This is a genomic window from Achromobacter sp. F4_2707, assembly GCF_047501535.1.
Classification (GTDB): domain Bacteria; phylum Pseudomonadota; class Gammaproteobacteria; order Burkholderiales; family Burkholderiaceae_B; genus Yanghanlia.
This window is the reverse complement of sequence record NZ_JAZDRJ010000006.1, coordinates 57325-114995: the sequence shown is the minus strand read 5'-3', so window position 1 is coordinate 114995 and position 57671 is coordinate 57325. Positions and strand designations below refer to the sequence as shown.

At 58.3% G+C, this 57671-nt stretch carries 56 protein-coding genes and 1 pseudogene (2 of these 57 only partly in view); 28 read left to right on the top strand and 29 right to left on the bottom strand.

From position 1 onward, the window contains the following. The 3 genes from ompR to VRY85_RS07675 all read left to right on the top strand — a co-directional run. A protein-coding gene (gene ompR / locus VRY85_RS07685; RefSeq protein ID WP_414597997.1) for a two-component system response regulator OmpR crosses the window boundary here: on the top strand, window positions 1–580 show its 3' portion. It extends 155 nt beyond the left edge of the window; the window shows 580 of its 735 coding nt (coding positions 156–735); its start codon lies beyond the left edge, outside the window; the stop codon is at window positions 578–580. Window positions 581–617: 37 nt separating this feature from the next. Then, complete coding sequence (locus tag VRY85_RS07680; protein ID WP_414597996.1) at window positions 618–2012, top strand: ATP-binding protein; 1395 nt, start codon at window positions 618–620, stop codon at window positions 2010–2012. 116 nt (window positions 2013–2128) lie between these two features. Continuing rightward, on the top strand, window positions 2129–2677 hold the full coding sequence (locus tag VRY85_RS07675; protein ID WP_414597995.1) for a peroxiredoxin: 549 nt from the start codon (window positions 2129–2131) through the stop codon (window positions 2675–2677). 99 nt (window positions 2678–2776) lie between these two features. Here VRY85_RS07675 and ispF read toward each other — a convergent pair whose 3' ends face one another. Continuing rightward, window positions 2777–3262, bottom strand: a complete 486-nt coding sequence (gene ispF, locus VRY85_RS07670) for a 2-C-methyl-D-erythritol 2,4-cyclodiphosphate synthase (protein WP_414598084.1) — start codon at window positions 3260–3262, stop codon at window positions 2777–2779. A 47-nt stretch (window positions 3263–3309) separates the two neighbouring features. Beyond that, window positions 3310–4029 carry a 2-C-methyl-D-erythritol 4-phosphate cytidylyltransferase gene (ispD, locus tag VRY85_RS07665; protein ID WP_414597994.1) on the bottom strand — a complete coding sequence of 240 codons (720 nt, stop codon included), beginning with the start codon at window positions 4027–4029 and terminating at the stop codon, window positions 3310–3312. Between the two features lie 36 nt (window positions 4030–4065). On the opposite strand from ispD, the gene mfd reads away from it, so the two are divergent. Continuing rightward, entirely contained in the window at window positions 4066–7569 is a 3504-nt protein-coding gene (gene mfd, locus VRY85_RS07660; RefSeq protein ID WP_414597993.1) for a transcription-repair coupling factor, read from the top strand. Window positions 7570–7599: 30 nt separating this feature from the next. On the opposite strand, the gene serB is transcribed toward mfd, so the two are convergent. From serB to VRY85_RS07560, 20 genes and pseudogenes are all read right to left on the bottom strand, one after another. Beyond that, window positions 7600–8451, bottom strand: a complete 852-nt coding sequence (serB, locus tag VRY85_RS07655) for a phosphoserine phosphatase SerB (protein WP_414597992.1) — start codon at window positions 8449–8451, stop codon at window positions 7600–7602. 27 nt (window positions 8452–8478) lie between these two features. Next, window positions 8479–8862 (bottom strand): DUF2818 family protein, encoded by a 384-nt coding sequence (locus VRY85_RS07650; RefSeq protein WP_414598083.1) that lies wholly within the window; start codon window positions 8860–8862, stop codon window positions 8479–8481. A gap of 57 nt (window positions 8863–8919) precedes the next feature. After that, a pseudogene (locus tag VRY85_RS07645) lies at window positions 8920–9054 on the bottom strand (DUF2818 family protein); the annotation flags it as partial. A 10-nt stretch (window positions 9055–9064) separates the two neighbouring features. Next, complete coding sequence (nuoN, locus tag VRY85_RS07640) at window positions 9065–10549, bottom strand: NADH-quinone oxidoreductase subunit NuoN (RefSeq protein ID WP_414597991.1); 1485 nt, start codon at window positions 10547–10549, stop codon at window positions 9065–9067. 12 nt (window positions 10550–10561) lie between these two features. Next, entirely contained in the window at window positions 10562–12064 is a 1503-nt protein-coding gene (locus VRY85_RS07635) for an NADH-quinone oxidoreductase subunit M (protein WP_414598082.1), read from the bottom strand. Further along, the gene (gene nuoL, locus VRY85_RS07630; RefSeq protein WP_414597990.1) at window positions 12061–14061 is read right to left on the bottom strand and encodes an NADH-quinone oxidoreductase subunit L; all 2001 of its coding nucleotides are present in this window, start codon (window positions 14059–14061) and stop codon (window positions 12061–12063) included. Before nuoL ends, VRY85_RS07635 begins: the two co-directional genes overlap by 4 nt. 15 nt (window positions 14062–14076) lie before the next feature. Then, window positions 14077–14385 carry an NADH-quinone oxidoreductase subunit NuoK gene (gene nuoK, locus VRY85_RS07625; protein ID WP_414597989.1) on the bottom strand — a complete coding sequence of 103 codons (309 nt, stop codon included), beginning with the start codon at window positions 14383–14385 and terminating at the stop codon, window positions 14077–14079. Beyond that, window positions 14382–15014 (bottom strand): NADH-quinone oxidoreductase subunit J, encoded by a 633-nt coding sequence (locus VRY85_RS07620; RefSeq protein WP_414597988.1) that lies wholly within the window; start codon window positions 15012–15014, stop codon window positions 14382–14384. The genes nuoK and VRY85_RS07620 overlap by 4 nt, the downstream gene beginning before the upstream one ends. An 18-nt stretch (window positions 15015–15032) precedes the next feature. Beyond that, window positions 15033–15521, bottom strand: a complete 489-nt coding sequence (nuoI, locus tag VRY85_RS07615) for an NADH-quinone oxidoreductase subunit NuoI (RefSeq protein ID WP_414597987.1) — start codon at window positions 15519–15521, stop codon at window positions 15033–15035. 17 nt (window positions 15522–15538) lie between these two features. Beyond that, window positions 15539–16612, bottom strand: coding sequence for an NADH-quinone oxidoreductase subunit NuoH (gene nuoH / locus VRY85_RS07610; protein WP_414597986.1), 1074 nt, complete (start codon window positions 16610–16612; stop codon window positions 15539–15541). A 1-nt stretch (window position 16613) separates the two neighbouring features. Next, on the bottom strand, window positions 16614–18947 hold the full coding sequence (nuoG, locus tag VRY85_RS07605) for an NADH-quinone oxidoreductase subunit NuoG (protein WP_414597985.1): 2334 nt from the start codon (window positions 18945–18947) through the stop codon (window positions 16614–16616). Between the two features lie 14 nt (window positions 18948–18961). Further along, complete coding sequence (gene nuoF, locus VRY85_RS07600) at window positions 18962–20329, bottom strand: NADH-quinone oxidoreductase subunit NuoF (RefSeq protein WP_414597984.1); 1368 nt, start codon at window positions 20327–20329, stop codon at window positions 18962–18964. Beyond that, a complete protein-coding gene (gene nuoE, locus VRY85_RS07595) occupies window positions 20326–20820 on the bottom strand; it encodes an NADH-quinone oxidoreductase subunit NuoE (protein WP_414597983.1) in 495 nt (164 codons plus the stop codon). The genes nuoF and nuoE overlap by 4 nt, the downstream gene beginning before the upstream one ends. 33 nt (window positions 20821–20853) lie before the next feature. After that, the gene (locus VRY85_RS07590; protein WP_414597982.1) at window positions 20854–22110 is read right to left on the bottom strand and encodes an NADH-quinone oxidoreductase subunit D; all 1257 of its coding nucleotides are present in this window, start codon (window positions 22108–22110) and stop codon (window positions 20854–20856) included. 2 nt (window positions 22111–22112) lie between these two features. Beyond that, window positions 22113–22724, bottom strand: coding sequence for an NADH-quinone oxidoreductase subunit C (locus VRY85_RS07585; protein WP_414597981.1), 612 nt, complete (start codon window positions 22722–22724; stop codon window positions 22113–22115). A gap of 39 nt (window positions 22725–22763) precedes the next feature. Continuing rightward, entirely contained in the window at window positions 22764–23240 is a 477-nt protein-coding gene (locus VRY85_RS07580; RefSeq protein ID WP_414597980.1) for a NuoB/complex I 20 kDa subunit family protein, read from the bottom strand. A 70-nt stretch (window positions 23241–23310) separates the two neighbouring features. Next, window positions 23311–23670, bottom strand: coding sequence for an NADH-quinone oxidoreductase subunit A (locus VRY85_RS07575; protein WP_414597979.1), 360 nt, complete (start codon window positions 23668–23670; stop codon window positions 23311–23313). A gap of 618 nt (window positions 23671–24288) precedes the next feature. Next, a complete protein-coding gene (locus tag VRY85_RS07570) occupies window positions 24289–25533 on the bottom strand; it encodes a porin (RefSeq protein WP_414597978.1) in 1245 nt (414 codons plus the stop codon). A gap of 305 nt (window positions 25534–25838) precedes the next feature. After that, a complete protein-coding gene (locus VRY85_RS07565; RefSeq protein WP_414598081.1) occupies window positions 25839–26162 on the bottom strand; it encodes a DUF2007 domain-containing protein in 324 nt (107 codons plus the stop codon). Then, entirely contained in the window at window positions 26162–28852 is a 2691-nt protein-coding gene (locus VRY85_RS07560; RefSeq protein WP_414597977.1) for a diguanylate cyclase, read from the bottom strand. The genes VRY85_RS07565 and VRY85_RS07560 overlap by 1 nt, the downstream gene beginning before the upstream one ends. A 581-nt stretch (window positions 28853–29433) precedes the next feature. Between VRY85_RS07560 and rhuM the strand changes: the two genes are divergently transcribed. The 22 genes from rhuM (at window position 29434) to VRY85_RS07450 (ending at window position 47266) form a co-directional block, all read left to right on the top strand. Further along, window positions 29434–30435 (top strand): RhuM family protein, encoded by a 1002-nt coding sequence (rhuM, locus tag VRY85_RS07555; RefSeq protein WP_414597976.1) that lies wholly within the window; start codon window positions 29434–29436, stop codon window positions 30433–30435. A 13-nt stretch (window positions 30436–30448) separates the two neighbouring features. Beyond that, the gene (locus VRY85_RS07550; protein ID WP_128355401.1) at window positions 30449–30739 is read left to right on the top strand and encodes a plasmid mobilization protein; all 291 of its coding nucleotides are present in this window, start codon (window positions 30449–30451) and stop codon (window positions 30737–30739) included. Window positions 30740–30791: 52 nt separating this feature from the next. Continuing rightward, window positions 30792–31463: a TrbM/KikA/MpfK family conjugal transfer protein gene (locus VRY85_RS07545; protein WP_414597975.1), complete on the top strand. Its 672-nt coding sequence runs from the start codon at window positions 30792–30794 to the stop codon at window positions 31461–31463. Window positions 31464–31473: 10 nt separating this feature from the next. Continuing rightward, window positions 31474–32136: a transglycosylase SLT domain-containing protein gene (locus tag VRY85_RS07540; RefSeq protein WP_414597974.1), complete on the top strand. Its 663-nt coding sequence runs from the start codon at window positions 31474–31476 to the stop codon at window positions 32134–32136. A gap of 83 nt (window positions 32137–32219) precedes the next feature. Next, window positions 32220–32540: a TrbC/VirB2 family protein gene (locus VRY85_RS07535; protein WP_131070974.1), complete on the top strand. Its 321-nt coding sequence runs from the start codon at window positions 32220–32222 to the stop codon at window positions 32538–32540. Between the two features lie 3 nt (window positions 32541–32543). Then, window positions 32544–32864 (top strand): type IV secretion system protein VirB3, encoded by a 321-nt coding sequence (locus VRY85_RS07530; RefSeq protein ID WP_131070975.1) that lies wholly within the window; start codon window positions 32544–32546, stop codon window positions 32862–32864. A gap of 11 nt (window positions 32865–32875) precedes the next feature. After that, entirely contained in the window at window positions 32876–35320 is a 2445-nt protein-coding gene (locus tag VRY85_RS07525; RefSeq protein WP_414597973.1) for a VirB4 family type IV secretion/conjugal transfer ATPase, read from the top strand. A gap of 9 nt (window positions 35321–35329) precedes the next feature. Then, window positions 35330–35875 (top strand): hypothetical protein, encoded by a 546-nt coding sequence (locus VRY85_RS07520; protein WP_414597972.1) that lies wholly within the window; start codon window positions 35330–35332, stop codon window positions 35873–35875. 191 nt (window positions 35876–36066) lie between these two features. Continuing rightward, window positions 36067–36450 carry a hypothetical protein gene (locus VRY85_RS07515; RefSeq protein WP_414597971.1) on the top strand — a complete coding sequence of 128 codons (384 nt, stop codon included), beginning with the start codon at window positions 36067–36069 and terminating at the stop codon, window positions 36448–36450. A 38-nt stretch (window positions 36451–36488) separates the two neighbouring features. Then, complete coding sequence (locus VRY85_RS07510; protein WP_414597970.1) at window positions 36489–37226, top strand: type IV secretion system protein; 738 nt, start codon at window positions 36489–36491, stop codon at window positions 37224–37226. 38 nt (window positions 37227–37264) lie between these two features. Continuing rightward, on the top strand, window positions 37265–38152 hold the full coding sequence (locus tag VRY85_RS07505) for a type IV secretion system protein (RefSeq protein ID WP_414597969.1): 888 nt from the start codon (window positions 37265–37267) through the stop codon (window positions 38150–38152). Between the two features lie 76 nt (window positions 38153–38228). Next, a complete protein-coding gene (locus VRY85_RS07500) occupies window positions 38229–38366 on the top strand; it encodes a conjugal transfer protein (RefSeq protein WP_347287422.1) in 138 nt (45 codons plus the stop codon). Window positions 38367–38369: 3 nt separating this feature from the next. Then, the gene (locus VRY85_RS07495; RefSeq protein ID WP_414597968.1) at window positions 38370–39056 is read left to right on the top strand and encodes a virB8 family protein; all 687 of its coding nucleotides are present in this window, start codon (window positions 38370–38372) and stop codon (window positions 39054–39056) included. Between the two features lie 26 nt (window positions 39057–39082). Beyond that, the gene (virB9, locus tag VRY85_RS07490) at window positions 39083–39934 is read left to right on the top strand and encodes a P-type conjugative transfer protein VirB9 (RefSeq protein WP_414597967.1); all 852 of its coding nucleotides are present in this window, start codon (window positions 39083–39085) and stop codon (window positions 39932–39934) included. An 11-nt stretch (window positions 39935–39945) separates the two neighbouring features. Next, window positions 39946–41055, top strand: a complete 1110-nt coding sequence (gene virB10 / locus VRY85_RS07485; protein WP_414597966.1) for a type IV secretion system protein VirB10 — start codon at window positions 39946–39948, stop codon at window positions 41053–41055. Then, a complete protein-coding gene (virB11, locus tag VRY85_RS07480) occupies window positions 41027–42052 on the top strand; it encodes a P-type DNA transfer ATPase VirB11 (RefSeq protein WP_414597965.1) in 1026 nt (341 codons plus the stop codon). The genes virB10 and virB11 overlap by 29 nt, the downstream gene beginning before the upstream one ends. A gap of 129 nt (window positions 42053–42181) precedes the next feature. Then, entirely contained in the window at window positions 42182–43099 is a 918-nt protein-coding gene (locus tag VRY85_RS07475; protein ID WP_414597964.1) for a TrfA, read from the top strand. A gap of 450 nt (window positions 43100–43549) precedes the next feature. Next, window positions 43550–44008: a hypothetical protein gene (locus tag VRY85_RS07470; protein ID WP_414597963.1), complete on the top strand. Its 459-nt coding sequence runs from the start codon at window positions 43550–43552 to the stop codon at window positions 44006–44008. Between the two features lie 27 nt (window positions 44009–44035). Further along, window positions 44036–44455 carry a hypothetical protein gene (locus tag VRY85_RS07465; protein ID WP_414597962.1) on the top strand — a complete coding sequence of 140 codons (420 nt, stop codon included), beginning with the start codon at window positions 44036–44038 and terminating at the stop codon, window positions 44453–44455. A 39-nt stretch (window positions 44456–44494) separates the two neighbouring features. Continuing rightward, entirely contained in the window at window positions 44495–45202 is a 708-nt protein-coding gene (gene stbB, locus VRY85_RS07460; RefSeq protein WP_414597961.1) for a StbB family protein, read from the top strand. Window positions 45203–45208: 6 nt separating this feature from the next. Beyond that, a complete protein-coding gene (locus tag VRY85_RS07455; RefSeq protein WP_414597960.1) occupies window positions 45209–45643 on the top strand; it encodes a hypothetical protein in 435 nt (144 codons plus the stop codon). A gap of 12 nt (window positions 45644–45655) precedes the next feature. Continuing rightward, complete coding sequence (locus tag VRY85_RS07450) at window positions 45656–47266, top strand: type IV secretion system DNA-binding domain-containing protein (protein WP_414597959.1); 1611 nt, start codon at window positions 45656–45658, stop codon at window positions 47264–47266. 90 nt (window positions 47267–47356) lie between these two features. Here the strand turns inward: VRY85_RS07450 and VRY85_RS07445 are convergent, their stop codons facing one another. Beyond that, complete coding sequence (locus tag VRY85_RS07445; RefSeq protein WP_414597958.1) at window positions 47357–49882, bottom strand: DEAD/DEAH box helicase family protein; 2526 nt, start codon at window positions 49880–49882, stop codon at window positions 47357–47359. Between the two features lie 200 nt (window positions 49883–50082). Here VRY85_RS07445 and mobF point away from each other — a divergent pair, with 200 nt between their 5' ends. Then, a complete protein-coding gene (gene mobF, locus VRY85_RS07440; protein ID WP_414597957.1) occupies window positions 50083–52980 on the top strand; it encodes a MobF family relaxase in 2898 nt (965 codons plus the stop codon). A gap of 115 nt (window positions 52981–53095) precedes the next feature. Here the strand turns inward: mobF and arsH are convergent, their stop codons facing one another. The 6 genes from arsH to VRY85_RS07410 are packed head-to-tail and all read right to left on the bottom strand — an operon-like array spanning window position 53096 to window position 57286. Beyond that, a complete protein-coding gene (arsH, locus tag VRY85_RS07435; protein ID WP_414597956.1) occupies window positions 53096–53854 on the bottom strand; it encodes an arsenical resistance protein ArsH in 759 nt (252 codons plus the stop codon). 24 nt (window positions 53855–53878) lie between these two features. Next, complete coding sequence (arsC, locus tag VRY85_RS07430; protein WP_165277634.1) at window positions 53879–54304, bottom strand: arsenate reductase (glutaredoxin); 426 nt, start codon at window positions 54302–54304, stop codon at window positions 53879–53881. Continuing rightward, window positions 54301–55386, bottom strand: coding sequence for an ArsO family NAD(P)H-dependent flavin-containing monooxygenase (locus VRY85_RS07425; protein WP_414597955.1), 1086 nt, complete (start codon window positions 55384–55386; stop codon window positions 54301–54303). Before VRY85_RS07425 ends, arsC begins: the two co-directional genes overlap by 4 nt. Continuing rightward, the gene (gene arsB, locus VRY85_RS07420; RefSeq protein WP_414597954.1) at window positions 55383–56444 is read right to left on the bottom strand and encodes an ACR3 family arsenite efflux transporter; all 1062 of its coding nucleotides are present in this window, start codon (window positions 56442–56444) and stop codon (window positions 55383–55385) included. The genes VRY85_RS07425 and arsB overlap by 4 nt, the downstream gene beginning before the upstream one ends. A gap of 13 nt (window positions 56445–56457) precedes the next feature. Further along, window positions 56458–56961 (bottom strand): arsenate reductase ArsC, encoded by a 504-nt coding sequence (locus VRY85_RS07415; protein ID WP_165277655.1) that lies wholly within the window; start codon window positions 56959–56961, stop codon window positions 56458–56460. Continuing rightward, the gene (locus VRY85_RS07410; RefSeq protein WP_347286426.1) at window positions 56942–57286 is read right to left on the bottom strand and encodes a metalloregulator ArsR/SmtB family transcription factor; all 345 of its coding nucleotides are present in this window, start codon (window positions 57284–57286) and stop codon (window positions 56942–56944) included. The genes VRY85_RS07415 and VRY85_RS07410 overlap by 20 nt, the downstream gene beginning before the upstream one ends. 130 nt (window positions 57287–57416) lie before the next feature. Here VRY85_RS07410 and VRY85_RS07405 point away from each other — a divergent pair, with 130 nt between their 5' ends. Beyond that, window positions 57417–57671: the 5' end (the start) of an MFS transporter gene (locus tag VRY85_RS07405; RefSeq protein WP_414597953.1), read on the top strand. The gene runs 999 nt beyond the window's last position; 255 of the gene's 1254 nt are visible here — the first part of the coding sequence; it begins with the start codon at window positions 57417–57419; the stop codon falls past the right edge of the window.

Below are 57671 nucleotides of genomic sequence, written 5' to 3'. Positions count from 1 at the left end.
ACATTTTGACCTCCTCGTTCTCGACCTCATGCTGCCCGGCGAGGATGGTCTATCCATCTGCCGCCGCCTGCGCGGTGGGCATGACAACACTCCCATCATCATCCTGACCGCCAAGGCCGAAGAAATCGACCGCATCGTTGGGCTGGAAATGGGTGCGGACGACTACCTTTCAAAACCGTTCAACCCGCGTGAACTGCTGGCCCGCGTCAACGCTATTCTGCGCCGCCGCGGTACCGAAGAACATCCTGGCGCTCCCAGCCAGGAAAACGAGTCCATCGAGTTTGGGCCCTACGTTCTTAACTTGTCCACGCGCACGCTGACCAAGAACAACGAAGTGGTACCCATTACCACCGGCGAATTTTCCGTTCTGAAAGTCTTCGCCCGCCATCCGAAAATCCCGCTGTCGCGCGACAAGCTGATGGAACTCGCCCGGGGTCGTGAATACGAAGCCTTTGACCGCAGCCTAGATGTACAAATCTCTCGTCTGCGCAAACTGATAGAACCCAACCCTTCGAAACCCGTCTTCATCCAGACAGTGTGGGGCTTGGGCTATGTATTCGTTCCCGATGGCGGTCAGTAGGCTGGAGAAAGCAGTTTTACGCTAAGCAGCAGCTGTCATGGCCACTACACCTACACAGCGCGGGGTCTCCACCCCGCGCATACGCTTGGGCCTGTTCAGCAGGTCCTTTCTGCTGCTTGCAAGCTTGATGCTGGTCAGTCTGGGTGCATGGCTGCAAGTCTTTCTGAGCATGGAAGAAGGCCCGCGCGCCAGTCAAATGGCGCAGCGCGTCACCACTGTCGTCAGTATCACGCGGTCTGCCCTTGTTTACGCACCCACAAGCGTACGCCCCGCCCTGCTGCTGGATCTCGCCACCAAGGAAAGTCTGCGGGTCCAGCCACGCGAAGAATCCGATGTTCTGGAACCCTTGCCTGACTCCAATTATTGGAAGCATGTTGCCGCCAAGATCCGCGACAAACAAGGCATGGACACCCAAGTCATGTGGAGCGTCAACCAGACGCCGGGCGTGTGGGTCAGTTTCGAGATCAACGACGACCGCTATTGGCTGGTGTTTGAGCGCGAGCAGCTGGCACTGACCGCCGGGGTCGAATGGCTGGGGTGGGGCGCCACAGCGCTTTTGCTGGCGCTCATCGGTGCGGCAGTCAGCGTGCGCTTCGTCAATCGCCCACTCGCGCAACTGGCTAAAGTATCGCAACAGCTGGCGCGCGGCGAAACGCCTTCGCCCTTGCCCGAGAAGGGGCCTGCCGAAATTCGTGACATGAATATCGCCTTCAACCGCATGGCGCGTGATATCCGGCAGACCGAAGCGGACCGGGAAATCATGCTGGCTGGGATTTCTCACGATTTGCGCACGCCTCTGGCCCGCATGCGGCTGGAAATCGAAATGAGCAATGTGAGCGATGAAACGCGCGCCGCCATCGACGAGGACCTTGCCCAGATCGATCACAGTATTGATCAGCTCATGGAGTACGCCCGGCCCGCTGGTCAGGTGCCGGAACAGGGTATTGATGTGTCGTCGGTACTGCGAGAAGTATACGAACGCGAACGTAGCCACACTGAATCTCTGGGCGGCAAGCTGGAAGCCCATATCGAGTCCAACCTGTACGCCCGCATCAATGCACACGACCTCAAGCGTATTGTGGGCAATCTGATCGAGAACGCCCGCCGTTACGGCCGCACACCTGAAGACGATCGCGCCCATATCGAACTGATTGCCGAACAACGCGGCACCATTATTGCCATCGAGGTACGCGACCAAGGCCGCGGTATCGCCGCTACCGAGATCCAGCGCCTGCTACGCCCGTTTTCTCGGGGAGAATCCGCCCGTACCGGCGTCAGTGGCGCAGGTCTGGGGCTCGCCATCGTAGAGCGTCTGTTGGGTCATGTCGGGGGCCAACTGGAGCTCATTTCTCAGCCACCTGGCGGCCTGGTTGCGCGGATTGAGATCCCCAAATATCGTCCCCGCGCCTACCCCCTTGAAACCGGTAATTAAGCAGCCGTCGCCGCTTACCGACCCTGACATTCATAGGCGTTCACACAAGCGGAAATTCTTCCCCTAGAATGCGTAGATGAAACCCTGATAAAAGGTCTTATCTGCAAGGAGCACCGATGAAAACAATAGGTGACAAACTCGAATCATTCCGGGTCACTGGCGTAAAGCCTGGCTTTAACGAACACGAGGAAAATGGGGTTTCTGCTTTCGAAGACATCACGGAAAGCTCTTTTCCCGGGAAATGGAAAATCATCTATTTCTACCCCAAGGATTTCACCTCCGTATGCCCCACGGAAATTGTCGGCTTCAATAATCTTGCCGGCGAGTTTTCGCAGCGCGATGCCGTGCTCATGGGGGGCTCGGTCGATAACGAGTTCGTGAAGCTCGCATGGCGTCGCCACCAGCCCGAGCTCGACAAGCTCAGCCATTACCAGTTCAGCGACATGACCGGCTCATTGGTGGATCAACTGGGCATACGCCATCGCGCCGAAGGCGTTGCTCACCGTGCCACTTTCATCGTCGACCCGGACAACATCATTCAGCACGTGTCGGTCAACAATATGAATGTCGGCCGTAACCCGGAAGAAATTTTGCGGATTCTGGATGCGCTGCAAACAGAAGAGCTCTGCCCTTGCAACCGCCGCATAGGCGGCGATACTTTGTAGATATGCAAAACCGTCGTCAGGCGGTTTTTTCAAAGCAACCCGTACCCGCCGCTATGGCGGGCGGGCTGCACAAGCGTCTGCGCCGGAATAGTTAGCGGCCTAGTCGGCAGCAAGCAGAACGACCACCGTTGCGGCAATCCCTTCCTTGCGGCCCAGATACCCCAGGCTTTCATTGGTTTTGGCCTTAACGTTCACACAGCCCCCATCAATGCCCAAGTCGGCAGCAATATTCGCCACCATGGCGGCAGCATGCGGGCCAATTTTTGGGGCTTGGGCATGTACAGTGGCATCCACATTCACAACCTTCCAGCCCTCTTGCGCGACTTTTTCCATGGCAGCGCGCAATAACACCCGACTGTCCGCACCCGCATAACGTGGATCCGTATCAGGAAAATGGCGGCCAATATCGCCCAGCGCTGCGGCGCCGAGAATGGCATCCGTGACCGCATGTAGCAATACATCGGCATCAGAATGCCCCAGCAAGCCATGCGTGTGTGGAATGGTCACGCCGCCAATAATGAGATCACGCCCTTCAACCAAGGCATGAACGTCAAACCCCTGCCCGACTCTAAGCTTCACATTCAACTCCAAACAAATAATCGGCACGCCGCCCGGTTCGGGCACGCACCCCATTAGTGGCCGGCATCCGGTTCCAACAATTTTTCCATCATCTCAAAGTGCTCCGGCCAGGTCACCTTGAAGTTTCGCATGGACCCCGGCACCAGCAAGGGCTGATAACCCGCCAGCTCCATCGCCGACGCCTCATCCGTTACCCGCTCATCAGCCTCGGCGGCTTCCAGCGCCTCCTGCAACATACCTGCCTGGAACATCTGCGGGGTCTGGGCCAGCCACAGTGCTTCTCGACTAACTGACGCTTGCACCCGCGCTGCCTGACCGGGCGGCACTGCGGCCTGCCCTCGTTTCACGGTATCAGCCACGGGTTCAGCCAACAGGCCGCCTTCTTCTCGCAGCAGGCAGGCGTCAATCAGCCGCGCAAGCGCATCAGCGGGCAGACCAGGACGGGCGGCATCGTGCACCAACACCCAGTCATCGGCGGACAGCGCAGCATCACGCAGGGCTCCCAAAACGGTTGCAGCGCGGGTTGGCCCTCCACAAGGGCGACACACGGTGCGTGGCAGGCCCTGTAGCGTGGCAGCGGCCCGAGTATCGTCGGGCGCGACGGCCACCCGAAGCTGAGTAATGCGTGCATCGGCCAGCAAGGCGCGCGCAGCCCAGCGCAACATGGGCTCGCCACGTAGCAAGCGATACTGTTTCGGGTAGGCGGTACCAGCCCGTAAACCAATGCCGCCCGCAGGCATAATCGCGATAATTCGAGGTAAATGAGAAGTCATGGCCCAGGCATTTTATAATGTCCTGCTTCATGGCCCATGTTTCGCTTCTCCGTGCCCCCACTTTCCTCCAATACCCAGACCCTGGCTGCCCTACGCCCCGGGCAACGACACCTTCAACCCCTTCCACCCGGCTCCGGCGACGGCTTCCTTATTGCCGACTTGGCCCGCAGTGCAGGCCGCAGCTTGGTGGTGCTGTGTTCCGAGCCGCTGGCCGCACAGCGCCTCACGGAAGAGATCCCGCTGTTTGCGCCTGAGCTGAAAGTCCGCCAGCTGCCCGACTGGGAAACCCTTCCCTACGATGGCTTCTCGCCACACCAGGATCTGGTTTCAGAGCGCTTGCGCACTTTGCATGCGCTCAGTCAAGAAGGGGTGGACGTGCTGTTGGTGCCGGTCACGACCGCACTCTATCGCCTGGCTCCGCCGGAATTCCTGGCTGCCTATACCTTTTCCTTCCGCCAGGGAGAGGCCTTAAACGAGGAAGCGCTGCGCCAACAATTAACGCTGGCCAACTACAGCCATGTGACGCAAGTCACGGCGCCGGGCGAATTCAGCATACGCGGCGGCCTGATCGACCTCTTTCCCATGGGCTCAGCGCTGCCCTACCGTATCGACCTGTTCGATAATGAAATCGAATCCATCCGTAGTTTCGATGTCGATACCCAACGCAGCCTGTATCCGGTCAAGGAAATTCAGCTGCTGCCAGGGCGCGAATTCCCCATGGATGAAGCGGCCCGCAATCAGTTCCGCGCGCGTTTCCGCGAAGTCTTTGAAGGCGACCCCTCGCGCGCCCTGCCCTACAAAGATATTGGCAACGGCATTGCATTTGCAGGGGTGGAATACTATCTGCCGCTATTCTTCGAAAGCACGGCCACCCTATTCGATTACCTGCCTGAATCGGCTATTACCATCACCCTGGGTGACCCCGCCGCCACCATCCAAAGCTTCAGCCAGGATACCTACGGGCGCTGGCAGTTCCTGAAAAGCGATCGCGAACGGCCTGTTTTGCCGCCCGACGCGCTGTTTTTGAACGAAGAAGAATTTTTTACTGAGCTTAAACGCTTTCCCCGTTTAAGCCTGAGCCGGGAACAGCCTGCTCCCGACTTCCTGCTGGTACCCGATGTTGCGGTTGCCCGACGCGCCGACGATCCCGTGGCCGCGCTGCGCAAACTGCTGGACACCTGGCCGGGCCGCGTGGCACTGTGTGCCGATTCGGCCGGACGGCGCGAAACCCTGGACCAGATGCTGCGTGAGTTCGGCATCAACGCCGATACCTCGATTGAGAACCTTGCAGACTTCTTCCAGGCAAGCACTTCCTTTGCACTGCTTGTGGCGCCCCTCGGCGGCGGCTTTGGCTTAACAGACGACGCCATCCTGCTGCTGACGGAAAACGACCTTTACCCCACCCAGGCCCGCACCACGCGGCGCGGGCGCCGGGCGCAGGAACGCGCCAGCGATGTCGAAGCCATGGTGCGGGATCTGTCGGAATTGCGCGAAGGCGACCCGGTGGTGCATGCGCAACACGGCATTGGCCGCTATGTGGGCCTGAAGGAAATGGATCTGGGCGAAGGTGCCATGGAATTTCTGCACCTTGAGTACGCGGGCGGTGGCACCCTGTACGTGCCCGTTTCCCAGCTCCACCTGATTTCCCGCTACAGCGGCGCCGACTCAGAAAACGCACCGCTGCATCAACTGGGCTCGGGGCAATGGGATAAGGCGCGTCGCAAGGCTGCCAAGCAAGTACGTGACGCAGCTGCTGAACTATTGGCGCTTTATGCTCAACGGGCCGCCCGAGAAGGTTATCGTTTCAAGCTGCCCTTGCAGGATTACGAAGCCTTTGCCGCAGTTTTCGGCTTTGAAGAAACACCCGACCAAGCAGCCGCGATTGAAGCCGTGATCGACGATATGACATCCGGCCGCCCCATGGATCGCCTGGTCTGCGGCGATGTAGGCTTTGGCAAGACGGAAGTTGCGCTGCGAGCGGCCTTTCTGGCTGTCGCCAACGGTAAGCAAGTGGCTTTGCTATGCCCCACAACCTTGCTGGCAGAGCAGCACGCTCAGACGTTTTCCGACCGCTTTGCCGAATGGCCTGTGCGTGTTGTGGAACTCTCCCGCTTCCGTTCTGCTCGTGAAGTGAGCGCTGCTCAAGAAGGTTTGGCGAACGGCTCGGTGGATATCGTCATTGGTACGCACAAGATTCTGTCGCGTGACACCCATTTCAAGAATCTAGGCTTGGTCATCATTGACGAAGAGCACCGTTTTGGCGTGCGCCAGAAAGAAGCCCTGAAGAAGCTGCGCGCGGAAGTAGACGTTCTTACCCTTACCGCCACCCCCATTCCCCGCACTCTGGGAATGTCGCTGGAGGGCATACGCGACTTCTCCGTCATTGCTACGGCCCCGCAAAAACGTCTGGCCATCAAGACCTTTGTACGTCGCGAAGATAAAAGCACGCTGCGCGAAGCCTTGCTGCGCGAACTCAAACGAGGCGGCCAAGCCTACTTCCTGCACAACGAGGTAGAGACCATTCAGAACCGGCGCGCCATGCTTGAGGAACTGGTGCCCGAAGCGCGTATTGGCGTGGCCCATGGCCAGATGCCGGAGCGCGAACTTGAAGAAGTCATGAAAGGCTTCTACCAGCAGCGCTATAACGTGCTGCTGTGCACCACCATTATTGAAACCGGCATTGACGTGCCATCTGCCAACACCATCGTCATCCACCGCGCTGACCGCCTGGGCCTGGCTCAATTACACCAGTTACGGGGCCGGGTAGGCAGGTCCCACCATCAGGCTTACGCCTACCTGCTGACACCGTTTGAAGACGCTATGACGGCCAATGCCAAAAAGCGTCTGGAAGCCATTCAGGCCATGGAGGAACTCGGTTCCGGCTTCTTCCTGGCTATGCACGACCTGGAAATTCGCGGCACAGGCGAAGTGCTGGGAGAATCGCAATCCGGCAACATCCAGGAAGTCGGTTTCTCCATGTATACCGACATGCTGAACACCGCAGTGCGTGCCTTGAAAGCGGGCGAAGAACCCGACCTGGAGTCCCCCTTCGACGCCAAGTGTGAAGTCAATCTTCACACCTCCGCCTTGCTGCCCACTGACTACTGCCCCGACATTCATGCGCGTCTAGGCATGTACAAAAAGCTATCTCACGCCCGCGACGAAGACGAAATCATCGGCATACAGGAAGAGCTGATCGACCGCTATGGCAAACTGCCTGAAGCTGCGCAAAACCTGCTATCCACCCACCGCCTGCGCCTGCTCGCAGAACCGCTGGGCGTCATCAAGCTCGACGCGTCAGAAAGCCATGCACTCATCCAGTTCTCGGCCAAACCTCAGGTCGATCCCCTGCGCATCATTGAGCTCGTTCAAACGCGCCGCGACATCAAACTCTCCGGCCAAGACCGCCTGCGCCTGGAATTCAAAGAAGGCCTCCCCCTCACCCCCCGCATCAACACCCTGCGCGAACTCCTCACCCAAATGGGGTCTGTCCCGGTTTCAGCTGATTGTAAGAAAGCAAACCGGCGGGGGAGAAGCTGACAGCTAGCTGAAACCGGGACAGACCCCGTTTTAGAAGCTGAGGCGGAACCAGTTGAGGATGGCGTCCAGGGGGCTGTAGTTAAGGGAGTAGGCGGCTTGATCGCGCACGACGGGTTTGGCGCGGTAGGCGACGGAGTACTTGGCCAGGGCCATCATTGGGAGGTCGTTGGCGCCGTCGCCTACGGCGATGATTTGCTCAGGGGAAGCGCCCAATTCGGCGGTCAAGGCGGCGAGGTGAGCCGCTTTGCGTCCGCCGTCTACAATATCGCCCAGCACCCGGCCGGTGAGTTTACCGTCGACCACTTCCAGCGTATTCGCATGGCAGGCATCCAGCCCCAGACGATCGCGCAGCCGTTCGGTGAAGAAGGTGAAGCCGCCCGACACCAGCAAGGTTCGTACGCCGTGCTGCTTCGCTGTCGCTACCAAGCGCTCTGCGCCGGGGTTCAAACGCAGTCGTTGTTCGAACACTTCCAACAACGCAGATTCAGGCACCCCTTCCAGCAGGGCAACACGCCGGTTAAGGCTTTCGGAGAAATCCTTAATTTCCCCTCGCATGGCCGCTTCAGTAATCGCCGCGACCTGAGCTTTACGCCCGACAGCATCGGCGATTTCGTCAATGCATTCGATGTTGATGAGCGTAGAGTCCATGTCCATTGCCAGAATACGCTGTTCCCGCAGCAGGCGAATTTCCGGCAAAAACGCGTAGTCCATGCGGTAGGCTTCGCATTGCGCTGCAACGGCAGCGCGCTCGGAATCGTCTGCCTCAAGCAAGCGTACAGCGGTGGGACCCAATTCCTGCACACCCGATGCTAAAGCGATAGCCGCAATCTGTTCGACATGCGCCGCCATCAGGCTAGGCGACTGAAGTATGAGATGAGACATGGAAAGAAGAAAACAGAAACTGCCGGATCAGGCAGCGGAAGAATCGACGCGATGACGCCGGGCACCCCGCGCAGACGCACGGCGTTTCATGAGATAACGCCACACAAAACCGGGGTACCCCATCACCAGATACAGGCTGAGCGTAATGGCGTAGAATTCCCAACCCTGCTGAAAACGGTTGCCCAGATTGGCTTCGAGCGCGAACCCCAGCACACCCACCAACGCATAGAACACCAGCAGTTCAAGCAGCCTTTCAAAAAACGACTTCTGAACCTGCAGGCCCCGGCTACGCCAGCCTGGAAATGCCAACACTAGTGCCGCCACGCCAAACAACACCAGCAAAATAACCAGAAAGCGTGCCACTGAAGCGGCATCGGCCGCTGTGAACACCCCTTCACCGATCAGCGTCATGGCCGTGGTGCCCAGCCCAACCAAAACAAGAAAGAACACCAGTGAAGTCAGCCAGCGCAACCACGCCGGCTGCTCAAGCTCACCTTTTTGCCTCCAGGGAAGCGCCAGAAACGGGCGCTCCACTAGAAAAGGCAGGTTGGCGGTTACCAAAGACAGCAGAATCAGCAGCCAAACCGCGAACGATTGATTCATCCGACTCTTCTCAGAACTGCAACGATTGTCGGATAACGCTGACACACGTGGCCATCAAGCCACCGGGCAGAATACCCAGCACCAGAACCAGCAGGCCATTCACTGTCATCAGGCCGTTGGTCAGCACACCGGTGTCAATGGGCGCAGTTTCACCTTCAGGCTCGTCAAAGTAAGCGACCTTGACCACACGCAGGTAGTAGAAGGCGCCAATCAGAGACATCACCACGGCGAACACCGCCAGCCAGATGTAGCCCGCACCAATCACAGCTTGCAGCACCGCCAACTTGGCGTAGAAACCTGCGAGAGGCGGAATACCTGCCAGCGAGAACATGGACAACATCAGCAATCCGGCCATCAACGGGCTGCGACGGTTCAAGCCTTTGAGGTCGGAAATATTCTCGCACTCAAAGCCGCGATGGCTCAGCAGCATAATCATGCCGAACGTCACCAACGTGGTCAGCACATAGATGACCATGTAGAACAGCGAAGAGCCATAAGCCATGCCCGCTGCTTGTGAACCGCCATCCACGACCCCAGAAAGCAGGCCCAGCAACACAAACCCCATGTGCGAAATGGTGGAATAAGCCAGCATCCGCTTGAAGTTGGTTTGCATAATCGCTGTCAGGTTACCGATGGCCAGCGACAACACTGCCAACAGCACCAGCATGGGCTGCCAGTCGATGGCCAGACTGTGCAGACCGTCGATCAGCAAGCGCAGCGTAATGGCCAGCGCAGCCAGTTTAGGCGCAGCGGCAATGATGAGGGTGACGGAGGTCGGAGCACCTTGGTAGACGTCCGGCGACCACATGTGGAATGGCGCCGTAGCCAGCTTGAAGCCCAGGCCGGTCACAATGAACACCACACCAAACACCAAGGGCAGGCGCTCAGCCTGGCCGGAACCGATGACCGCTGCGATCTGGTTGAGGTCGAGCGAACCGGTGGCACCGTAAATCATCGACATGCCGTACAGCAGCACGCCGGATGCCATGGAGCCCAGCACGAAGTACTTCATGGCTGCCTCGCTGGATGCCAGGTGATCGCGGCGAACCGCCACCAGTGCATACAAGGCGAAAGACATGAGTTCCAGGCCCAGATAGACCGTGAGCATGCTGCCTGCGGAAATCATCACCATCTGGCCCAGCAGGGCAAACAGCGTGAGCGAGTAGAGCTCACCCCCATTACGCGTCATGTCGCGGGCTTCGTTATAGCCACGACCATAAATCAGGGTGGCGATCACTGCCAAGTAGGAAACCACTTTCAGAAAGTGGGCCAGCGAATCCATAACGAACAGACCGCTGAACGTCGTGCCCGCCACACCGGCATTCCACTGAATCAGTTGCACGACGGTCAGAATTACCAGCGAAGTCAGGCTAAGCAGGAAGGTGGCGTGCCGCGTCTCGGATTTGCTGAAAGCGTCAATCAGCAGAACTGTGCCTGCCATGATCAACAGCAAGATCTCGGGCAGAGCCAAAGCGAAGTCAAAAGAATTTTGCATGGTCATCAAGGCTTACAGTTTCGAGATGGCGATGTGTTGCAGCAGCGCATCGACCGACACGTGCATGACATCCGTAAAGGGCTTGGGATAAATGCCCATGTAGAGCACAGCAATCGCCAATACCCCAAGAATGAAGAACTCACGGCCATTGATATCACTCATGCCGCGTACCTTGTCATTGGTGATCTCGCCGTAGGCCACACGCTTGAGCATCCACAGGGAGTAGGACGCCCCCAGAATAAGCGAAGTGGCGGCCAGCAGACCGATCCAGAAGTTGTACTGAACCGAGGCGACAATCACCATGAACTCGCCGACGAAACCACTGGTAGCCGGCAGGCCCGCATTGGCCATAGAGAACAGTACAAAGAAGGTAACGAAACGCGGCATGACATTCACCACGCCACCGTAATCGGCAATCTCGCGGCTATGCAGGCGATCGTACAGCACGCCAATACACAGGAACATGGCGCCCGAGATAAAGCCGTGGGAGATCATCTGCACAATGCCGCCTTCCAGGCCGCCTTGATTGAAGATGAAAAAGCCCAGGGTCACAAAGCCCATGTGCGCCACAGACGAATAGGCCACCAGTTTTTTCATGTCCTGCTGCACAATCGCCACCAGGCCAATGTAGATCACGGCGATTAGCGACAGCGCAATCATCAGGCCCGACAGCGTTTGCGACGCATCAGGCACGATGGGCAGGGAGAAGCGCAGGAAGCCATAAGCCCCCAGCTTCAGCATGATGGCTGCCAGCACGACCGAACCACCTGTGGGTGCTTCAACGTGAGCGTCCGGCAACCAGGTATGCACCGGCCACATGGGGACTTTCACTGCGAAAGCCGCCAACAGAGCCAGGAAGATGAGGATCTGCGGTGTGTGCGCCAGCGCGGTCTTGTGCCAGGTGAGGATGTCGAACGAACCGCCCGAAACATGCCACAGGTAGATGAAGGCCACCAGCATCAGCAGCGAACCGAGCAGCGTATACAAGAAGAACTTGAATGCTGCGTACACGCGATTCGGGCCGCCCCACACACCGATGATGAGATACATCGGGATGAGCGTGGCCTCAAAGAACACGTAGAACAGCATGGCATCAAGCGCTGCGAATACGCCGATCATGAGGCCTGAAAGAATCAGGAACGCCCCCATGTACTGCGACACGCGACTGGTGATGACTTCCCAACCTGCCAGCACCACGATGATGGTGATGAAGGCGGTCAGCAGCACAAACCACAGTGAAATGCCATCCACTCCCAGGTGGTAATTGACCGAAAAGCTTTCGATCCAGGGAGTGAGTTCAACAAACTGCATGTTGGCTGTGTAAGGGTCGAAACCCGTGTACAGCGGAATGGTCACCAAGAAGCCGAGAACGGCACCGACCAGCGACAACACTCTTGTAAGTTCGGGCCTTTCATCGCGGCCGACCAGCAAAACTACCAGGCCGGCAACGATGGGCACGAAAATCGCAAGCGTTAACCATGGAAATGTAGAAGACGCCATATCGCTAGCCATCAGTGAACCATCAGCACGAAAAAGGTTAATAAAGCCATGATCCCGATGATCATCGCAAAGGCGTAGTGATAGATGTAGCCGGACTGCAGGTGACGGCTGACAGCAGCCACCCAGCCAACCACACGGGCGCTGCCGTTGACGACCAAGCCGTCAATCAGGCTGCGATCACCGCCCTTCCAGAAACCATGACCCAGGCAACGGGCACCACGCGCAATGACCTGTTCATTGAACCAGTCGGCGTAGTACTTGTTCTCGAGAATGCGGTTGAGACCCGAAAACGCACTGTAGATTTTGCCGGGCAGCGCGGGATTAACCACGTAGCAGTACCAGGCGACGACCAGACCGGCGACCATGAGCCAGAACGGGACCGTAACGAAACCGTGCAGCGCATAAGCCATCCAGCCATGCCAGTGGCTAGCCAGTGTGGCCAACGCCGGATGCTCCGGTGATACCGTGATCACGCCATCGAAGAAACTGCCAAACAGAATCGGTTCCGCGAACAAGAAACCTGCCACCACTGAAGGCACAGCCAGCACCACCAGCGGCAAGGTAACCACCCAGGGCGACTCTTGAGGATCGCCGGCAGGTTGATGACCGCCATGGCCGTGATCTTGCGGATGCGGCGGGTTGCGGAAGCGCTCCGGGCCGTGGAACACCAGGAAATACACGCGGAAGGAATACAGTGAGGTCACGAACACGCCGATCAGCGTGGCGTAGTAAGCAAAGCTTGCGCCCCAGACATTGGCTGCACCGGCTGCCTCGATGATCTGCTCCTTGGAATAGAACCCGGAGAAGAACGGCGTGCCAACCAAGGCCAGTGTACCGATCAAGAAGGTGATCCAAGTAATCGGCATGTACTTACGCAAGCCACCCATATTGCGGATGTCCTGATCGTGATGCATGCCGATGATGACCGAACCCGCACCCAAGAACAGCAGCGCCTTAAAGAACGCGTGCGTCATGAGGTGGAAGATGGCGCCGGAGTACATCGATGCACCCAGTGCCACTGTCATGTAACCCAGCTGGGACAGCGTGGAATACGCCACCACCCGCTTGATGTCGTTTTGAATGACGCCAAGCACGCCCAGGAACAGCGCACCAATCGCACCAATCACGATAATGAAGGACAGCGCGGTTGAAGAGAGTTCGAACACGGGCGAGAAACGCGCCACCATGAAAATACCCGCCGTCACCATGGTTGCCGCGTGAATCAGCGCGGAAATCGGTGTGGGGCCTTCCATGGAATCTGGCAACCAGGTGTGCAGCGGCACTTGCGCCGACTTACCCATGGCACCAACAAACAGACAGATGCAGGCCACGGTGAGCAGTTTCCAATCGGTACCCGGGAATGGCATATCGGCCAATTCCTGGCTACGCGCGAACACTTCACCGTAGTGCACGCTGCCGGTCCATGCGAACAGCAAACCAATGCCAAGCAAAAAACCGAAGTCGCCCACGCGGTTGATCAGGAACGCCTTCATGTTGGCAAACACAGCGGTGGGCCGCGTATACCAGAAACCGATCAACAGATACGACACCAGACCGACCGCTTCCCAGCCAAAGAACAGCTGCACCATGTTGTTGGCCATGACCAGCATCAGCATGGAGAAGGTGAACAGCGAGATGTACGAGAAGAAGCGCTGATAACCCGGGTCGTCAGCCATGTAGCCGATGGTGTAGATGTGCACCATGAGCGACACACCGGTTACCACCACCATCATCAAGGCGGAAAGGTTGTCAATCAGGAAGCCCAGTTGCAGCGGCGTGGAACCGATGACCGTCCACGTGTACAGCACACCGTCATAGGTGTGGCCGCCCACTGTCTGAAACAGCGTAATGACCGAGCCCACGAACGACAGGGCCACCAGGGCGATAGTAATGACATGCGAACCGCGACGCGACACAGAGCGCCCCAGAAAGCCCGTCCCAAACAGACCGGTCAGCAAAGCTCCCAACAAGGGCGCCAGCGCGATCAACAGGTAAAAACTTGGAGAATTCATTTTTGCGCGACCCCATCAACCCTTGAGCTGATCCAGTTCTTCGACATTGATCGTATTCATGTTGCGGAACAGCAGCACCAGAATTGCCAGACCAATCGCAGCCTCGGCGGCGGCCACAGTCAGCACGAAGAACACAAAGACCTGACCAGCGGTATCACCAAACCATGTCGAGAACGCCACCAAATTGATGTTGGCGGACAGCAACATGAGTTCGATGGACATCAAAAGAATGATCAGGTTGCGGCGGTTCAGGAAGAAACCAAAGATACCGATGGTGAAAAGTATCGCCGCCAATATCAGGAAATGAGCGAGTGTCAATGTCATTTTGCTTCCCCTTGGGCGCTTTGGCCTGCCGGACCGGAATCCTTGGGCACCTGGATGTTGGCCATGCGCACACGATCTTTGGCACGCACCCGCACTTGTTTGCTCGGGTCGGTACGCTTGACGTCAGTACGCTTGCGCAAGGTGAGCGCGATGGCTGCCACCATGCCCACCAACAGAATCACGCCACCGACTTGCACCGCGAAGATGTAGTCGGTGTACATGGCCTCGCCCAGCGCGAGGGTGTTGTTGTAGTCGTCAGGGCGCGCTGCCTGAGGGCCGGCTGCGCTCCAAGTGGTGCCCAGCACAAAGGCCATTTCCAGCACCATAATGGCGGCAATGACCAAGCCCAGCGGTAAGTACGCCTTGAAGCCAGCCCGCAGGTCTTCCATGCGGATGTCGAGCATCATGACCACAAACAGGAACATGACGAGCACGGCACCGACATAGACGATGACCAGCAGCAAGGAGAGGAACTCTGCACCCAGCAGCATCCACAACATGGACGCAGTAAAAAAGGTGAGAATCAGGTGCAGCACCGCTGTAACCGGGCTGCGCGCAGTCACCACCCGTGCTGCCGCAACGACAAGCACGATGGCGAGTATATAAAACAGGACAGTGACAAAATTCATGAGTTTCAGGTCCCGGCTTCAACGATAAGGGGCATCCGCTGCGCGGCGCGCGGCGATTTCGGACTCGTAGCGGTCGCCAACGGCCAGCAACATATCCTTGGTGAAGTAAAGGTCGCCACGTTTCTCTCCGTGATATTCGTGGATATGAGTTTCCACGATGGAGTCCACGGGACAGCTTTCTTCACAGAACCCACAGAAAATACATTTCGTGAGGTCGATGTCGTAGCGCGTGGTGCGGCGTGTGCCGTCCTCGCGCTCTGCTGACTCGATGGAAATCGCCAGTGCCGGGCAAACGGCTTCGCACAGTTTGCAGGCAATGCATCGCTCTTCACCGTTGTCGTAGCGGCGCAGCGCATGCAGGCCGCGGAACCGGGGCGAGGTCGGCGTTTTCTCGTGCGGATACCGCAGCGTGACCTTGCGCTTGAAGAAGTACTTCCCTGTCAGGCGCATGCCTTTCAGCATTTCGGTCAACATCAGGCTGCCGAAAAAATCTTTAATAGCTTCCATAATTGGCTCCCGATTCCTTATTGCCAGATGTTCCAAGGCGTCTGCATCCAGATCGCAAGAACCACCAGCCAGATACCTGTCAGCGGAATGAATACTTTCCAACCCAGGCGCATGATCTGGTCATAGCGGTAGCGAGGGAATGTGGCGCGGAACCAGATGAACATCGACACAACGCAGAAAGTCTTCAAGCCCAGCCACAACCAGCCGGGAATCCAGGTCAGCGGAGCGATGTCAATCGGGGCCGCCCAGCCGCCCAGGAACATGATGGATGCCATGGCCGACAGCAGAATCATGTTGGCATATTCACCCAGGAAGAACAGGGCGAAGCCCATCCCGGAATATTCCACCATGTGGCCGGCCACGATTTCGGATTCGCCTTCCACCACGTCGAACGGGTGGCGAGCAGTTTCTGCCACGATACAAATCACGTAGATGACGAACAGCGGCAGCAGCGGCAACCAGTTCCAAGACATGAAGTTGATACCACGCTCGGCAAACCAGCCTACGTTCTGACCATCGACAATGCCCGACAGATTGAGTGTGCCGGAAACCAGCAACACAGCTACCAACACAAAGCCAATCGCCAACTCGTAAGAAAGCATTTGAGCCGCAGCACGCAAAGCACCCAAAAAGGCGTAACGCGAGTTTGACGCCCAGCCTGCGATGATGATGCCGTAAACGCCCACCGAAGTGATGGCCATAATGAACAGCAGGCCGGCGTTGACATCGGCCAGCACAACTTCCGGGCCAAAGGGAATGACGGCCCATGCTGCCAAAGCGGGCATCAGCGTGACAACCGGGCCGAGGCGATACAGCACCTTGTTGGCCTCGGAAGGCGTGATGACTTCCTTGGTGAGCAGCTTGAATACGTCAGCGAACGGCTGCAGCAAGCCACGATAGCCCACGCGGTTCGGCCCCTTGCGCACGTGCATGAAGCCAATCATCTTGCGTTCCCAGTATGTGAGATAAGCCACACACAGGATGATGGGCAAGGCGATGAGGACAATCTTAATCAGTGTCCATACCACGTACCAGGCGGTTTCGCCCAGCAGGCCCGTACCAAATGAATGAAGAGGGTTGAGCCATTCCATGTTACACACGCTCCACGTTCAATTGGCCGTCCGCGGCACCCAGCGCCAGCGTTTCAGGGAACGCTGCGGAAATACGCACGCAGCCATCGGCGACGGTGTCGTCGAGTTGCGCAGGCAACGTCACCTGGCCTTGTGCCGAGCTAATACGCACCGCGTCACCGGATTCAATGCCCAGGCCTTGCAGTGTTGCCGCCGACATGCGAGCGCGTGGCGCCTGCGATGCCGTGGTTTCTTGCAAAGGCTGCGAGCGACGCACAATGGCGTCACTGCGGTAGATCGGCACGTCCGTCACGCGCTCCAGGCCCTGCCCTGCTGCCACCGAAGTCAACGCCGGTGCGGCCTTAATTTCATTCGACAAGCGGCTTTCGATACCGGCTGCCAGCACAGCGTCGCGTACGGTTTCAGAGCTTTCGTCGTCAAAGCCTTGCAGCTCGAAGAAGTTGCCCAACACACGCAGCACTTTCCAAGCCGGGCGGGTGTCGCCCAGCGGCGCAGTGGCTGCCTTAAAGCTTTGCGCACGCCCTTCTGCGTTAACAAAGGTGCCGGAGGTTTCGGTAAAGGGCGAAACCGGCAGCATGACATCGGCCCACTCTTCGGCGGCAGACTTGTACGAAGTCAGCGCCACGGCGAAACCGCTGTTCTTAAGCGTTTGCACGGCCTGAGCACCGTTGGCTGCATCCATGGACAGCTCTGCGTTCAGAACCAGATAAGCCTTGAGCGGCTCAGCCAGCATCTGGGCAGCGCTGCGCCCGCCATTACGGGGCAAGGCGTCCGCCAGATAACCACCAACGGTGTTGCCGCCTTCGGTCAGGAAGCCAAAACGCGCTTCGACCTGACGAGCGACTTCTGCCGCGTTGGCTGCAATCTGTGTAGCCTGGCTGGAAGCCACGGCCATATTGCCCAACAGCACAGCCGTACGTTGACCCGATGCTAAACCAGCGGCGATGGCGCGTGCGGCCTCGGAAACCTGTACGCCGTTGAATGCGGGGGAAGCGTCCTGTTCGCGCGCTTGCGCAACAGCAACGGAAACTTCCGCCAAGGCATTGGCAATGGCGCTCGGTGCGACGGTAAGACGACCGGCCACATTGAACAGCGGGTCGTCCGCGGCAGAATCAATGAAATAAATCTGTGCGCCGCGCTTGGCCGCCTGACGCAGGCGTTGAGCCATAAGCGGGTGATCCTTGCGCAGGAAGGAACCCACCACCAGCACACGATCCACCTCGTTGAGTTCGGCCACCGGCATGCCCAACCAAGGCGCACCGGAAAGCGCCTGATCGAATGCGGGATCCACCTGGCGTAAACGGAAGTCAACGTTTTCGCTGCCCAGGGCACGTGTCAGGCGCGCCAACAGCGACAGTTCTTCTGTCGTGGCCGTGGCGGTACCCAATGCACCCAGTTGCTCCGCGCCGAATTCTTCGCGAATCATGTTGATCGTCTGCACCACCACCTGCAGCGCATCGCTCCAGGAAGCTTCACGCCATTCGCCGTCTTCACCGCGAATCATGGGGTGGGTAAGGCGATCTTCGGTGTACAGGCCTTCGTAGGAGAAGCGGTCACGGTCGCTGATCCAGCACTCGTTGACCTCTTCGTTTTCAAAGGGCACGACACGCTTGACGCGGTCAAGCTTCACCTGTGCAATCAGGTTCGCACCCAGGCTGTCATGCGGGCTGACCGTGCGGCGGCGAGCCAATTCCCAGGGGCGGGCGTTCATCTTGTAAGGCTTGGACAACAGCGCGCCAACCGGGCAGAGGTCGATCACGTTGCCGGACAGTTCCGATTCAACCGACTTGCCGATAAAGGTGGTGATTTCAGCGAATTCGCCACGATTCACCATGCCGATTTCCATGATGCCGCCGATCTCTTCACCGAAGCGCACACAGCGCGTGCAGTGAATGCAACGCTGCATACCATCGGTGGAGATCAGTGGGCCCATGTTCTTGGCCGGCACCACCCGCTTGGTTTCCTGGTAGCGGGAAGCCGACTTGCCGTAGCCGACGGCGAGGTCCTGCAACTGGCACTCACCGCCCTGGTCACAGACCGGGCAATCAAGCGGGTGATTGATCAGCAGGAATTCCATAACGGAATTCTGCGCAGCAATGGCCTTCTCGGAGCGCGTGTGCACAACCATGCCGTTGGTGACGGGTGTGGCGCAGGCAGGCATGGCCTTGGGCGCCTTCTCGACATCAACCAGGCACATGCGACAGTTAGCCGCAACGGAAAGCTTCTTGTGATAGCAAAAATGCGGAATGTAGACCCCTAGCTTGTGAGCAGCCTGGATAACCATGCTGCCTTCGGGCGCTTCCGTCTTGATGCCGTCGATGGTGACTTCAACCATTACGTGTGTCCTGCCTACAGATATTTGGGCACCACACATTGCTTATGCTCAATGTGGTGTGCGAATTCGTCGCGGAAATGCTTGATAAAACTACGTACCGGCATGGCCGCCGCGTCGCCCAGGGCGCAGATGGTGCGGCCCATGATGTTCTGCGCGACGGAATCGAGCACGTCGAGATCTTCGGGCCGACCCTGGCCGTTCTCGATGCGATTCACCATGCGATACAACCAGCCCGTACCCTCGCGACAGGGTGTGCACTGGCCGCAGCTTTCCTCGAAATAGAAATAAGACAACCGCAGCAGCGACTTCACCATGCAGCGGGTTTCGTCCATGACAATGACGGCGCCCGAACCCAGCATGGAGCCTGCTTTGGCGATAGAGTCGTAATCGAGGTTGGTCTCCATCATGATGTCGGCAGGCAGCACCGGTGCGGATGAGCCGCCGGGGATCACTGCCTTGAGCTTACGCCCGCCGCGCATGCCGCCGGCCAGTTCCAGCAACTTGCTGAAAGGCGTGCCCAGCGGCACTTCGTAGTTGCCGGGGAGTTCGACGTCGCCCGACACGGAGAAGATTTTGGTGCCGCCTGCGTTGGGCACACCGATATCCAGGTAAGCCTGCCCGCCATTACGGATAATCCATGGCACGGAAGCAAAGGTTTCCGTGTTGTTAATGGTGGTGGGTTTGCCATACAAGCCGAAGCTGGCCGGGAAAGGCGGTTTGAAGCGCGGCTGCCCTTTCTTGCCTTCCAGTGATTCCAGCAGAGCGGTTTCTTCGCCACAGATATAAGCACCGTAGCCGTGGAAGGCATGGAGCTGGAAGCTGAATTCGGAACCCAGGATGTTGTCGCCCAGGAAGCCGGCGGCGCGCGCCTGTTCGAGCGCTTCTTCAAAACGCTTGTAGACTTCGAAAATTTCGCCGTGAATGTAGTTGTAGCCGACGCTGATGCCCATGGAGTAGGCGGCGATGGCCATGCCTTCAATCACCAAATGCGGGTTGAAGCGCAGCAGGTCACGGTCTTTGAATGTGCCGGGTTCACCTTCGTCGGAATTACACACCAGATACTTCTGACCCGGCAGCGCGCGCGGCATAAAGCTCCATTTCAAGCCGGTGGGGAAGCCAGCACCGCCACGCCCACGCAAGGCGGAGGTTTTGAGTTCCGCGATGACGTCATCCGGCGTCATGCCGGTGGTAAGAATCTTGCGCAGCGCCTCGTAGCCACCGCGCTTGACGTAGTCTTCCAGACCCCAGTTCGTGCCATCCAGGCCGTCCAACAGCTGCGGCTGAATATGACGGCCATGAAAGATCATGCTGGTGGAGAGATCGCCACCCGGGTTGGGATTCAGGCCCTGAGCGAATCGTTGCAGAAAATCGGGAGCGCTCATGCAGATTCCCCCTGCTTCTTGAGTTCTTCAATCATTTCGTCAATCCTGCCTTGCTCCATGCGCACACACATGTGGTGGTTGTTGAGCAGCATGACCGGCGAGTCGCCGCACGAGCCCATGCATTCGCCTTCAGCAAGGGAAAACAGGCCGTCCGGCGTCGTTTCGCCGTAGTCGATACCGAGTTTTTCCTTGAGGTATTCACCCGACTTCACGCCATCGCGCAATGCGCATGGCAAGTTGGTGCACACCGTAATCTTGAAGCGCCCCACCGGGTGACGGTCAAACATGTCGTAGAAGCTTAGGACTTCCTGGACAGCGATGGCGGGCACACCGATGTAATCGGCCACTTCGGCGACTACTTCAGTAGATACCCAGCCTTTCTCTTCCTGTGCGATGGTCAGCGCAGCCATGATGGCGGACCTTCTCTGGTCTGCCGGGAACTTGGCAAGTTCCCGGTCGATTCTTTGATAAGCCTGTGCGGAAAGCAGCATAGTTGAAATCCGGTATATACCTTGGCGACGGCCTTAGCGGTCGATCTCGCCGAACACGATGTCCTGGGTGCCGATGATGGTAACGGCGTCGGCCAGCATATGACCGCGTGACATGACGTCCAGGGATTGCAAATGAGCGAAGCCGGGAGCCCGGATCTTCATGCGATACGGCTTATTGCCGCCATCGGACACCATGTAGATGCCGAACTCGCCCTTGGGATGCTCCACCGCAGCGTAGGATTCACCTGCCGGCACATGCATGCCTTCGGTGAACAGCTTGAAGTGGTGGATCAGGTCTTCCATGCCCTCTTTCATGCGTTCCCTGGGCGGTGGTGCAACCTTGTAGTTGTCAACAATCACCGGCCCCGGGTTGTTGCGCAACCATTCCACACACTGGCGGATAATACGGTTGCTTTCACGCATTTCAGCGATACGGCACAGATAACGGTCGTAGCAGTCGCCGTTCACGCCGACAGGAACGTCGAATTCCACGCGGTCGTAGACTTCGTAGGGCTGATTCTTGCGGATATCCCACTCGATGCCCGAACCGCGCAGCATGGGGCCGCTAAAGCCCATAGCCATGGCCAGTTCCGGCGACACCACACCAACATCAACCAGGCGCTGTTTCCAGATACGGTTGTCCGTAAGCAGGGTTTCGTATTCGTCCACACAGGCCGGGAAGCGGTTGGTGAAGTCTTCGATAAAGTCCAGCAGCGAACCGGAGCGCGCATCGTTCATAGCGCGCAGTTCTTTTTCGCTGCGATATTTGCTGCCGCCCTCGTACTGAGGCATGGTGTCGGGCAAGTCGCGGTAAACACCGCCCGGGCGGTAGTAGGCCGCGTGCATGCGGGCGCCGGAAACCGCCTCGTAAACGTCCATGAGGTCTTCACGCTCGCGGAAGGCATACAGGAAGACCGCCATGGCGCCGACGTCAAGCGCATGCGAACCGAGCGACATCAGGTGGTTCAGGATTCGTGTGATCTCGTCGAACATCACACGAATGTATTGCGCCCGCAGCGGCACTTTGAGGCCCAGCAGGTTTTCCACCGCCATCACATAGGCATGTTCGTTGCACATCATGGAAACGTAGTCGAGACGGTCCATGTAGGGCAGCGCCTGCAGATACGTGCGGTGCTCTGATAATTTTTCAGTGGCCCGGTGCAGCAAACCGATATGCGGGTCGGCACGCTGGATGACTTCGCCATCCATTTCTAGCACCAGACGCAGCACACCGTGCGCCGCCGGGTGCTGGGGACCAAAGTTCAGGGTGTAATTCTTAATTTCAGCCATGCTCAGCGCCCTATTCCGTAACCTTCTTCACGCACGACACGCGGGGTAATTTCACGCGGCTCGATAGAAACCGGCTGGTAAACCACCCGCTTCTGTTCGGTGTCGTAACGCATTTCAACATGCCCGGAAATCGGGAAATCCTTGCGGAAGGGGTGGCCAATAAAGCCGTAGTCGGTAAGGATGCGACGGAGGTCCGGGTGGCCCTCAAACACGATGCCGAAGAGGTCGAAGGCTTCGCGTTCAAACCAGTTCAGCGCGGGCCAGACATCCACCAGGCTGGGCAGCAGAGGGAATTCGTCATCTTCTGTGTAGCAGCGCACACGCAAGCGCCAGTTCTGCGTGACGGACAACAGGTGCAGAACCACGGCATAGCGGTGCGGATGGGGGTTGTCTTCCGCAGGCAGTGTGGGCGCGCCCCAGGCGGAATAGTCGATTCCGCAAAGGTCGATGGCGACCTGGAACGCCAGATCGGGGTTATCGCGCAGTGCCTTACAGGTATCGAGCCAATCTTTGGCGGGAACAATGAGGGTGAGCTCATTGAGTTCCTGCACCAGCGTAACGGAATCACCGAAAGCTGTTCGCAGGTTGTTTTCAAGCGTTTCGAGCCGAGTCATATTACAAGCAAGTCAACGTTGTCGGGTGCCGAGTAAGGCTCAGCGCGCAATGGTATTGGTGAGGCGGATCTTGTTCTGCAGCTGCAGCAAACCGTAGATCAGGGCTTCAGCCGTAGGCGGGCAGCCCGGCACGTAGATATCGACCGGAACAATGCGGTCGCAGCCGCGCACCACCGAATAAGAATAGTGGTAGTAACCGCCGCCGTTCGCACAGGAGCCCATGGACACCACCCAGCGGGGTTCCGCCATTTGGTCGTACACCTTGCGCAGGGCTGGCGCCATTTTGTTGCACAGCGTGCCGGCAACAATCATCACGTCGGACTGACGCGGGCTGGGCCGGAAGATAATGCCGAATTGGTCCATGTCGTAGCGCGCTGCGCCGGCCTGCATCATCTCGACCGCGCAACAGGCCAACCCGAATGTCATGGGCCACATGGAGCCTGTTTTCGCCCAGTTCAGAAACTTATCTGCACTGGTCGTGATGAACCCTTCTTTCATAATGCCGTCGATAGCCATAATTCTGCCTATTCAGTGCCGCGATACTGTTGGGCGGCCCCTTGAGCCGCCCTTGAGAATGGGAGGGAAATTATTCCCAATCGAGTGCGCCTTTCTTCCACTCGTAGATGAAGCCGACTGTGAGGATGCACAGGAAGACCATGACTGTCCAGAAGCCGACCAGGCCGACTGTGCCATTAGCCAGCGCCCAGGGGAACAAAAAGGCGATTTCCAGATCGAACATGATGAACAGAATGGCCACCAAGTAGTAGCGCACATCGAACTTCATGCGGGTGTCGCCAAAGGCTTCAAAACCACACTCATAAGGCGATAATTTTTCATCGTAAGGCCGGTGCGGGCCCAGCAGCCGACCGGCGGCCAGAAGCGCAAAACCGATAACGGTGCCGACGATGATGAAAAGAAGAACTGGGAAGTATTCCTGCATACCCATGCCACGCATCCGGTCTCAAAGATTAAACCCCTGGATTGTAGCATTTTGAACGAAGCTCTTTCCAGGCTTGGTGCTGCCGGATACACATGAGCATGCACTGTGCCAGCCATATTGAGAATGCGTCTCAACCTGGATGGACACAGGATTATTTTCTCGTGGTTAACCCTTGGTTTGGGCAAACTTCACAGTCCACCCAGGTCGCGAAGTGCCCCGTTACGGGAGCGATGGCACACTTTTTAAAACACTCCACGCTCGCCAGTACGTTTTTCACGTACCCAGACTCAATGACACCAGCACTCTGCGAGAAAAAAAGGGGAGTATGAGTGCGAGAACCACACACAAAAACAGTCCGAAATCGTTGTGAAATAACAACGAAGGCTATCCACCTGACTCATCACGAAATTGCACCTGCCGTCTGAAAACATCAACAGCGCAACGCGTCGACGCACGCCACCCACTAAACACGAGAAGCCCGCAGCGTCACGCAGCAATTGCAGCGACACGCTCAGCACCAACGACAAAAAACCACCCGAAGGTGGCTTTTTGCTTTGCGTCTTTCTTTCGCAGCCGCGACAAGCGCGGCTGCTTCGGTTTGCATAGGCGAGCTATGCGTGTCGATTAGAAGCGGTGACGCAGACCAACAGCAACAGTGCTCTTCTTGGCGTCGTCTACGAGACCAGCGTTCTTCTGGTAAGCACCGTAAGCGTACACGTTGGTGCGCTTGGACAGATCGTAGGTGTAGCCCAGAGCATAAGTGTGCTGCTTCTCGAGCGAAGCCTCACCACCGGTGAAACGATCGGGATCGCTACGCGGATCGATCATGCCCCAGGAAACCATCAGGTTGCCAGCACCCAGAGGAGCGGACAAGCCGACCAAGTAGGAGTTGGCCTTGAAGCCCTTGTCGAACTCGCCAATGCGGTTACCGGTTGCTGCCCAATTGCCAGTGCTGTCCAAATAGTTCAGGCTGCTGTCAGGGCCAAGACCGGCAGATGCGTAAGCACCGTCACGCAACTGACCAAAGGCACCCGAAAGCTTCACGACTTCAAAGTCGTAAGAAGCGCCAAGCACCCACTGCTTCACTGTGACGGACTCACCAGCGTTGTTCTGACGTGGAACAGGGACACCGAGAACAGTTGTCGGCTCGGAAGCGCGGCTATTTTGCTTTTGGTCGTAGCTCAGCGCAACACCCAAGGGGCCGTTGGCATAGCGAAGACCAGTCGAGAACGCACGCACGTTAGGATTGCGCAGTTCTTCATGTGTTGCCGATTGCCCGCCATTAGTATTAAACGAGTAAGCAACGCCGAATTGGAAGCCCGAGAAGTTGGGGGTTACGTACTTAACGGTGTTGTCCATGCGGTTCGTGTTGATAGCCGCAAACGCTTGACCACCGTTAGCCAGACCGAAGCCGCCGCCGAAGGGGTCGATCATGCCGAGCAGGAAGTCGGTACCGACGTTGTGCTGGCGACCAAAGCGCAGGCTACCCCAGCTGTCGCTGGCCAGACCAATCCAGGCTTGACGGCTGAATTGACGATCCATGCCGGTGCCGTGCTGTTGGAAGCCACCGCTACCAATGTTGAAGCCTTGCTCCAGGGTGAATTCGGCGCGCAGGCCATTGCCGAGATCTTCAGTACCGCGCAGGCCGAAACGGCTGCCGGACTGACCGTTCTGGGTGCCGTCGTGCAGACCGGTGCGGGTGCTCTTTACGGTTTGAGTGGCGCCAGTTGTGGTGTTACGAACCTCACCTTTGCTCTGGTGCCAGCCGAAGCCAGCGTCAATCAGACCGTAAAGGGTAACGGACGTTTCTGCCTGGGCAACGCCGGTGAAACCGAGCGCAAGAGCAGCAGCGAGCAGAGTCTTTTTCATGTAAGAAATCTCCGTAGATTTTGAGTAACTTGTAGAGCAGCGACTACAACGACCTGTGCTGCTGCTCTTTTCAACTCCGCGATGGGAAGTTGGTGCTATTGCATCAAAATTCACGAAACATTGCCATCGTGGCGACGCAAAAGCGCCATATTTTCCGTTTTGGTGTTGGTTGTTAGCAACAAACCGGCCATATTCAGAGAAAATGCCAAGTAGTTACCCTGAGGGGGATGTTGCCGCGCCGCAACAGCCGGAAAAGCGGTTTTCCGTGCTTTAACGACATGCTTCCCAACGACACAAAACTGCTTTCACCCAAGCGCGGCGGGGCGGGGTTGGCCGCATTGCCAGCAGTCAGAGAATTGCGGCTCCAGCCATTCGTCGCAATGACTGCAATGCCAGTGAGGGCGGCCCGCATCGTCTGCGCTTTGCCCGCTGTCAATAATGCGCAGGGCGACTTCTTTATGCTCGGGGTTTTCAATCCACAGGTCGGGGCCGCATTGATCGACCGGGATTTCCCCGGCCACGGCATGCAGATGCACGCCCGTCAAGCGGCTGGGGATGCCCGCCTGCTCCAGCAGATTCACCCAATGTTGGCCCAGCATGAGGCTGGGTGCGCGCGTCAGACGCATAATCATGACACCTCCCCAGTAACAGAGTGTTTGGCCAGCATTTGGCTGCAGACTCGATTGCGGCCCTGTTCTTTGGCCCGATAAAGAGCACAGTCGGCCGCGGCGAAAAACGCTTGCATGTGGCCGATTTCAGCCGGCGCTGCCGCCACCACACCTATGCTGACGCTCAGACAATCATTATCAACCTGAGAGTGCTCAATACCCAGGCTGTAAACGGTGCTGCGTAGCCGTTCGGCCGTTTCCATAGCAGCCGGCAAATCTGCACCGACGAGCACAACGGCAAATTCCTCGCCCCCATAGCGACACAGAAGGTCTGAGCCGCGAGCCTGCTTGCTTAGGGCTTGCGCCACCTTAACCAGCACCTGATCGCCTGCAGCGTGACCATAGTGATCGTTATAACGCTTGAAGTTATCAACGTCCAACAGCAGCAAGGCCATCATATTGCCGCTGCGTAGGGCGCTTTGCCACTCACGCCGGATGAATTCATCGAAACGGCGGCGGTTGGCGATGCCAGTGAGCGCGTCAGTGAGTGAAAGCTCGGCCAGCTTCTGGTTGGCGGCGGCAAGTTCCCGGGTACGGTCCGCCACGCGCTGTTCGAGCTCATCGGATTGGCTGCGCAACTGCCCGGCCATGGTTTCCAATGAACGGGTAAGGCTGTTGATTTCCCAGATAGGGCTGGGCGGCGGCAGCGCCGCCTGCCACTGGCCCCGCCCCAGTTGCCGCGCCCACGCCTCCATGCGCAATAGCGGGTGGGTAAGCCAGGTCAGCAAAAACAATATGCTCAGTACACCTATCGTGAGAAACAGCGCTGTGAGGTAGAAGACGTCACGCAGAAGCGGAGTGGCGGTACCGCTGAGCCAGCTTTGCGGCAGCAAGGTGGCAAGCAATATATGGGGGCCATCCGGCAGGCGAATCGTCTGCCAGTCCAGCAAGTGGGTTTTACCGCCTACCTGAATAAAACGGTTGCCTGCACTGCTTTTGTCTTCCGCTATCGCCGCCGCGGCAGCCCGGATCAGCGGGTTATCAATATTGTGCATGCTGATGCCGTGATCCCCTTCCGGCTCAAGCGCATGCACCAGGCTGTCGTCGGAACTTGCCAGCAAGTTGCCATTTTCTTCTGCAAGGAAAACCAGTTGTTCATGATTGCGGGTGTGGTGCTTCAGAAAATCACTAATCTGCTGTAAAGCGACATCAGCAGAAATCACACCCAAAAAGCGGTTTTGAGCATCGTATACAGCAGAGGAAACCCCAATGCCCAGCCCGTTGTACTGGTTACGTTCGTCCATGGTGGTGTAGCGGTACACCGGATACCAGCGCAAGCCTTCGTGCGTGGTTGCCTGCTGATACCAAACCGTGCGGCGCGCGTCGAAATACGGGTTGCCTTTGATGAATTGTTCGCTGGGCTGGTTGCCTTTCACCACCCAATGAACTTGCATTGCACGGCCCGTTTCTAAGGTAGCGAACTGTAGACGCACATTGCGATCACTACCGGTCGGCGGGCGGCTGGCAGCAAAGTATTCACCCCTTGTGTTGGCCACGGAAAGAAAAGTCAGCTGCGGCTGAACACGCAGTTGCGACAGCAGAATGCTGAGCATTTGCTGTGGCTCATCCAGACTGATGATGCCGTTGCGAAACAGTTCAATCGCAAAAACGGCCTGTCGCGGTGCATCAAAAAACGATTCAATCCGCGCCCGCAGCTGCCGGGCCAGCTCGCTCGCCTGCTGTTGCATCAAGCGCTCGGCCGCCTGTTGCGTAGCAGAGTATGACAACCAAGTCACCGCACCAACAAGCAGCGCTATGGGGAGAACAACCATCAACACCACGCCTGTGCGCAACGCCATGCCCTGACGGTGGCTGCGCTGGCCTGCCAAAATGCCACTTTTATAAAGCTGGTAAAAAATCAACACCAACAGCAGCGTAGCGCCGGTGAGACGGATGAAATCGGAACGGGCGGTGGAATACCCCTGCTCATGAGGCTGAGCGCGCAATTCCCAATAGCCGTTTTCCGGCACCTTAACGCGCGGCCCTGGAGGGCTGCGGCGGAAGCGCTCCGGCTCACCAAGAATATCGAGTTCCTTGTGTAAGGGGCTTTGCGCCTGTATTAATAAGTCGAAGTCCGCTTCCTGGGGTACCCAGCCTGCCTTGCGTAGCAGTGTCTGTAGATCGGCGGCCGAATTAACAAACCCCGAATAACCTTCTTTTGTTGAAAAATAAGGCGTGCGCAGGATGATGCCCTGGCGGCCGGTCTGCCGCAATGTGACTTTGCTGTCGATAGTGGTGCCACGGCTGGCGACGGCCCGGCGGATGCTGGCCATGAATTCGGGGCTGAGGAAATAATCAATACCCAGGACCGCTTCATTACCCTCTAGCGGAAAAGCCGCTTCGATTATGTATTCACGGGTAAAGGAAAGTGTCAGTTCGGCAGGGTCGGGGCTCAGACTCTGGATGATGGGATGTGACTGAAGCCGATACAGCAAGCCAGGCGTGGTACTTAATTCGCCCGCCAGTTGTTCGGAGTTACTCACCAGTTGGTCGAACTGCTGCTGCAGCTTGCCTCGTATTTCCTCAAGCTGTCGGGCAACCCGCTCATTGTGCTGCCGGGCCTGACTCTGAGCATCAAAATGCTCGACCAGAAGAATCAGGCCTGTACCAACCAGCAGAAGCAGAGTAATGCGCAGCAACGCTTTAATCATTATTGAATGCCGCCGCCAAGCCGGCCCCTTCGCTCTAACCCAACCCCTCAACTGGGGGCAGCCCATGCGCGCCCACCCCACAGAAACAATTACGCACATTGCGAAATTCTAACAACAATGTAACTACGCGTCTTTAATGGAATACGAGTGATTAGCGGGTCGGGCTTTTCGTCATAAAGAGCCTCGCTAGCCCTTCGCAAGACTTGTTTTTGCGAAGAACCGAATGCCCTTCCCCAATATTGGAAGAGCCAAACGTGCAAGAGCCAAAAAAAACCCGCATGAAACAATGTTCATGCGGGTTTCTGGCTCTATGCCAAGCACGTTTTTGAACAGGCTTGACACTGAATTGTGGTGCCGTCGGCGAGACTCGAATAGTCAGTATCCATGTGGGCTTCAGAAGGCACCCGCCCCCCGCATACCAAAAAACATACCAAAAATAATCGGCTTGTGTTCCGTAGGACAAAGTGACCTCACTACGGATGCCCTGAACCAGAAGCTGAGCTATAAGAGACAAGGTTACGCCGGAAGGCCTCTGCTCACCTGCCATTTTACGTGAATACCCCTCACACACCGGAATCCCTATGGACGACACACAGCAATTGGTCATTTTTGAAGGAGAAGCCGGACAGGTGGAAGTGCGGCTGGAAGGTGAGACTGTCTGGCTCAGTCTGCAGCAACTGGCAGACTTATTTGGCCGAGACAAGTCGGTGATTTCACGCCACCTGAAAGGTATTTTCTCTACGGGCGAGTTACCACGAGAGGGAACAGTTGCAAAAAATGCAACGGTTCAACTCGAAGGCACGCGGGAAGTCGTACGGCACATCGAATATTACAACCTCGACGCCATCATTTCCGTAGGCTATCGCGTCAACTCAACCCGCGCCACCCGCTTCCGCCAATGGGCTACCACCGTTCTGCGAGAACACCTGACCCAAGGCTACACACTCAATCGCCAGCGCTTCGAACAGAACGCCGCCGAACTGGAGGCTGCCCTGACCCTGGTGAAGAAAGCTGCCGCAGGCGACGCCCTGACCACTGACCAAGGGCGCGGCCTGGTGGATGTCATTGCACGCTACACCCACACATTCCTGTGGCTACAGCGCTATGACGAAGGTCTGCTGACCGAGCCGCTGGGCAGCCCAGGCGGAACACTTCCGTCTACTGACGAGGCCCGCAGCGGCATTGCCCGGCTGAAAGCCGACCTAATGGCCCGCGAGGAAGCCACCGCCTTGTTCGGAAACGAACGCGAAGGTGGCTTGGCCGCCGTCCTAGGCAACCTGGATCAAACCGTCTTCGGCGAACCTGCCTACCCAACAGTGGAGTCCAAAGCCGCCCACCTGCTGTACTTTGTCATCAAGAACCATCCGTTCTCAGACGGCAACAAGCGAATAGGCTCTTATCTATTCGTGGACTTCCTGGCCCGCAACGGCCGCCTGCTGCGCGACGATGAACCCGTCATCAATGATGTCGGCCTGGCCGCCCTGGCCTTGCTGGTAGCTGAATCCGACCCGAAATCGAAAGAAGTCATGATCCGCCTGATCGAGAACATGCTGGCACCCAGCCAGATCAGAACAAACCCATAACAAGGGAACCCTCATGAACGAACCTCTTTCCGAGGTCATCCGTATCCGGGTGACCCCGTCTCATGCTGCGCGCTTGGGCGAAGCAGCTGCCCTGTCTGGGCTATCCCTCTCTAACTATATAAGGCGGCGTCTTTCCGCCGACGACACGCTGCAGGAAGAACTGACGCTGTTGCGCAAGGTCGTGGCCGATCTGGGCCAACTGCGTGACACCCGCCTGGCTGCCATTGAAAGCGCCCACCTGCTACGTGCCATGGCCAAACCTGAACATCTCGCCATCGCACAACAGACGCTGCAACAGCGCTGACCCCTCCAGGCCGACAGGCCGCACGCTCTACCCCACTCCCGGAGACTTCCTCATGCACACCCTTCCCGCCGTGCGGGCTGGGGCGCTGGCGCTTGCCTGCGTCCTGGCTCCTGCTGCCCACGCGAACGGCACAATTGAGCTGCTGACAGGCATTCCCCGCCTGGCCTGCGAAGCGACGCTATGTCTGTCTTCCAGTCTGCGCCCCGGTGAATGCAGCCCGTCGCTGGATCACTACTTCGGCATCAAGAAATTCAACAAGCGCGGCCTGGACTGGTCTGCGACGGTCGCAGCCCGACGGGCTTTCCTGTCTGAATGTCCCGCTTCCGGCGAAGATGGCATGGCGCAGCGCATCGACGCGATTTCACATGGCGCCGGCAAGTGTGATGCGGAATATCTGAACAGCAGCTATTCCGGCACCGCCTACAAATGGCGCGAACGCGGATACCGCTACGGCGGCGACAGCGCCGAACCCATCTACGAAGTCCATCCGCTTCGCACGGTCACGCTCACACAGCTGCCCGCCTATTGTGTGGTCTACAACGATCACGCCTGGACCTATGAGCTGTCTATCCGCTACGTGGGAAGGCCGGCCATGGGCGGCTACTGGATCAAAGCTGAGGATTACGACGCGGCACAGGCCAAATGGGAAGCGGAGCACACAGGTCAGTGGGCAAACGGCTGGAATTTCTCTCTGACCGACCCCAGGCACCGCAGCGACAACTGAGGACTCCACCATGCTTGCAGAACTCGCAGCTCTGGCCCTTGCCTGCGCTCCCGATATTCACCCGGTCACACTGCATGCCGTGGTCAAGCATGAATCCAGGGCGCAGCAGTACGCCATCGGCGTCAACCGCAAGGGCCACCCACTGAAGCGTCAACCCCGCAGCCTGGAAGAAGCCACAGCAGCAGCTCAGAGGCTGATTGACCAGGGCATCGACTTCGATGCCGGGCTGGGTCAAATCAATGTACGCAACTGGGCTTGGCTGAAGCTGGATGCCACGACCGTGTTTGACCCCTGCCGCAATCTGACAGCAGCCCAGACCGTGTTGGCTGACTGCTACGCCCGAGCCTTACCCGCTCACAAGGACCCGCAACAGGCGCTGCGCGCCGCGCTGTCCTGCTACAACACCGGCAATTTCAGGCGTGGCTTTACCAACGGCTATGTGGGGAAGGTACTGACTCAGGCAGGCATCAAGGTGCCTGCACTTGCACCGGAGCCCGACACGACAGAATCCCCGGAAGAAGCCGACACACCGGCCCAACCCTCAGAGAAACCCAGGCAGAAACCACAGCCTGAAGCGCCGCCCGGCACACCCGACGGTTTCACCTCCAACCCGGCGACTGACGGCTTTGCCCAGACGCCCGATTCTGAACCCGGCCAGCGTTCCGACACCTGACCACGGCCCACCAGGCCGACCATTCCTTTTCCCTTGTCACCGTCACCCCTGCGCCGCCCGGCGTCTGGGGCAGGAGTCTTTCCATGTCACTACTGAATCACTTCAGAAACGCTACGCAACGCCTGCATATTCTCAACAGATGGATGACAGCCCTGCTGCTGTTCAGCATCACTCAGGCGGCATCCGCCCAATCAACCGGCGGGCTTTCCAGGGCGCAGACCACACTGCAGACCCTGCGCAACAACCTGGATATCATCCTGCCGATTGCTGCCGTCATCATCGGCATCATCATCTTTGTGCTGTATTCCGCAGAGGTCATGCGCAAGGATGACGCCATCCGTTGGGGCATTGGTGTGCTGCTGGCCGGGTCAGCCGCTGAACTGGTTGTGCTGCTCTGGAAGTAAGCCATGAACGATCACACCTACCCTGTCTTCAAGGGGCTGGGCCGCAAGGCCACCTTCATGGGTGTTCCCACGCGGCTGTTATTGGGTGCCTTCGCCGTTGTCGCGGTGATCGCCATGACGGCAGGGCTGGCGTGGTGGGGACTCCTGTTCGTGGTCATGCCTACCCTGGCCATCCTCACCCGCGACGACGACAAAGCCCTGGACGTACTCTGGCTTGAGTTCAAGACCCGAAAACGCAACCGTAATCAGCGTTTCTGGAAGGGTTCCAGCTACGCCCTGCACGGCTACCACCGGCGCCGCCCCTGGCGCGCACTCATCCGATAAAGGACGCAACCATGACTGCTGCAGCCACTCTTGCCGTGGATGAACGGCGGGTTTCGCGCTATCTGCCCTATTCCCACCATGTCACGGATCAGATCATCGCCTGCGATAACCATGAGTACCTGGCCGTCATCAAGGTGGCGGGGCGCGCACCGGATGCCTACGCACAGGAAGAACTGAAGGAATGGATTGAAGCCCTGCATAACGTGCTGCGCGGCCTGCCCATGGGGTCGGTCGGCTTCTATTCCCACATCATCCGCCGCCGCGTCACCGAATACCCGGAAAGCACTTTCAGCCAGCCCTTCGCCTCCCAGTTCGACGCGGCCTATCGCTCCACTTTCGACGCAAGCGGCCTGATGGTGAATGATCTGTACCTGTCGGTGCTGGTTCACCCGGTCGAGGATCCGATACTTGGCACCTTCGCCAGCTTGGAAAAGGCCGACAGCCAGCGCATCGCGCACTGGCAGACGGAATCCATCGCCCGCCTGAACGACATTCTGCGCACATTCAAGGCCGGTCTGTACCGCTACGATCCGCAGACGCTGGGGATTGTGGATCGCAATGGCTTTGCCTTCAGTGAAACCGCTGAGTTCCTGGGCTTTCTGCTTTCGGGGCGGCAACGGCCTGTACCGCTCACGCGGGACCGGCTACGCGACACCCTGCCCTATGCCCGCCCCATCTTCGGCAAACATGGCGAGCTTGGTGAACTTCGTACCGTGGCAGACTCGCGCATCTTCGGCATGATGGAGCTGCGCGACTACCCGGAAGCCAGCAAGCCCGGCCACATGGACCGGCTGCTGGGCCTGCCGCATGAGTTTGTACTGACCCAGTCATGGGGCAGCCACACCGGTGCTGCAGCCAAGAAGCTAGTGAAGCGCCATCAAAAACTGCTGGTGGACTCCGGCGACGACGCCGGCAGCCAGGTGGCCCAACTGACCCAGGCCATGGATGACCTCACTTCCGGCCGTCTTGGCCTGGGCGACCACCACGCCACCTTGCTTATCTATGGTGATACGGCGGAAAGCGTGCGCCATGCACTGGCGCATACAGCCACCGCCCTGGCCGAAGAAGCCATCGGCTTCAGGCCATTGGAAAAAGCCCTGGAAGCTGGCTTCTGGGCGCAGCTGCCCGGCAACTGGCATTGGCGCCCGCGCCCGGTGCCTGTCACGTCGCTCAATTTCCTGTGCTTCTCCAGCCTGCATAACCAGTTGACGGGCAAGCCTGCTGGCAACCCATGGGGGCCAGCCGTCACCATGCTCAAGACACAGACCGGCAGCCCGTTCTTCTTCAACTTCCATGCTTCAGTGGAAGACCTGGACGAAACCGACAAACGACGCCCGGGCAACACCATGATTATCGGCATGACCGGCACCGGAAAAACCGTGCTGCAGGGAATGCTGCTCACCCAGGCGCAGAAGTTCGGCGCAACGTGTGTGGTGTGGGATAAAGACCAGGGTATGCAGGTGCTCATCATGGCTCTGGGGGGCAGGTACTTCAACATTCGCTTGGGCGAAGCGACCGGTTGGAACCCATTTCAGATGCCCCCTACCAAAGGAAACGTGGCCTTTATGGTGCGGTTGGTTGTTTTCCTGGCCGAACGCCGGGGTGAAGCGGTCACTACCCGGCAGCATGCCGACATCACCCAGGCCGTGCAGCAGCTGACCACGCTCATCGACCGCGAAGCCCGCACGCTATCCACCCTGAACACCCTACTGCCCAACCCTTATAGCGAGGATGACAGCACCAGCACTATTCACGCACGTCTGGCACCGTGGTGTAGGGGCGGTGAATACGGCTGGGTATTCGATAACCCAGCAGATGAACTGAGCCTGGCAAGCGATGACGGCCAACCGGCCATTTTCGGTTTTGACCTCACCGAACTGCTGGACGATGACGCGGTACGCGGCGCGGCCACCATGTATTTGAAACACCGCATCGACGCCCTGCATGATGGCCGGCGCATCATCAACCTGTATGACGAATGCCAGCATCCGTTGAAAGACAAGCATTTCCAGGATGACATGCAGGACGCCAGCCGCACCATCCGCAAGAAAAACGGCGTGCTGGCCTTCGCGACACAGGAACCGGGTGCCATCACCGAAAACCCAGTTGGCCCGTCACTGGTTCAGCAGACAGCCACCCTGATTCTGCTGCCTAACCCAAGGGCCAAAGCCCGCGATTACATCGAAGGATTCGGCCTCACTCCCGCCGAGTTCGAGTTGCTGAAAACCCTGGGCGAAGCCAGCCGCAAGTTCCTCGTCAAGCAAGGCTCCAGTGTCACGGTGGCACAGCTGGACCTCTCCGGCTGCGAAGACGAACTGCTGGTGTTCTCCGGCAGCCCCGACATGGCAGAGATTGCAGAACAGGCAGTCGCCCAGGCCGGGCCAAATCCAGCGCACTGGTTGCCGGTGTATCTGGATGCAGTTCGCCGAGGCCGAATTGCTCCGGCCACTTCATAGGAATGACCCATGAAACACAATGCCAACGAACGTGAGAAGCTGCAGGCTCTGGATGTAGAGCGACGCCAGACACAGGCTCGTGATGATCTGCAGACAGCCAAAGATCAGGATTTCTACACGCGGTTGGGCCTGCACGGCCCGGACGCAGACACCCCGGAAGACACTTTCCTGATCTCGGTCTACAGCGAACACTGGACGCATGAAAACCTGGAAGCCGGGGAAACCAACACCCGTGACATCGAGCTTGACCGGGTGACAGTAGATGCAGACGACCTCGAACGACACAGCCAGGATTTCGGCGTATCCGAACCCTCATGCAACGACCCGCGCATGAGCCCGGATATCTGGTTTTCGTCCACCTACCCGCGCCAGGATCGTGCCTATTTTGAGCAAGGTGTGCAAAAGTATTACAGCCTGCACGTCCATGAAGTGAATGGGCAGCGCCCCACCCCGGAGGATTATCAGCGTGTAGCCGACCTCATCGGCGCACGCTTCGACCATGCGCTACGGCCCTCACCACAGCATGAACAGGAGGGACCGGACCTGTGCATGTAAACCTTCCCGACCTCCAAACTCAGCCCTCTGCCGATGAGATAGCCGGCATGGCCTGGTGGAACAATCTGAAACCTATTGAACGTGTTTGCTGGCTTACAACTGCCGGGCACGCTTGCAGCGTGGCAGACGCCTGGGCAGCGTACAAACGCAGCCAGGAAATTACTGATAACCGACCACCATAGGAACACCCAATGAAACGAAGACATTTCATCGCCGCTGCCGGAGCCACTGCCCTGCTGAGCATTCTGGCGGGATGCAAGACAGAACCGAAGGGCGAGAAATTTCTTGGTTATTGGAAGTCGGACAGCAAGTACGACCCTGACGCCATCCATATCACCCGCAACGGCGACAGCTTCCTGTTCACTGTCGTTGCCAAGGATCCATTCGGCGGCGGCTATCAGACCCACAAACTACCCGGCAAGCTGGACGGCTCAGACAATATCCTGGCCGTAGGTGACCAGCGCATTGCCTACGAAGAAAACGCTGACCAGATTATCTCCGGCCGGATGAAGGCGCACCGCGCAACTGAAGCCGAATACATGGCCATCGCCCAACAGGCCAACACCTCCCCCTGATTCCAGCGCCGGCAGGCGCATCTCTCGGAGCACTCCCCATGAAACGCTGCAAGCTCTTCGCGGCGGGCATTGTCCTGTCCGTCGCTTTCATTACCCCTGCGCACGCCAGCGGCATTCCTACGGTCGATGCCGCAACCATCGCCCAGTTGCAGGAACAACTGCTGACGGCCCGCGATCAACTCAAAAATCTTACGGAACAACTGATGACCGCCAGAGAACAGCTTGCTGCCTTCACCCAATCAAGCGGTTTCGGTAATGCAGTTGGCAGCCCTGACCTGCGCGACCAGTTGCGGGCAGCGTTACCAGCAGACGCACAGGGTCTGCTGGATCGTTCTGGAAACTCCAGCCTGAATACCGATGTCAGCCGCATCACGGATGATGTCATGGCGCCCGTAAGTTTCCAGGAAGATCGGGCCAATCTCTCCAAGCGCGCCGTAAACATTGAAGCGACATCCAAAGCCATGAGCCAGCGCGCTTACGACTCCATGACCCGGCGTCTGGCTAACGTCGATGCCCTGCAAGATCAGATCAATCAGACGACCAACCCGAAAGAGATTGCCGAGTTGCAAGCCGCATCCAGATTGAGCAGGCGAATATCTCTGCCGAACAGACCCGCATTCAGCTTGCTGCACAGCAACTGGATGCGGAACGGCATCTGCTGCAGGCCCGGGCTGAACGTGTCTACGGAGGATGGTTCGGGGACAACGACACAACCGACACAGTCGTCCAAGGCAATGAGTGAGGCCATGCTATGTCCGGCCTCAACCCAACCATAAGCCAGCCTTCGGCTCCAAGTGATATTGCCCAGTGGGTCATGACCCAAACAGAGAACACCCTGCGCGACGCGGTTAACGGCCCCATGCAGGCTTTATTTGAAGCCCTGGTTCCCGTCATCACTGTGGGACTCACCATCCAATTTGTGATCTACGCCTTTGCACTGATGCACGGTCAGAGCAATATGACCGTCACAGAGTTCTTCCGCAAAGCCATCCTGGTAGCCATCGTCGCGATGATCTTCGGTGCAGGTGGGCTGTATCAGTCAGACATTGCAGAAACCATGATCGCGCTGCCTGATGACATCACCCAGATCGTCCTGAGCAGCGGAAGCGTAGCCGAAGAAGTAGACAGGCTGCAGAATGAAACCGGCAAGGCATCCAGCGCCATGATGGGCAAAGGCCAGGACGCCTGGTACAACGTCCTGCCATCCACCAAAGAGGTGCTGGTCAGCATTCTGGCAACGATGGTGCGGGTCAATGCTGCCGTGCTTGGCAGCATTGTCATGGTCATTGTGGTGGTCTGCAAAGTGGGGATGGCGCTCGTCGTCGCCACCGGCCCAATCTTCATCGCAGCAACACTGTTTGAACCTACCAAACCGCTGTTCAACAACTGGGTTTCACAAGCGCTCAATTTCATTTTCCTGGCGTTGCTGGCCGGCCTGATTTTCGGCCTGATACTGCAGATGAACATCCAGCTGATTCGCATGATCGCCGATCAGATCAACGGCGGGGCCAAGGATATTCTCGGTCTCTTTGGCGCACAGTTGTTAGTGGGCCTTGCCAGTCTCGTCATCATGATTATGTTGCCTGGCCTTGCCGCCGGCCTTTCCAACGGCTTCGGCGCTCAACTCGGTGTCGGTTCCGCCACCCGGGGCGCGTTCTCGGTCCTGCGTCTGCGCAGCATGCTGCGCCTGCGCGCCAAGTAAGCCTTTCCCCACCCGCTACCCAGCGGGGCCATCGAGCCTTTCCTTCTGCCCGCGCGGCAGGACAGGAGCCCATCCCATGCAAAAACTCATTGCCGCCCTGGCGCTGGCCGGGCTGCTGGCGGGCTGCGCCTTTCATGCGCCCCAACCCCCACAGCCTGCTGACGGGCCGCGTGTGCCGGTGAACGCCAGCGCACCGATTTTCAAAGGAGCCTGAACCGTGTCAGAACCCCTCAAGTCTGAAGACGTTGCAGCCTGGCTGGAACAGTCGCGCGGCCTGGAGCGCGACCACCTGGGCGAACTGGTAACCAGTCGCAAGCGCGCCTGGCAGGTTGCGATGGGCGCGGGGCTGATCGCCTTTGCCGCCGTCGCTGCCGTGGCGGGCCTGACGCCCCTGAAGCAACCGCCTGAAATGTATGTGGTGCGCGTCGATAACGCCACCGGCAGCATCGAGCATGTCAGCACCCTGGGCGAACCGATGGAAGATTATGGCCAGCGCATCGCCAAGTATTTCCTGAACACCTACGTACTGAACTGCGAAGGCTACAGCTGGCAGACCATCCAGGAGCAATTCGACACCTGCGCCCTGCTGTCCTCGCCACCCATTCAAGTGCAGTACGGCAAGCGGTTTGAAGGGCCGGATGCCGTAACCACGCGGCTTGGCACCCTGGGTACGATGGATGTTCAGGTTCATTCCATCACCCTGGGCGCCAATCAGGCAGCCATTGTGCGTTTCACCAAGACGGAACGCGAAGTCACTACCGGCAACATCACCCGGACACGGCACCTGATTGCCACCATGGCCTACCAGTACGCCGACGTTCCTCTCACAGAAGCCGTCGCCCGTCGCAACCCGCTGGGCTTTCAGGTTGTGCGCTACGACCTGGCCGCCGACCTCTCGCGCTGACCCGCCCTGGATCAGAAGGAATTCCCATGTTTGAACTCTTCCCACGCAAGCGGGCGCTGACACTGCTGCTGTGCCTGGCCCTGCCAGCCAGCGCCTGGGCGCTGGAGACGCCCCGCTCCTCACGGCTCGACCATCGGGTGCGCTATGTCAACTATGACCCGGCCAACGTGATTCAGCTGGATGCGGTGATCGGTGTTGCCACCCACATCATGCTGGAACCCGGCGAAACCTATCAGTATCACGTCTTTGGCGACAGCCAGGCTTACGCCTTCACGTACAAGAACCACCACCTGTTCTTCAAGCCCACCGCCGAAGACGCTCACACCAACCTGATTGTTATCACTGACCGGCGGGAATACAGCTTCCGACTGTCCTACAGCCATGACCGCAGCGCCCCGGCCCTTTACAAGCTGGTGATGCGCTACCCCGAAGTGGAAGCCCGCATGAAAGCACAGGCCGCACAGAAGGCAGCGGTTGAGCGCTCGTTGCAGGCGTCTGCCGGCACGATGAACTGGCAGGCATACACCCGAAGTGGCAACGCCAGTATTGCCCCCGTTCACGCCTGGGATGATGGCCGTCATACCTGGCTGCAATTCCCGCCGGAAACCGACATGCCCACGGTGTACCGCGTAACCCCTGACGGCCAGGAGGTCATCACCAACTACCACATGGCCGATGAACGGACGATGGTGCTGCACCGCACCTCGCCACGCTGGCATCTGCGCCTGGGCAATCAGGTACTGGCCATCCATAACGAAGCCTTTGGCCTGACCCCGGTACCCGCCCACACTGGCACAGCCTCTCCCACCGTCCGACGCACGGTGAAAGGCGCGACAGCGCCTGTACCGACGCTGCGGGTTCGGGAGATCACGCCATGAAGGAACAGCCCATGAACGACACCGATCCGCACCAGGATCAGACCACCGCGACCCGCCTGGAGCGCGAAGCCCTGAACCTGGAAACCGCCGGGCGCAGCGCCCCACGCGGCGCACGCGCTTTTCTGTGGCTGACCATCCTGGTGGCGATTGCTGTTGCCATCGGCGTGCTGCTGAAAGCCTGGAGCCGGGACCCGGCGCCTGCCAGCGACAGCAGCCTGGAAGCCGATCAAAGCGGAATTACCAACCGGCTGAAGCCGCCCAGGGTCGAGCGACCCGCACCGCCCAAACCCTTGCCACCCCCGGCGCCAGCGCCAGTTCCGGCACCCGCGTATGTAGTTCCGCCACCCACGCCCGCAGCACCGCCGCCGGTCGATGAAGTGGCGCAGCGGCGGCTGGCCAGCCCGCTACAGGCGGGCGGCGCAGAAGGCAGCAGCACAGGCAACGCCACGGCCAACACCCCAAGCGGCCCCTACAGTGACGCCGGCCCGCTGGCCGACAAGCTACGGCCCCTGGAGCTTGCGCCCTCTGTCGCCGGGCTGCTGGGGGATCGCAACTTTCTGCTTACGCAAGGCACCATGATCGACTGCACGCTACAGACCAAGCTGGTCAGCACCCAGCCGGGGCTGCTGACTTGCCTGGCCACCCACGATGTCATGAGCGCCAACGGCAAGGTCAAGCTAATCGACGCCGGCACCAAGTTCACCGGCTACCAGTCCAGCGGCATCCAGCAGGGCCAGGCCCGCGCCTTTGTCACCTGGAACCGGCTGGAAACGCCCGCTGGTGTCATCGTGGAACTGGCCTCACCCGGCACCGGCCCCCTGGGCGAAGCCGGGCTGGACGGCCATGTCGATAACCATTTCTGGGAACGCTTCGGCAACGCCATCCTGCTGTCCCTGGTGGGCGACTTCGGCAACTGGGCATCGAATCAGGGACAGTCCGGCGACAACAACATCCGCTTCGACAACACCGCCCAGGGCGGCCAGGAAGCCATTGCCAAGATTCTGGAACGATCTCTGGACATACCCCCCACCCTCTATAAAAACCAGGGCGAACGCATCGGCATCATGGTCGCCCGTGATCTGGATTTCAGCCATGTCTACGACCTTGAACTTACCCCTTGAAGTGGTCCCTTTTGATCGCGCCATTTCTGTACGGACCTTTCTGCGGCCCCTGGCTCAGCACCTGCAAAACCCGAAAGTCACAGAGATCGCCATCGTACGCGAGGGCCATCTGTACGCCCGCACGGACGGACACTGGATATCGCACGACTGCGAGGAACTGAGCTACCCGCACCTGGAAGCGCTGGCGACGGCACTGGCGGCCTACAACCACATGGCGCGCAGCCCCATCATGTCGGTGGTCCTGCCCGATGGGGAGCGCGGCCAGATCATTCTGCCACCGGCCTGCATAGACGACACCATCGCCATCAACATCCGCAAACACGCCACGGAAACTTTCTACCTGAAGCAGTTGGCGTCCGGCGGGGCTTTCAAGGCCACCATGGATGCCACCGCCAAATATGGTGCTGACGGCCTGTCGAAACTCGATCAGCGACTGCAGATACTGAAGAACAGAGGAGACTATTTCGAGTTCCTAGTGGACGCCGTCCGCGCACGCAAAAACATTGTGATTTCGGGTGCAACGGGGTCAGGCAAAACCACTTTTGCCCGTTCCCTCATGAATGAAATACCCGTCCATGAACGCCTTATCACCATTGAAGACGTGCATGAACTGATCCTGCCCTGGCATGAAAACCGCGTCCACATGATGTACGGCGGCACACGAGGCCGTGTATCGGCCACCGACTGCCTGGCGGCCTGCATGCGCCTGTCACCCGACCGGATTTTCCTGGCAGAGCTGCGCGGCCCTGAAACCTGGGACTATCTAGCGGCCCTGAACACCGGTCACCCAGGATCCGTCACCACGACACACGCCAACAGCGCAATCGACGCCTTCGACCGGCTGGCCATCCTTACCAAGCAGTCATCCACCGGCGGCAATCTGGACTTACCCACGATTCAGACCTTTATGCAGCAGACCGTGGACATTGTTGTGCATGTCGAGAAATTCCGTGTGCAAGAAATCTGGTTTGAACCCCGGCGCCACGTCGTCGCCTGAGTTCCCGCAGCAGCGCCCCACCCGATCCATTCGACCCGGCAGTCTGCCGGGTCACCCTTCCCTGAACCCGTGTGAGGCGCTGCACACACTCCGGGCGGCCCTTGCATGGGCTCGCCCGGAGCATCTTCAATGACCACACCCACCCGCACGCCTTTTCACAAGGATGCCAACCTGCAGCGGCTGTCAGCGGCTATGCAGCGCGCCATGCAGAAAGCCTCACAGGCCATAGCTGAGGCCGCTGAGAAACAGGCCACCACCCCGACACCGTTCATGCTGCCCGGCATGAACGAAACGGTACGCGCCATCCCGAACTACATTGCCCGCAGCGCCATCTTTGCCCCAGTGCGCCGTGGCTGGCGACCTCTGCACGATGAAACCGTGTTTCTGGAGGGGAACCACATTCTGCTCAAGGGTTCGGGCAAGCAACTGAGCGAAGACCACGCCGACATCTGGATGCACGCCATGTATCTGCAGACCACTGCCCTGCTGGGCGAAGCGCCGGTTATCAACCGCGCCGACTTCCTGCGCGGCATGGGCCGGCCCACAGGCGGCAGCGCCTACGAATGGCTGCATGAAGGCATGAAAGACCTGGCACGCTTTACCCTGTGCATCGAGGCACGAAGGAAAGACGGTTCAGTGAAATACAGCTATGGCCGCCACCCGTCCACCCGTGTGATTGCCATGATCGGGGGCTTTGACTACCACGAACCCACAGGCAGCTACACCCTGTATGCCGACCCTCGCTGGGCGCAGATATTCGGCAACCGGGAATATGCCCTGGTGGACTGGGCCAAGCGCCTGCAGATGCGTCATGACCTCTCAAAAAGCCTGCAGCGGCTGATTGGCACCTCTGCCGATACCCAGCAGAAATACAGCCTGGACATCCTCAAGCAACGCGCCCAATACACCGGGCGCATGCGGGATTTCCGGGTCACGCTGGAGCGTAGTCTGGACGAATTGGAAGCCCTGAAAGTGATTGCAGAACCCCGGATTGAAGCCGCGATTCGGGGCCATGAACAGGCGGTCTGGACGCGCCTTGAACGGTAGTTTTTCATCGTCATAGCATCGCGCTTCATGCTTGCAAACAGCCATTTCAGGCACGATTTCAGCCTGTGGATAAGTGGTTTTTGGTGTCGTCATAGCATCGCGGCAGTCGCGTCATAAGATCGCGGCCTTTCGTCAGAACATCGCGCTTTGTCGTCACAGCATCGCGCAAGATTTTTTGAAAGCCGCATGAATACTGGCTTTCAAGCCTTCACAACGCCTTCTACCTTATTCCTACCTTACTTCTACCAAACCAGCCTGTGAACAAGTCAGCCTGTCTTCCGGCCTGACGCGCAGCACTGTACTTGTTCCCGGCAGGCCGTCTCGCATCGGCATGCTGCACAGCCGCACAGCAGCTGTCGGTCAGCAACAAAGCCATCACCCGCCCACCCGGGTTACCCCTTCTTTTCACCCCATGTATTGCCTGTCAAATCACAGGGCAAAGGAGATCTCATGCACTCGACCATCGACTCCCGCATGCTCAACATCGCACAAGAAGCCGCTCTCCATGGCATCGGTGCGATGAGCCTGGGCGAAGCACTCACCGCAGCACTCGTCTTGAACCGCTGCGATTGGCTGCACGAACGTGGCTACAGCATCGCGGAAGCCCTGGACCGTATCGGCCCGGAGTGGACGGCGCGACTCCGCGAAATCGAAAGACAGTTCTACGATGAAGTCACCCAGGCGCGGCTGCGATTCAATTTCGAGATTTGTTCTCACCCAACCGACACGGGATGCTTCACGCTGCGCCTACTCGAAGGCAGCAAGGAAGTCGGCGGCGGCAAGTTTTCCACTCACGGTAGAGCCACTCAATTCACAGACGAGCAATCCGCCTACGACGAAGCACTGGCCACGGGACGCTCTTGGTTGGTCGCCAAGCAGGCTGCCGTCTCTCCTGAATTGTCGCGATAAGCGGCGCTCTCTTAACCCTGGAATCCTATGATTGAATCCGCTCCCGTCGCACGCTACCGGGCCGCGCTCGCTGAGCTGGACCCCCGCATCAGCATCGCCGCCCAGCTGCGCGCACTCTTCCCTCTGATCGAAGCTGAACTCGCATCCGGCGTTCCCCATGCTGCTGTGCTGGACGATTTGGCCGCAGCCGGCCTGTCGGTCCAACACAGCACCTACACCATCACCCTGTACCGCTGGCGCAAGGCACAGCGATCTGCGGAAGCGAAATCAGCCGCGCCACCTCTCCCGCACGCGGCGCCCACCACGGCAACCAAAGCGCCCCCCACCACTGCGCCAACCCTTAATGCCATTGAGGGCCGACCCCGCAACATCCAGACGCCCGGCGACCTGCGCAAGATTCGCGACATGCGTATCGACTTGGAAGCCCTGCGCCGTGAAGGCAAGTAGCCCCTTTTCCCACCGACAACACCCCATAAGGAATAAACCATGAAAGTCGCCGTTCTCAACTACACCGGCTCCGTTGGCAAAACGGTTGTTGCTTCCCACCTGCTCGCGCCCCGTATGAACGGAGCGCAGATTTTTGCAGTGGAATCCACCAACGAAACCGGGGCCGACTTGGGACTGAATGTCGATCAGCTTCGCGGTGAACACTTTGGCCGCCTGTTCCGCGAACTGCTCACCCGGGATGACGCCATTGTCGATGTCGGGGCCAGCAACATCGAGGACTTCCTGACCCACATGATGCGCTACGAAGGCGCGCACGAAGAAATGAGCTTCTTCGTGCTGCCGGTCATCAATACAGGCAAGGCCCAGCGCGAAACCATCAAAACCGTGGCCGCGCTGGCTTCGCTGGGTGTGAACTCGGACCGGGTACGGATTCTGTTCAACCGTGTCGATAGCAGCGTCGAGGAAGAGTTTCCGTCCATCCTGGCGTACGCCGCCAAATCGGGCGAAGTGCAGGCCAACCCCCAGGCCGCCGTCTACGAAAACGAAGTCTTCGAACTGCTGGCAGACCAGCGCACCACCATCGCGGATGTGCTGGCCGATCAGACCGACTACCGTGCTCTGCTGCGTAGCACCGATCCTGATGATCACGCCCGCATCTCACAACTGAGTAACCGCCATGCCCTCCGCGCCCTGGCCAAGCCGGTGGACAGGCAGATGAATGCGGCATTTGCTGCACTGTTCTCGTAATTCGTCATGGACGCCCACACCCCTCCCAGCGGCCCACGTTCAAAACTGGATTTGCTGTATCACGAAGTCCTCGGCGAAGCCGCCGGGCTGGTGGACAGGCTGGAGGCCGTCACCCGTACCCTGGATTTCGCCCAGCAGCAGATGCAGTCTATGAGCGAAACCCAGCAGATGCTGCCGCAACAGCTCAGCCGCCATCTGAGCACCAGCCTGGAAATGGCTGCGAAGCCAGTGAACCAGCAACTTCAGCACACCCTGCAGGCGATGCTCACCAACACCGGCACCCGTCTGGATCAGCTTAGCCAGGAATCCGCGCAATACGCCCGCATTGCCCACCAATCAGCGCGCCGCATGGCAATCATAGCCTTGGCTGTGGGTGGCGCTGCCGGCATTCTTGGCGGGCTGCTGGCCGGCTTGGCCCTCGGTCAGCTTCTGATCTCGTGAGGTTTATTCCCCATGTCCACATTGATCTCACCCATCACCCGGCGGCGGATTGCCGCCTTCTCGTTGGCAATTTTCCCCACCGGGGCGTGGATGACTGCAGCCTCCTGGGCCAGCCAGATGCACTGGCGTGACTGGAACGCCCGCACATTCCGACATTTTGTGATGCTCACACCCCAGTACCCCCTTCTCTACGGTGCGCTGGGTGTCGGCCTGGTTCTTTCCCTTGCGCTGATTCTTTTCATAGGACGCAATCCCAGGACCGAAGGCTTTGAGGGCGCAGCCTTCAAACGCTTTGTGCGCGGCACCCGCACCACCAGCGCGAAAAATCTAACACGCCAGTGTGAAGAACGCGGCAAGATGCAGATAGATGTTGGCGGCATCCCCATGCCAACCGCCAATGAAAACCTGCATCTGCTCATCAGTGGCGCTACCGGTTCGGGAAAATCGGTGCTGCTGCGGAACATGGCCGCATCGGTGCTCAAGCGCTCTCAGCATGACATGGCCAGGCATCTACCCGGCCAGACTCCTGCGCGCAATGACCGCATGATCGTCATTGACCCCAATGGCGATCTGCTGAGCAAATTCTGGCAGCCCAATGATGTCATCCTGAACCCTTATGACGCCCGCAGCCAGGGCTGGTCATTCTTCAACGAAGTGCGCGCCGATTACGACTGGAAGCGTCTAGCCCGTTCCATGGTTCCCATGAGCCAGGATCGCAACGCGGAAGAATGGAACGATTTCGGCCGCCTGCTGCTGCGCGAAACCGCCAAGAAGCTCTATGAGCTACAGGGCGAAGAAGCAAGCATCATGGATCTGTTCCGGCTTTGCACCATCGAAGACCCCAAAGTGCTAAAGCAGTTTCTGGAAGGCACCCTCGCCGAATCCTTGTTTGCCGGTTCCAGCGAAGCCAGCAAGGCGCTGTCCTCTGCCCGTTTTGTACTGTCTAACAAACTGTCGGAACATACCGGCATGAAACCCGGCAGATTCTCCATCCGGGACTGGCTGGCAAAGCCGGATGGCGGCAACCTGTATATCAACTGGCGCGAAGACATGATGAGTTCCATGAAACCCCTGGTGTCTTCCTGGGCAGACGTGTTCATCACGTCCATCCTGTCCATGCCCGAAAGTGCTCACCGGCGCTGGTGGCTGTTTATTGACGAACTGGCCAGCCTGGAAGCCCTGCCCTCACTGGAAGCCGGCCTGACCAAAGGCCGCAAGAACGGCCTGCGTATCGTCGCTGGCCTGCAAAGCACATCACAGCTGGAACATATCTATGGGCGCACCATGGCCACCACCATACGTGCCAGCTTCCGCAACCTCGCGGTACTCGGCGGCTCACGCACCGATCCACAGACGGCCAAGGATATGAGCGAAAGCCTGGGTAAGCATGAAGTTGAAAGACCCAAGTTCAGCATCAGCCGCAGCGCGGATAACCGCAACACGTCGGACAACATGGAACGAGTGACGGAAGAAGTAGTGACGGCAGCGCAGATTCAGGCGCTGCCGGCGTTAGGTGGGTATGTGGCGTTGGCGGGCAATTATCCAATATCGAAGGTAGTATTGCTCGTCAAAACGCCGAAAAGAACCACGATCGAATTTCAGGATCTAGTGGCAAAACATTGAGCAAGAATCCCAACTTACGTTTCCGGTACCCTTATAAGAGTTTATCTCTCTTGCTATAGGGCTCCATGTGTAAACACGGATCCCCCATGGTCACTTTCGTATTGCCGTGACTGTATAGGCCGCCAATAGCCGATCACTAGTAAGCTTATGATGTTCGAGTAGCTGTTGCACCCTAGCGGCATTCAAATTATCCAACGATCCCGCTGCTGCAGTACAAAATGCTTTTATCGCTGCCTTGAAGGATGCAAGCCCTTCCTCTGTCAAAATGCGCATATTTGCATGTCCAGTAGCGGCGGGCTCAAGCACTCGGCTAGGATGAACTAAAATGGGAGTAGCCGTGCAAGTATGATCATACCGCTGATGGAACCAGTCGATTGAGCCGCTCAATTGATTGGCATAGTGCTTAGCGATCTTGTCAGTGATGGCACCACTTTTGCACTCAATGACGTAATATTTCAAGTTTCCGACAGCCCATAAGACGTCCGGGCCTCTCTTAAACTCCAACTCTGGACGCTGAGCCTTAAATCCTATAAATGCAGCGACTTCTTGCATTGCTGCCTCGAACACATTGGCATTGTCCGGAATAATAACCAAATCGTCCAACGCTGCATTAAGGCGTACAAGTAACTCCGTTTTTTTTCCTAAAAACGGCCTATATGTCCACACCACATTATTGGCTTGCTGCATCTCGCGCGCGTCCAATCTCTCGTAATCGAGTCCATCGATGGGCAATGTCAGACGACGATTTTTAACTAACGCGCTTTTGAGAATTTGTTGCGCTCGGACCGCATCGGAAAACTGTACATACTCGGCGAGCTGCCATTTCAACCACCCTATAACGCTATCAGGCTCCTTTGGTGTGACTTCATTAATGACGGTTTGAAGTGCGTCTTCCGACTTTGCATAATCCCGAATACTCGCACTATCAAATGCAGTTCGCTGAGCTACGGCAATGGATCTAACAGTTCCGGTCGCAGCGTAGGTGACATTTGCAACAGCTTCCCTTGCGACCCTCTTCCAATCTAAACCTTGTTGCAAACAGACTTCAACTGCGCTGTCGAGCTCACCCAACCCGCTCCCCAACTGCTCTGCAATCTCCAATGATTTTCTGAGCTGCGCCCTCGTAGCGGGCGACAGCATTTCCTTTGCACCCATGGTAAACATTGCTCTAGTGAGCGACGACCCCATCAGCAGAACAACGCAATAATCGTCGTTGGCCCTAATGCCACGACCCATCCCTTGCTCAATGCGCTGTACTTGGCGTCCGATAAAATGCTCGCTGCCTGCGAGCATGTTCATTTCCACCTGTTCATACGACCGACGGGCTTGTGGCAACCCATCCATTACGAGGATCCTACAAGCATCATTAGGCAAATCAATACCATCATACTTATTGAGCATCACTACAAGCCCAACGTGACCTGCTTTAAGTTGACCGACTGCAGCCTCTAAATTCTCGGCCTTCACTATTAGATCCGCTACATCAGCCCAGAACCTCAACCTGTAGTCAGAAGGCACGATAACAACTGTGTTATATGCCAACGATTTCATCTTGATGAACTCCTTGAGTTCAACTTCCGTGATATCGGGATCGATCTCTTGAGGTATAAGTATCATACGATCGCCAATATCGTTAGCCACATTCGGGGTGATGTGTCTCTTAACTGATTCCGGATTGGCCGCGAAATCGGTTACAAGGATCGAGTCATCCGCAAGAGTTGCTGTCATAAATATTCGCCGTTTTGCCTCAGTAAATGAGGGGATTGACTGAATTGGCAAGCAACGAGGTGATATTTCTACTCGACCACCGGTCATCACACATCGACAGTGAGCCAAGTGATCCTTGAGAAGCGGCCAGCTAAATTTTATTTCGTCGTGGCCTCGCTGCTCGGTAAGAATTTGTGATGCCTGACGATTTTTTTGATGCCACGCCCAGAACGGTACAAGTAACTCTTGGTCCGTTTCCCCGCTTTCGATCTCTAAAAGCCGCGTGCTATTTTGCTCTAGAAGCTCATCGCGAAACAGCTGCAACAAGCCGTTGTACGCCGGAGAACCGCGCGATGCAGTCAAAGTAAATTGTGATTCAGTTGTCGACAAACATGCGTGTGCGTCATCGACCAGAAAGACCCCCACCGGGATTTTAATACCAGTATCAGAAGTGCCAAACACCGACAAGCCGTTCACGAGCTTGTGAATGTTAATGACGAGAATCGCCTTTCCCTGCAGGAAATTTCCGGAAGTGGGATCAGTTGTAAAGGAAATTCCAAGCTCCGCCGCCTCACGAGTGACTTGGCTAACCAAATAATTATCTGGTGCGACATAAACAGCCGGCCCTACGCCTTCGTTTAGGCTGCTCTTTAGCATGAGCAAGCCGACCACTGTCTTTCCACCGCCCGTATTCATTTTTACCACCAGATCACGCTCACCTCTGCGCTCACGCCACCTGTCCCATACCTGCGTTTGAACGTCTCGGGGGTACTTGTACTTCGCATGTTTATTTGGAAGAAGATTGAATATCTCGCGTGGGCTTGTCTCGGAATCCAACAAAGACGTTCCGCTAAGCTTGCTCAAATCCAAAGGCATGATCTGTATTCCTCCGTTGATAAAAATACGCATACATCGTAACAGTTGGTTGAGTGCCCACGTGGACGGACAAGGCCCTGACTCTTTTCCTCAACAGGCTCTTAAAACATTGGCTCGTCATACTGCTGAAGTCTAAATCGACACTGCGTTTACACAAGATCTAACTCATGGGGCTCCCGGGTCAGTCCCCTTTCGATAAGTTATGCATTTCAAAGCCGACATTCGGAGTCTCCATGATTTCCCATAGCCAGATCTATCGCGCCCGCGCGTCCCTCTCCACCCACTACTACGCCGACCAAGCCGACGACTACTACAGCCGCGACGGTGGAGCCGCGACCTGGCAAGGCGAAGGCGCCCGCCGCCTGGGTGCGGTCGGTGAGATCGACCCTGCCCGATTCAAAGCTATGTTGCAGGGCGACTTTGGCCGGAGAGTGACGGCTGGCCGGTCAATCCGCAAGGATGCCAAAGCCCGTGCTGCCCTTGATCTGACCTTTGGTGCGCCCAAGAGCATTACGTTGCAGGCGTTAATCGGTGCTGATGAGCGCCTGATACAGGCAAACGATCAGGCCGTGGCAGCAGCCCTGGCCTATGTTGAACAGCACCTGACCATGGGTCGACGCAAGGAAAACGGCAAGTCGCGGGTGGAACAGACCGGGAACCTCATCATTGCCAAGTTCCGTCACGAAACTGCGCGCCCTACCGAAGACGCGGCCCCTGACCCTCATCTGCATGTCCATGCCCTGCTAATGAACCTGACCCAGCGTGCCGACGGCAGCTGGGTGTCGCTCTCGAACGAGGCCATCTTCAAGCTGCTGCGAGTGACCGACGCCATCTATCAGGCTGAGCTGGAACGTAATGTCCGCGCCCTGGGGTATGCCGTTCGTCATGAGAAGAACCATATCGAACTGGCCCACATCACCCGTGAGCAGATCGACTTCTTCAGTAAGCGCAGCGCCGGCATCACGGCTGAACTGACTGCTCGCGGAACGACCCGCGACAATGCGCCTCATGCATTGCGCCATGGCATCAATCTGGCGCACCGCCAAGAGAAAGCCCAGACTTTCAGCCGCACGGAACTGCACCAGCAGTGGCGGGAAGCCGCTGCTGCTATCGGAATGCAATTTGACCAGTCCGGACACCACGCTGAACTACAGGCGCCCGAAGCACAGGAATCGTCCGCCGATCTTGTCGCAAAGGCTTCGCTGGACTGGGCTATCCAGCACTTGGCTGAACGGGAGTCTGTTATGCCCTTGGCAGATCTTCTGCACAGCGCCATCCGACATGCTGGTGGCCATACCGACATCACCGCCATTCAATCAGCCATCCAGGGTCGTGTCGCAGCCGGTGCGCTGATCCAGGAAGAGCCGCACTATAGAAGCACACAGGACCGGGAAGCGCAGCCCATGACCTGCGAAGGATGGGCGGCTGAAGCCACTCGACTGACTGGATTGAGTCAGGACAGTGCACTGCAGTTGGTTGATAATGCCATCGCCCAGGGCCGCCTGTTGATGGAAAGTCCGCGGTACGCCTCCCGCAAGGCCCATGAAGCGGAGGCCAGAATTTTGGCAACCGAACAGGCTGGCCGGAGTACCTGGCAATCTACGATCAACGCATCCGACGCGGAAAGCGGCCTGGACGCTCTTCTGACTCCTGGCCAACGCGAGGCGGTCATGTTGATTACCACCGGCACCGACCAAGTGTCCGGTATCCAGGGCCTGGCCGGCACCGGGAAATCCTTCGCACTACAAAATGCCCAAACCATTTTGCGCGAACAGGGCTACACCATGACCGCGCTCGCGCCCTACGGCAACATGGTGCGCAACCTGCGCCAAGATGGCGTTCCGGCCAACACCATTGCCTCGATTCTTGCCGCTGCTGACAAGCGCCCTTTCCTGGATTCCCTTGGCCCGAGATCCGTGGTGGTGATAGATGAAGCTGGAGTAGTGCCGGTACGGCAGATGGACAGGCTGCTTGCCCTCATTCAACCGACAGGCGCCAAGGTGGTGCTCCTCGGCGACACAGCCCAGACCAAAGCCGTCGAGGCTGGCCGGGCCTTCGCCATGCTGCAAGAGCATGGAATGAAGACCGTGCTGATGGGAGACATCCAGCGCCAACGCACGGCACGGCTGCGTCAAGCGGTAGAACTCGCTGCCACAGGCCGGGCCAGTCAGTCCCTACCGTTGCTCAATGCCATCCGCGTGATTCCAGACGAGTTCAAGACCGACGAACATGGCAGAAAGACTCGCGACAGCTCAGCCCGTTATGAGGCCATCGCACGGACCTACACCAGCATGACCACCACAGAACAGGCCAACACCATTGTCGTGACCGGCACCAACACATCAAGGAATGACATCAATCAACGCGTCCACGCCCTGCTGGGCCTGGAAGGCAAAGGCCGCCTGTGCCAGCTACTCACCCGACATGACACCACTCGTGCCGAACGCAGTGTCGCCCGCTTTTACACGGTAGGCGACATTGTCGTTCCGGAGCGCGACTACAAGTGCGGCCTCAAACGCGGAGAACTTTACCGTGTGACCGGCAGCACCCGCCATGATCGCATCAGCGTCACGCCTGTCCAGACAGACGCTGCACGCGCGCAGCCCATAGAAATTATTCCTAAGACCATGAGCAAGCTGTCGGTCTATCACCTGAACCCGGCGGAGCTTTCTGTGGGCGATCATGTCCGCATTACACGTAACGATGCCCAGCATGACTTGGTCAACGGGCAACTGGCGAAAGTCGTGGTCATCGACGCTGCCAGCGTCACCCTGGAAACCCAGGGCCGCCATGTCCAGCTACCTACAGACCAGCCGCTGAACATGGATTACGCCTACGCCACCACCGCGCATAGCGCTCAGGGGCTGACCTGCGACCGGGTGCTTTACAACGCCGAAAGCTTCAGCCGCACCACCGCCCAGGATACCTACTATGTCAGCATCTCGCGCGAGCGGCACGAGGTTGTGGTTTTCACGGATGATGCGTCCAAACTGCCTGAACGCGTGGATCGGCTGACATACAAAGGGCTGGCGCATGACCTGCAGCAGCCCGCGCCAGCCGACCTGGAGAATGGAAAGAACGATCTTGGTCCCGCCAAGCAGAAAGAGGAGTCTGAGTTGGAAATCGGATGATTTCCAAGGTTCCTCATCAGATTCGGCACTGCGCTCTATCTCATGCAGCATTCCAGTGGCAAGCCGAGCGGAGCTACTCAAAACATTGCTCGGCCGCTTCCTTTGCTTTGCTGAACTACGTCTGCTCGGTCTCGCGCTCATGGGCCATCGCGGCCTCCGCGAGCCGCAGCACCTCCGCTTCGGACGCCTTGCGCTCGCTGTAGCGGTCGACAAGGTAGTCCGAGCGACCACGCACCAGCAGCGTGAACTTGACCAGCTCTTCCATTACGTCTACGACGCGGTCGTAATACGCCGATGGCTTCATTCGGCCCGCTTCGTCGAATTCCTGAAAGGCCTTGGCAACCGAGGACTGGTTCGGAATGGTGACCATGCGCATCCAGCGCCCCAGCACGCGCAGGGCATTGACTGCGTTGAAGGACTGCGAGCCACCGCTGACCTGCATGACGGCAAGCGTGCGCCCCTGAGTGGGCCGGACGCTACCGACTTCGAGCGGGAGCCAGTCGATCTGGCTCTTGAAGATGCCGGTGATCGTGCCATGGCGCTCGGGACTGCACCACACCTGTCCCTCCGACCACTGGGACAGCGCGCGCAGCTCGGCCACCTTGGGATGGTCGGCTGGCACGCTGTCGGGCAGCGGCAGTCCATGCGGATCAAAGATGCGGGTTTCAGCGCCCAGGCGTTGCAGGATGCGTGCGGCTTCTTCGACGAGAAGTCGGCTGTACGAGCGCTCGCGCAGCGAACCGTAGAGCAGCAGGATGCGCGGAGGGTGTTCCGCATCGACCGGCACACCCAGTTTTTCATGGGTTGGCGTATCGAAAAGGGATTCGTCCAGCGCAGGCAGAGTGCTGTCGTGTAGTGAGGTGAATTGCTTCATGATAAATGTTCCAGGTGCGCAGACTCAGCGCACGCGTTTTCCGTGTTCGTCTATGACCACTTCACCATCCTCCTTGGTGAATGGGCCACGTTGAGGCTGTTCGAGGATATCCAGCACCAGCTCGGACGGACGGCACAGGCGCACGCCCGTTGGCGTCACGACGAAGGGTCGGTTGATAAGAATCGGATGCGCCAGCATGGCGTCGAGCAGAGCGTCGTCAGTCAACGATGCGTCATACAAGCCGAGTTCTTGGAAAGGTGTGCCTTTCTCGCGTAGCGCCTGGCGTACCGTCAGGCCCGCGCGCTCGATCAGTGACCTGAGCGTGTCGCGGTCTGGCGGGGTGGCTAGGTACTCGATCACCTGTGGCTCAATGCCGGCATTGCGGATCAGCGCCAGCGTATTGCGCGAGGTGCCGCATTTGGGGTTGTGATAGATGATGACATCGCTCACGGCGAAACTCCTTGTGATTGAACGTGGCTGTCAGTCGACAGCGTTTCTCCGATTTCCTGTGCGGTACTGCGGGCCGAGCGCATGACGCCAACCAGGGTGGCTGAGGCGAACCCGGTCCAGTCGCCATAGCCCACCAGCCAAAGCCCCGGGTCGGCCACGGAGCGTGTGCCATCGACGGCGATGCGACCTTCCGCGTCCAGCACACCGAGCGGCTGCAAGTGATCCAGCGCCGGCAGAAAGCCGGTGCACCAGATGACGGCATCGACCTCCGATTCCCTGCCGTCAGGCCATACGACACCGGTTGGCGTAAAGCCTGTGAAGGGTCGGACTGAGACCAGGTCGCCCCGCCGACGCGCTGCAGCCACCGGAGGCACCATCACGATGTCTCCGAACCCTGCGCTCCGTTCGGGTACCGGCAAGCCTTGCTGCATGGCCTGCCAGCGCGCGGTCGCCTGCTCGAACAGCACGCGCCCGTCCACATCATCCGGTAGGAAGACCGGGTCGGAAGGGGTCACCCATGTAGTCTGCGCGATGCCGGCCATCTCAGCCATGATCTGTGCGCCGGAATTGCCACCACCCACCACCAGCACACGCTGCCCAGCAAAATCCCGAGGATGCCGGTAGTGCGCCGAATGAATCTGCACACCTGAAAAGCTCTCCTGCGCAGGGTAGGCAGGCACATAGGGATGACGCCAGGTGCCGGTGGCGCTGACGACTGCGCGCGAGCGCCAAGTACGGCCGCCATCGGCCTCGACCAAGAAAGAGCTGCCATCCCGCCGGACTGCCTGCACCCAGACCGGCCGCACGACCGGCAATTTGTAGCGCGCCTCGTAGCGCGCAAGGTAGTCGATGACGTGGTCACGCGAGGGGTACCCGTTGGCAGGCGGCATGGGCCAGCCCGGAAGCGAGCTCCATTGCGCCGGGGAAAACAATGTCAGCGACTCCCAGCCATGCCGCCAGGCCGCGCCAGGCCCCTCCTCGGCATCCAGCAGCACGAAGGACAGCCCGGTGCGGCGCAGAAAGTAGGCGGTGGCCAGCGCCGCCTGCCCGCCGCCCACGATCACGACATCGACTTCGTTCATGCCTTGCTTTGCAGAGGTGCGGTGGAGGTGAAGTAGCGCCTGCCGAGCCACAATGCCACATGCACCAGGGCAATCAGCACGGGCACTTCGACCAGTGGCCCGATGACCGTGGCAAAGGCCACTGGGGAAGCCAGTCCGAATGCCGCGATGCCTACGGCGATGGCAAGTTCGAAATTGTTGCTGGCCGCAGTGAAGGCAAGCGCCGTGGTGCGCGGGTAGTCGGTGTCGATAAGCTTGCCCATCATGAAGCTCACGACGAACATGATCACGAAATACAGCGCGAGCGGCACGGCGATACGCAAGGCGTCCAGTGGCAGCTCAACAACAGAACCGCCCTTCAAACTGAACATGGCCACGATGGTGAACAACAGCGCAATCAGCGTGATCGGGCTGATGCGCGGGATGAAGGTATCGTTGTACCAGGCTTCGCCGCGCGCCCTGACCAGAAAGCGCCGGGTCAGGTACCCCGCCAGGAAAGGAATGCCCAGATAGACCAGGACGGCTTTCGCAATGGTCCAGAAGCTGACATCCAGCACGCTGCTCTGCAAGCCGAAGACCGGTGGCAGCACATCGAGGAAGAACCAGGCGTAGACGCTGAAGAAGACGATCTGGAAAATCGAGTTGAACGCCACCAGTGCCGCCACATACTGGTTGCTGCCGCAGGCAAGCTGGTTCCACACCAGCACCATGGCAATACAGCGCGCCAGGCCGATCAGGATAAGCCCTGTCATGTAGGCAGGGTAGTCGTGCAGAAAGTACGCCGCAAGCGCGAACATCAGGATCGGCCCGATCACCCAGTTCTGTACCAGCGAGAGCGCAAGAACCTTCTTGTCCTGGAACACCAGGGGAAGCTCCTCGTAACGCACCTTCGCAAGCGGCGGATACATCATCAGTATCAGGCCGATGGCAATGGGAATGTTGGTCGTGCCGACGGAAAGGCTCTCCAGCCATTGCGGCAGGCCGTCGAAGGTGGTGCCAAGAAGCACCCCCAGCGCCATGGCGGCAAAAATCCAGAGCGTGAGATAGCGGTCGAGAAAGGATAGGCGTCGGGTTTGCACGGGAATTCCTGCGTTAGTCTTTGGGTAGCTGGCCGATTTCGTTTACTTCGCGCTTGATGGCGTTGTGATCGAGCTTGTCGATAGGCAAGGCGCAAAAGAGCTGCACGCGGGTGGAAATCTGGCGGCACACCTTGGCAAACGCGTGACGTTTTTCCTCGTCGGTGCCCTCCGCCTTTGCCGGATCCTCAAATCCCCAGTGAGCCGTAATCGGGTGGCCAGGCCATACCGGGCAGACTTCACCTGCCGCGTTATCGCAAACGGTAATGACGAAGTCCATGTGCGGGGCATCGGGCCCGGCAAACTCGTCCCAGCTCTTGCTGCGCAGACCATCAGTGGGGTATCCCGCCTGCCTGGCCTGCTCAATGGCAAAGGGGTTCACGGCACCAGCAGGGTGGCTACCGGCGCTGTAGGCACGGAACCGTCCCTTGCCGATGGTGTTGATCAGCGCCTCGGCCATGATGCTTCGCGCGGAATTTCCCGTGCACAACACGAGGACGTTATAGATCTTGTCGTTCATCTGACTGACTCTCAGTGGGATCGCAGGCTGGTACGCACGAAATACCGTCGCAGCAGTTCTCTGCGAGGTATCCCAGCACGGCGTTCATGGTGGGATAGTTGGCGCTATAGATCACGAAGCGGCTTTCCTGGCGCGAGGACACAAGCCCTGCATGGGAAAGCTCCTTCAGGTGAAAGGACAGCGATGAGGGAGGGATATGGGCGAGTTTGGCAATGCGCCCAGCCGGAAGGCCTTCTGGTCCGGCCTGTACCAGCAATCGGTAAACAGCCAGCCGAGACTCCTGGGCAAGCGCCGACAACACCCGGATGATGTCTTTAGATTCCATACTTTCATTATCGTGGAAATATAGAATACAAACAAGTATCGTCCGTCAAACGACGCATCATCGAGCGCTGCCGTCGCGGTAAAAGCAGCGTTGGCGCCCCTACTAGCTCATCAAATCACGAAGAGTGGCAGTGACAGCTGGCGTGACCGGTCCTAACAACAAGGCAGGCTTTGTGCGCATTCCTTTACCTACTCTCTCGCCCGCCCCTGTTCGCTTGATCAGCGTGCTCGGCCTCACCCAGATACTCGCCTGGGGCAGCACGTTTTACTTGCCTGCTGTACTAGCCGCGTCGATTGCACGTGAAAGCGGATGGTCACTTGGTAGCGTAGTCGCAGGTCTTTCCTGGGGGCTGCTGGTGGCCGGTTTCAGCGCGCCCCGCGCGGGC

Bases quoted from the DNA above. Each gene is read 5' to 3' on its own strand.
- VRY85_RS07680 (WP_414597996.1), top strand. From the start codon at position 618: ATGGCCACTACACCTACACAGCGCGGGGTCTCCACCCCGCGCATACGC.
- VRY85_RS07675 (WP_414597995.1), top strand. From the start codon at position 2,129: ATGAAAACAATAGGTGACAAACTCGAATCATTCCGGGTCACTGGCGTA.
- ispD (WP_414597994.1), bottom strand. From the start codon at position 4,029: ATGACTTCTCATTTACCTCGAATTATCGCGATTATGCCTGCGGGCGGC.
- mfd (WP_414597993.1), top strand. From the start codon at position 4,066: ATGTTTCGCTTCTCCGTGCCCCCACTTTCCTCCAATACCCAGACCCTG.
- serB (WP_414597992.1), bottom strand. From the start codon at position 8,451: ATGTCTCATCTCATACTTCAGTCGCCTAGCCTGATGGCGGCGCATGTC.
- VRY85_RS07650 (WP_414598083.1), bottom strand. From the start codon at position 8,862: ATGACGCTGATCGGTGAAGGGGTGTTCACAGCGGCCGATGCCGCTTCA.
- nuoN (WP_414597991.1), bottom strand. From the start codon at position 10,549: ATGCAAAATTCTTTTGACTTCGCTTTGGCTCTGCCCGAGATCTTGCTG.
- nuoL (WP_414597990.1), bottom strand. From the start codon at position 14,061: ATGAATTCTCCAAGTTTTTACCTGTTGATCGCGCTGGCGCCCTTGTTG.
- nuoK (WP_414597989.1), bottom strand. From the start codon at position 14,385: ATGACATTGACACTCGCTCATTTCCTGATATTGGCGGCGATACTTTTC.
- VRY85_RS07620 (WP_414597988.1), bottom strand. From the start codon at position 15,014: ATGAATTTTGTCACTGTCCTGTTTTATATACTCGCCATCGTGCTTGTC.
- nuoI (WP_414597987.1), bottom strand. From the start codon at position 15,521: ATGGAAGCTATTAAAGATTTTTTCGGCAGCCTGATGTTGACCGAAATG.
- nuoH (WP_414597986.1), bottom strand. From the start codon at position 16,612: ATGGAATGGCTCAACCCTCTTCATTCATTTGGTACGGGCCTGCTGGGC.
- nuoG (WP_414597985.1), bottom strand. From the start codon at position 18,947: ATGGTTGAAGTCACCATCGACGGCATCAAGACGGAAGCGCCCGAAGGC.
- nuoF (WP_414597984.1), bottom strand. From the start codon at position 20,329: ATGAGCGCTCCCGATTTTCTGCAACGATTCGCTCAGGGCCTGAATCCC.
- nuoE (WP_414597983.1), bottom strand. From the start codon at position 20,820: ATGCTGCTTTCCGCACAGGCTTATCAAAGAATCGACCGGGAACTTGCC.
- VRY85_RS07590 (WP_414597982.1), bottom strand. From the start codon at position 22,110: ATGGCTGAAATTAAGAATTACACCCTGAACTTTGGTCCCCAGCACCCG.
- VRY85_RS07585 (WP_414597981.1), bottom strand. From the start codon at position 22,724: ATGACTCGGCTCGAAACGCTTGAAAACAACCTGCGAACAGCTTTCGGT.
- VRY85_RS07580 (WP_414597980.1), bottom strand. From the start codon at position 23,240: ATGGCTATCGACGGCATTATGAAAGAAGGGTTCATCACGACCAGTGCA.
- VRY85_RS07575 (WP_414597979.1), bottom strand. From the start codon at position 23,670: ATGGGTATGCAGGAATACTTCCCAGTTCTTCTTTTCATCATCGTCGGC.
- VRY85_RS07570 (WP_414597978.1), bottom strand. From the start codon at position 25,533: ATGAAAAAGACTCTGCTCGCTGCTGCTCTTGCGCTCGGTTTCACCGGC.
- VRY85_RS07560 (WP_414597977.1), bottom strand. From the start codon at position 28,852: ATGATTAAAGCGTTGCTGCGCATTACTCTGCTTCTGCTGGTTGGTACA.
- rhuM (WP_414597976.1), top strand. From the start codon at position 29,434: ATGGACGACACACAGCAATTGGTCATTTTTGAAGGAGAAGCCGGACAG.
- VRY85_RS07550 (WP_128355401.1), top strand. From the start codon at position 30,449: ATGAACGAACCTCTTTCCGAGGTCATCCGTATCCGGGTGACCCCGTCT.
- VRY85_RS07545 (WP_414597975.1), top strand. From the start codon at position 30,792: ATGCACACCCTTCCCGCCGTGCGGGCTGGGGCGCTGGCGCTTGCCTGC.
- VRY85_RS07540 (WP_414597974.1), top strand. From the start codon at position 31,474: ATGCTTGCAGAACTCGCAGCTCTGGCCCTTGCCTGCGCTCCCGATATT.
- VRY85_RS07535 (WP_131070974.1), top strand. From the start codon at position 32,220: ATGTCACTACTGAATCACTTCAGAAACGCTACGCAACGCCTGCATATT.
- VRY85_RS07530 (WP_131070975.1), top strand. From the start codon at position 32,544: ATGAACGATCACACCTACCCTGTCTTCAAGGGGCTGGGCCGCAAGGCC.
- VRY85_RS07525 (WP_414597973.1), top strand. From the start codon at position 32,876: ATGACTGCTGCAGCCACTCTTGCCGTGGATGAACGGCGGGTTTCGCGC.
- VRY85_RS07520 (WP_414597972.1), top strand. From the start codon at position 35,330: ATGAAACACAATGCCAACGAACGTGAGAAGCTGCAGGCTCTGGATGTA.
- VRY85_RS07515 (WP_414597971.1), top strand. From the start codon at position 36,067: ATGAAACGAAGACATTTCATCGCCGCTGCCGGAGCCACTGCCCTGCTG.
- VRY85_RS07510 (WP_414597970.1), top strand. From the start codon at position 36,489: ATGAAACGCTGCAAGCTCTTCGCGGCGGGCATTGTCCTGTCCGTCGCT.
- VRY85_RS07505 (WP_414597969.1), top strand. From the start codon at position 37,265: ATGACCCAAACAGAGAACACCCTGCGCGACGCGGTTAACGGCCCCATG.
- VRY85_RS07500 (WP_347287422.1), top strand. From the start codon at position 38,229: ATGCAAAAACTCATTGCCGCCCTGGCGCTGGCCGGGCTGCTGGCGGGC.
- virB9 (WP_414597967.1), top strand. From the start codon at position 39,083: ATGTTTGAACTCTTCCCACGCAAGCGGGCGCTGACACTGCTGCTGTGC.
- virB10 (WP_414597966.1), top strand. From the start codon at position 39,946: ATGAACGACACCGATCCGCACCAGGATCAGACCACCGCGACCCGCCTG.
- virB11 (WP_414597965.1), top strand. From the start codon at position 41,027: ATGTCTACGACCTTGAACTTACCCCTTGAAGTGGTCCCTTTTGATCGC.
- VRY85_RS07475 (WP_414597964.1), top strand. From the start codon at position 42,182: ATGACCACACCCACCCGCACGCCTTTTCACAAGGATGCCAACCTGCAG.
- VRY85_RS07470 (WP_414597963.1), top strand. From the start codon at position 43,550: ATGCACTCGACCATCGACTCCCGCATGCTCAACATCGCACAAGAAGCC.
- VRY85_RS07465 (WP_414597962.1), top strand. From the start codon at position 44,036: ATGATTGAATCCGCTCCCGTCGCACGCTACCGGGCCGCGCTCGCTGAG.
- stbB (WP_414597961.1), top strand. From the start codon at position 44,495: ATGAAAGTCGCCGTTCTCAACTACACCGGCTCCGTTGGCAAAACGGTT.
- VRY85_RS07455 (WP_414597960.1), top strand. From the start codon at position 45,209: ATGGACGCCCACACCCCTCCCAGCGGCCCACGTTCAAAACTGGATTTG.
- VRY85_RS07450 (WP_414597959.1), top strand. From the start codon at position 45,656: ATGTCCACATTGATCTCACCCATCACCCGGCGGCGGATTGCCGCCTTC.
- VRY85_RS07445 (WP_414597958.1), bottom strand. From the start codon at position 49,882: ATGCGTATTTTTATCAACGGAGGAATACAGATCATGCCTTTGGATTTG.
- mobF (WP_414597957.1), top strand. From the start codon at position 50,083: ATGATTTCCCATAGCCAGATCTATCGCGCCCGCGCGTCCCTCTCCACC.
- arsH (WP_414597956.1), bottom strand. From the start codon at position 53,854: ATGAAGCAATTCACCTCACTACACGACAGCACTCTGCCTGCGCTGGAC.
- VRY85_RS07425 (WP_414597955.1), bottom strand. From the start codon at position 55,386: ATGAACGAAGTCGATGTCGTGATCGTGGGCGGCGGGCAGGCGGCGCTG.
- VRY85_RS07415 (WP_165277655.1), bottom strand. From the start codon at position 56,961: ATGAACGACAAGATCTATAACGTCCTCGTGTTGTGCACGGGAAATTCC.
- VRY85_RS07410 (WP_347286426.1), bottom strand. From the start codon at position 57,286: ATGGAATCTAAAGACATCATCCGGGTGTTGTCGGCGCTTGCCCAGGAG.